Annotated in this window: 56 protein-coding genes, 2 pseudogenes and 1 riboswitch (1 of these 59 running past the window's edge); of the genes and pseudogenes, 35 read left to right on the top strand and 23 right to left on the bottom strand. The window is 43.9% G+C overall.

Translation table 11 applies throughout. The annotated features are described in order from the left end of the window. Window positions 1–193 precede the first annotated feature (193 nt). Window positions 194–1,651 (bottom strand): IS1182 family transposase, encoded by a 1,458-nt coding sequence (locus ACESON_RS12080; protein WP_373110117.1) that lies wholly within the window; start codon window positions 1,649–1,651, stop codon window positions 194–196. Between the two features lie 540 nt (window positions 1,652–2,191). Here ACESON_RS12080 and ACESON_RS12085 point away from each other — a divergent pair. The 34 genes and pseudogenes from ACESON_RS12085 (at window position 2,192) to ACESON_RS12250 (ending at window position 36,711) form a co-directional block, all read left to right on the top strand. After that, complete coding sequence (locus ACESON_RS12085; RefSeq protein WP_373110119.1) at window positions 2,192–3,541, top strand: ABC transporter substrate-binding protein; 1,350 nt, start codon at window positions 2,192–2,194, stop codon at window positions 3,539–3,541. Between the two features lie 125 nt (window positions 3,542–3,666). Then, complete coding sequence (locus ACESON_RS12090; protein WP_373110120.1) at window positions 3,667–4,551, top strand: carbohydrate ABC transporter permease; 885 nt, start codon at window positions 3,667–3,669, stop codon at window positions 4,549–4,551. Then, window positions 4,551–5,423: a carbohydrate ABC transporter permease gene (locus ACESON_RS12095; RefSeq protein WP_373110122.1), complete on the top strand. Its 873-nt coding sequence runs from the start codon at window positions 4,551–4,553 to the stop codon at window positions 5,421–5,423. The genes ACESON_RS12090 and ACESON_RS12095 overlap by 1 nt, the downstream gene beginning before the upstream one ends. Window positions 5,424–5,453: 30 nt before the next feature. Beyond that, window positions 5,454–6,428: a LacI family DNA-binding transcriptional regulator gene (locus ACESON_RS12100; RefSeq protein WP_373110124.1), complete on the top strand. Its 975-nt coding sequence runs from the start codon at window positions 5,454–5,456 to the stop codon at window positions 6,426–6,428. Then, window positions 6,425–7,873, top strand: a complete 1,449-nt coding sequence (gtfA, locus tag ACESON_RS12105; protein WP_373110126.1) for a sucrose phosphorylase — start codon at window positions 6,425–6,427, stop codon at window positions 7,871–7,873. Before ACESON_RS12100 ends, gtfA begins: the two co-directional genes overlap by 4 nt. Window positions 7,874–7,897: 24 nt before the next feature. Then, window positions 7,898–9,421, top strand: a complete 1,524-nt coding sequence (locus tag ACESON_RS12110; protein WP_373110128.1) for a serine hydrolase domain-containing protein — start codon at window positions 7,898–7,900, stop codon at window positions 9,419–9,421. A gap of 40 nt (window positions 9,422–9,461) precedes the next feature. Further along, a complete protein-coding gene (locus ACESON_RS12115; RefSeq protein ID WP_373110129.1) occupies window positions 9,462–11,288 on the top strand; it encodes an alpha-amylase family glycosyl hydrolase in 1,827 nt (608 codons plus the stop codon). An 11-nt stretch (window positions 11,289–11,299) separates the two neighbouring features. Then, entirely contained in the window at window positions 11,300–12,034 is a 735-nt protein-coding gene (locus ACESON_RS12120) for a glycerophosphodiester phosphodiesterase (RefSeq protein WP_373110131.1), read from the top strand. Window positions 12,035–12,046: 12 nt separating this feature from the next. Continuing rightward, on the top strand, window positions 12,047–12,865 hold the full coding sequence (locus ACESON_RS12125; RefSeq protein WP_373110133.1) for an alpha/beta hydrolase: 819 nt from the start codon (window positions 12,047–12,049) through the stop codon (window positions 12,863–12,865). Between the two features lies 1 nt (window position 12,866). Next, complete coding sequence (locus ACESON_RS12130; RefSeq protein WP_373110134.1) at window positions 12,867–13,607, top strand: alpha/beta hydrolase; 741 nt, start codon at window positions 12,867–12,869, stop codon at window positions 13,605–13,607. 209 nt (window positions 13,608–13,816) lie between these two features. Next, window positions 13,817–14,062, top strand: a pseudogene (locus ACESON_RS12135) (integrase core domain-containing protein); the annotation flags it as partial. 291 nt (window positions 14,063–14,353) lie between these two features. Next, window positions 14,354–14,429, top strand: a riboswitch (cyclic di-GMP riboswitch). An 85-nt stretch (window positions 14,430–14,514) separates the two neighbouring features. Continuing rightward, complete coding sequence (locus ACESON_RS12140) at window positions 14,515–14,682, top strand: hypothetical protein (RefSeq protein WP_373110136.1); 168 nt, start codon at window positions 14,515–14,517, stop codon at window positions 14,680–14,682. A gap of 119 nt (window positions 14,683–14,801) precedes the next feature. Beyond that, window positions 14,802–15,674: a response regulator gene (locus ACESON_RS12145; RefSeq protein ID WP_373110137.1), complete on the top strand. Its 873-nt coding sequence runs from the start codon at window positions 14,802–14,804 to the stop codon at window positions 15,672–15,674. A gap of 33 nt (window positions 15,675–15,707) precedes the next feature. After that, entirely contained in the window at window positions 15,708–18,557 is a 2,850-nt protein-coding gene (locus ACESON_RS12150; protein WP_373110139.1) for an ATP-binding protein, read from the top strand. Between the two features lie 407 nt (window positions 18,558–18,964). Continuing rightward, window positions 18,965–20,833 (top strand): TIGR03960 family B12-binding radical SAM protein, encoded by a 1,869-nt coding sequence (locus ACESON_RS12155; RefSeq protein ID WP_373110141.1) that lies wholly within the window; start codon window positions 18,965–18,967, stop codon window positions 20,831–20,833. Then, window positions 20,817–21,527, top strand: coding sequence for a TIGR03936 family radical SAM-associated protein (locus tag ACESON_RS12160; protein WP_177959608.1), 711 nt, complete (start codon window positions 20,817–20,819; stop codon window positions 21,525–21,527). The genes ACESON_RS12155 and ACESON_RS12160 overlap by 17 nt, the downstream gene beginning before the upstream one ends. Further along, window positions 21,520–22,695, top strand: a complete 1,176-nt coding sequence (locus tag ACESON_RS12165) for a ribonuclease E/G (RefSeq protein WP_373110313.1) — start codon at window positions 21,520–21,522, stop codon at window positions 22,693–22,695. Before ACESON_RS12160 ends, ACESON_RS12165 begins: the two co-directional genes overlap by 8 nt. Window positions 22,696–22,716: 21 nt before the next feature. Beyond that, window positions 22,717–24,072 carry a Trk system potassium transporter TrkA gene (gene trkA / locus ACESON_RS12170; protein WP_373110143.1) on the top strand — a complete coding sequence of 452 codons (1,356 nt, stop codon included), beginning with the start codon at window positions 22,717–22,719 and terminating at the stop codon, window positions 24,070–24,072. Window positions 24,073–24,085: 13 nt separating this feature from the next. After that, window positions 24,086–25,525 (top strand): TrkH family potassium uptake protein, encoded by a 1,440-nt coding sequence (locus tag ACESON_RS12175; protein ID WP_373110145.1) that lies wholly within the window; start codon window positions 24,086–24,088, stop codon window positions 25,523–25,525. 163 nt (window positions 25,526–25,688) lie between these two features. Then, window positions 25,689–25,997 (top strand): 50S ribosomal protein L21, encoded by a 309-nt coding sequence (gene rplU / locus ACESON_RS12180; protein ID WP_373110147.1) that lies wholly within the window; start codon window positions 25,689–25,691, stop codon window positions 25,995–25,997. A 2-nt stretch (window positions 25,998–25,999) separates the two neighbouring features. Beyond that, window positions 26,000–26,338, top strand: coding sequence for a ribosomal-processing cysteine protease Prp (locus ACESON_RS12185; RefSeq protein WP_373110148.1), 339 nt, complete (start codon window positions 26,000–26,002; stop codon window positions 26,336–26,338). A 3-nt stretch (window positions 26,339–26,341) separates the two neighbouring features. Beyond that, window positions 26,342–26,632, top strand: coding sequence for a 50S ribosomal protein L27 (gene rpmA, locus ACESON_RS12190; protein WP_118534195.1), 291 nt, complete (start codon window positions 26,342–26,344; stop codon window positions 26,630–26,632). A 155-nt stretch (window positions 26,633–26,787) separates the two neighbouring features. Continuing rightward, complete coding sequence (gene obgE, locus ACESON_RS12195; protein WP_373110315.1) at window positions 26,788–28,071, top strand: GTPase ObgE; 1,284 nt, start codon at window positions 26,788–26,790, stop codon at window positions 28,069–28,071. 24 nt (window positions 28,072–28,095) lie between these two features. Then, the gene (gene yhbY, locus ACESON_RS12200) at window positions 28,096–28,392 is read left to right on the top strand and encodes a ribosome assembly RNA-binding protein YhbY (protein WP_177959613.1); all 297 of its coding nucleotides are present in this window, start codon (window positions 28,096–28,098) and stop codon (window positions 28,390–28,392) included. Between the two features lie 21 nt (window positions 28,393–28,413). Next, window positions 28,414–29,022, top strand: a complete 609-nt coding sequence (gene nadD / locus ACESON_RS12205) for a nicotinate-nucleotide adenylyltransferase (protein ID WP_177959614.1) — start codon at window positions 28,414–28,416, stop codon at window positions 29,020–29,022. Between the two features lie 21 nt (window positions 29,023–29,043). Continuing rightward, window positions 29,044–29,661, top strand: coding sequence for a bis(5'-nucleosyl)-tetraphosphatase (symmetrical) YqeK (gene yqeK / locus ACESON_RS12210; protein ID WP_373110151.1), 618 nt, complete (start codon window positions 29,044–29,046; stop codon window positions 29,659–29,661). A 4-nt stretch (window positions 29,662–29,665) separates the two neighbouring features. After that, window positions 29,666–30,022 carry a ribosome silencing factor gene (gene rsfS, locus ACESON_RS12215; protein WP_177959616.1) on the top strand — a complete coding sequence of 119 codons (357 nt, stop codon included), beginning with the start codon at window positions 29,666–29,668 and terminating at the stop codon, window positions 30,020–30,022. A 238-nt stretch (window positions 30,023–30,260) separates the two neighbouring features. Then, the gene (locus ACESON_RS12220; RefSeq protein ID WP_373110153.1) at window positions 30,261–32,009 is read left to right on the top strand and encodes a C40 family peptidase; all 1,749 of its coding nucleotides are present in this window, start codon (window positions 30,261–30,263) and stop codon (window positions 32,007–32,009) included. A gap of 74 nt (window positions 32,010–32,083) precedes the next feature. After that, window positions 32,084–32,416 carry a hypothetical protein gene (locus tag ACESON_RS12225; protein WP_373110155.1) on the top strand — a complete coding sequence of 111 codons (333 nt, stop codon included), beginning with the start codon at window positions 32,084–32,086 and terminating at the stop codon, window positions 32,414–32,416. 11 nt (window positions 32,417–32,427) lie between these two features. Beyond that, window positions 32,428–33,801 (top strand): LCP family protein, encoded by a 1,374-nt coding sequence (locus ACESON_RS12230; RefSeq protein ID WP_373110157.1) that lies wholly within the window; start codon window positions 32,428–32,430, stop codon window positions 33,799–33,801. A gap of 256 nt (window positions 33,802–34,057) precedes the next feature. Continuing rightward, a complete protein-coding gene (locus ACESON_RS12235) occupies window positions 34,058–34,783 on the top strand; it encodes a tRNA 2-thiocytidine biosynthesis TtcA family protein (RefSeq protein WP_373110159.1) in 726 nt (241 codons plus the stop codon). A gap of 135 nt (window positions 34,784–34,918) precedes the next feature. Next, window positions 34,919–35,974: a tyrosine-type recombinase/integrase gene (locus ACESON_RS12240; protein WP_177959868.1), complete on the top strand. Its 1,056-nt coding sequence runs from the start codon at window positions 34,919–34,921 to the stop codon at window positions 35,972–35,974. A gap of 75 nt (window positions 35,975–36,049) precedes the next feature. Continuing rightward, the gene (locus ACESON_RS12245; RefSeq protein WP_177959867.1) at window positions 36,050–36,463 is read left to right on the top strand and encodes a helix-turn-helix domain-containing protein; all 414 of its coding nucleotides are present in this window, start codon (window positions 36,050–36,052) and stop codon (window positions 36,461–36,463) included. 23 nt (window positions 36,464–36,486) lie between these two features. Continuing rightward, on the top strand, window positions 36,487–36,711 hold the full coding sequence (locus ACESON_RS12250; RefSeq protein ID WP_177959866.1) for a hypothetical protein: 225 nt from the start codon (window positions 36,487–36,489) through the stop codon (window positions 36,709–36,711). Here ACESON_RS12250 and ACESON_RS12255 read toward each other — a convergent pair. Beyond that, the gene (locus tag ACESON_RS12255) at window positions 36,696–37,016 is read right to left on the bottom strand and encodes a LysM peptidoglycan-binding domain-containing protein (protein WP_373110160.1); all 321 of its coding nucleotides are present in this window, start codon (window positions 37,014–37,016) and stop codon (window positions 36,696–36,698) included. The two genes, ACESON_RS12250 and ACESON_RS12255, sit on opposite strands and share 16 nt — an antisense overlap. A gap of 238 nt (window positions 37,017–37,254) precedes the next feature. Between ACESON_RS12255 and lexA the strand changes: the two genes are divergently transcribed. Then, window positions 37,255–37,872 carry a transcriptional repressor LexA gene (gene lexA, locus ACESON_RS12260; protein ID WP_177959865.1) on the top strand — a complete coding sequence of 206 codons (618 nt, stop codon included), beginning with the start codon at window positions 37,255–37,257 and terminating at the stop codon, window positions 37,870–37,872. A gap of 99 nt (window positions 37,873–37,971) precedes the next feature. On the opposite strand, the gene ACESON_RS12265 is transcribed toward lexA, so the two are convergent. The 21 genes and pseudogenes from ACESON_RS12265 to mutL form a co-directional block, all read right to left on the bottom strand. After that, a complete protein-coding gene (locus tag ACESON_RS12265; protein WP_177959864.1) occupies window positions 37,972–38,616 on the bottom strand; it encodes a cytidylate kinase family protein in 645 nt (214 codons plus the stop codon). A gap of 229 nt (window positions 38,617–38,845) precedes the next feature. Next, entirely contained in the window at window positions 38,846–39,769 is a 924-nt protein-coding gene (locus ACESON_RS12270) for an RluA family pseudouridine synthase (protein ID WP_373110163.1), read from the bottom strand. Continuing rightward, a complete protein-coding gene (gene lspA / locus ACESON_RS12275; RefSeq protein ID WP_177959862.1) occupies window positions 39,766–40,290 on the bottom strand; it encodes a signal peptidase II in 525 nt (174 codons plus the stop codon). Before lspA ends, ACESON_RS12270 begins: the two co-directional genes overlap by 4 nt. Beyond that, window positions 40,280–41,407 (bottom strand): 3-dehydroquinate synthase, encoded by a 1,128-nt coding sequence (gene aroB, locus ACESON_RS12280; RefSeq protein WP_177959861.1) that lies wholly within the window; start codon window positions 41,405–41,407, stop codon window positions 40,280–40,282. Before aroB ends, lspA begins: the two co-directional genes overlap by 11 nt. Window positions 41,408–41,507: 100 nt before the next feature. Beyond that, entirely contained in the window at window positions 41,508–42,011 is a 504-nt protein-coding gene (locus tag ACESON_RS12285; protein WP_177959860.1) for a cell division protein SepF, read from the bottom strand. A 21-nt stretch (window positions 42,012–42,032) separates the two neighbouring features. After that, window positions 42,033–42,737 (bottom strand): YggS family pyridoxal phosphate-dependent enzyme, encoded by a 705-nt coding sequence (locus tag ACESON_RS12290; protein WP_373110165.1) that lies wholly within the window; start codon window positions 42,735–42,737, stop codon window positions 42,033–42,035. Window positions 42,738–42,746: 9 nt separating this feature from the next. Next, window positions 42,747–44,147, bottom strand: coding sequence for an HlyD family efflux transporter periplasmic adaptor subunit (locus ACESON_RS12295; RefSeq protein WP_177959858.1), 1,401 nt, complete (start codon window positions 44,145–44,147; stop codon window positions 42,747–42,749). A 140-nt stretch (window positions 44,148–44,287) separates the two neighbouring features. After that, on the bottom strand, window positions 44,288–44,707 hold the full coding sequence (locus tag ACESON_RS12300; protein ID WP_177959857.1) for a twitching motility protein PilT: 420 nt from the start codon (window positions 44,705–44,707) through the stop codon (window positions 44,288–44,290). Window positions 44,708–44,796: 89 nt separating this feature from the next. Next, window positions 44,797–45,753 carry a serine hydrolase gene (locus tag ACESON_RS12305; RefSeq protein WP_177959876.1) on the bottom strand — a complete coding sequence of 319 codons (957 nt, stop codon included), beginning with the start codon at window positions 45,751–45,753 and terminating at the stop codon, window positions 44,797–44,799. A gap of 20 nt (window positions 45,754–45,773) precedes the next feature. Then, window positions 45,774–46,169, bottom strand: a complete 396-nt coding sequence (gene mgsA / locus ACESON_RS12310; RefSeq protein WP_177959856.1) for a methylglyoxal synthase — start codon at window positions 46,167–46,169, stop codon at window positions 45,774–45,776. A 17-nt stretch (window positions 46,170–46,186) separates the two neighbouring features. Then, the gene (locus tag ACESON_RS12315; RefSeq protein ID WP_177959855.1) at window positions 46,187–47,308 is read right to left on the bottom strand and encodes an FtsW/RodA/SpoVE family cell cycle protein; all 1,122 of its coding nucleotides are present in this window, start codon (window positions 47,306–47,308) and stop codon (window positions 46,187–46,189) included. Next, window positions 47,299–47,589 carry a cell division topological specificity factor MinE gene (locus ACESON_RS12320; protein ID WP_373110169.1) on the bottom strand — a complete coding sequence of 97 codons (291 nt, stop codon included), beginning with the start codon at window positions 47,587–47,589 and terminating at the stop codon, window positions 47,299–47,301. Before ACESON_RS12320 ends, ACESON_RS12315 begins: the two co-directional genes overlap by 10 nt. 11 nt (window positions 47,590–47,600) lie before the next feature. Next, window positions 47,601–48,392, bottom strand: coding sequence for a septum site-determining protein MinD (minD, locus tag ACESON_RS12325; RefSeq protein WP_177959853.1), 792 nt, complete (start codon window positions 48,390–48,392; stop codon window positions 47,601–47,603). Window positions 48,393–48,455: 63 nt separating this feature from the next. Beyond that, on the bottom strand, window positions 48,456–49,121 hold the full coding sequence (gene minC, locus ACESON_RS12330) for a septum site-determining protein MinC (RefSeq protein WP_177959852.1): 666 nt from the start codon (window positions 49,119–49,121) through the stop codon (window positions 48,456–48,458). Window positions 49,122–49,149: 28 nt separating this feature from the next. Beyond that, on the bottom strand, window positions 49,150–52,020 hold the full coding sequence (locus ACESON_RS12335) for a penicillin-binding transpeptidase domain-containing protein (RefSeq protein ID WP_177959851.1): 2,871 nt from the start codon (window positions 52,018–52,020) through the stop codon (window positions 49,150–49,152). Window positions 52,021–52,025: 5 nt separating this feature from the next. After that, window positions 52,026–52,532 carry a rod shape-determining protein MreD gene (mreD, locus tag ACESON_RS12340; protein WP_177959850.1) on the bottom strand — a complete coding sequence of 169 codons (507 nt, stop codon included), beginning with the start codon at window positions 52,530–52,532 and terminating at the stop codon, window positions 52,026–52,028. A 404-nt stretch (window positions 52,533–52,936) separates the two neighbouring features. Further along, window positions 52,937–53,755: pseudogene (mreC, locus tag ACESON_RS12345) on the bottom strand (rod shape-determining protein MreC); the annotation flags it as partial. Continuing rightward, window positions 53,756–54,451, bottom strand: coding sequence for a DNA repair protein RadC (gene radC / locus ACESON_RS12350; protein WP_177959875.1), 696 nt, complete (start codon window positions 54,449–54,451; stop codon window positions 53,756–53,758). Between the two features lie 99 nt (window positions 54,452–54,550). After that, window positions 54,551–55,834, bottom strand: coding sequence for a methionine gamma-lyase family protein (locus ACESON_RS12355; RefSeq protein WP_177959848.1), 1,284 nt, complete (start codon window positions 55,832–55,834; stop codon window positions 54,551–54,553). Between the two features lie 60 nt (window positions 55,835–55,894). Next, window positions 55,895–56,836, bottom strand: a complete 942-nt coding sequence (gene miaA, locus ACESON_RS12360) for a tRNA (adenosine(37)-N6)-dimethylallyltransferase MiaA (protein ID WP_373110174.1) — start codon at window positions 56,834–56,836, stop codon at window positions 55,895–55,897. Between the two features lie 44 nt (window positions 56,837–56,880). Beyond that, a protein-coding gene (gene mutL, locus ACESON_RS12365; RefSeq protein ID WP_373110175.1) for a DNA mismatch repair endonuclease MutL crosses the window boundary here: on the bottom strand, window positions 56,881–57,671 show its 3' end. The gene runs 1,399 nt beyond the window's last position; the window shows 791 of its 2,190 coding nt (coding positions 1,400–2,190); its start codon lies off the right edge, out of view — the gene reads right to left on this strand; it ends in the stop codon at window positions 56,881–56,883.

Below are 57,671 nucleotides of genomic sequence, written 5' to 3' on the forward strand. Positions count from 1 at the left end.
CCATAAAATAAACCTCCAAACTGGTAAGTCTATCTTACATCAATTTGAAGGTTTACACAAACTTTGGGATACTCCCCCTACCGCTCTAAATTTCAAATTTTAATGCACATATAAAATCCACCAGTCTAAATTTATTCTGGTGGATTTTATGTTCTTTCTATTGCTGATTTCTTGTCTTGCATGCGGATTCTTTTTATTTTTCACTTATCAGCTTAATAATTCTCTTGAGATTTACTGCAAATATAGCCATAGCTCCCTGCATTTCCATGCCAATAAGACCTGATGATGACGCAACGTCATAACCATGCCTATGTTTTAATTCACTATTTTTTGCCTCTATTTTATAGCGCTCTTTCGCCATTTCTTTGAAATGTGCAGTTTCCTGAAATTGAGCCTGCTCACTATGTGAATCACAAACTAATGTTTCTGTGTAGGTTTTCTTTTTTGCTCCTTCTTTATAACAGACAGCCTTATAAGGACATCTTTTACATTTTTCTATATCGAAAAAGTATGTCATTCGAGGATTCTTTCCTTCTGTTTTTCGCTTATCAAGATATTTATGAATCGCCAGATGTCCTGCTTTACATTGATACATTCCGGCATCTTTATTAAATTCAAATTCATCTGGCTTTGTACGATTCCCTTGGGTAACAATACTGTTTAACCGGGAGATAAGCTCATAATGATTATCCTTTGCAGCATCAATATTTTCCTTACTTGAATAGGCTTTGTCACCAATCACAGTTTCAACATTCATTCCCGCAGCTCTGCTTTTCCGAACCAAAGCTGGCAATTCTTTTCCGTCTACTTTTTCACCACTGGTAATGGTCGCAGCTGTAATAATTCGTTCCTCCGTCATAGCTATATGGGTTTTATATCCGAAGAAAGAGGTATCCGCTGTTTTGTGTCCAATCTTTGCATCGTTATCTTTTGAAGTTTCTAAATGTTCAAGATCATCCTTGACAGATTCCTCCAATAAATTTAGCTTTTCTTGCACTTTAGGGTAACTGCACACGTCTTCATTGTCTTTTACAATAGAAAGTAGTTGTTTGCAGTATTCCAACTCTTTTTCCAGAGAATCTTCCGTATTTTTGTTTGGAAATTTTTCCTTCATTGTTTCATCTACTTCGTAAACGGTACGGCGTAGGTTTTTTGATTGCTCTTGAAGTGTCTGTCGGAGTGTTTTTTGATTGTATCTTGATTTCGTATGAGTGGCATCTACGATAATAGATTTTGATTTTATTATTTTTTTATCCAATGCAATCTGAACCGTCTTTGAAATCAACATATCCAACAGATTCATATCTTTCAAACGTAGTTTACGAAATTTTGTCAAAGAACTGGGGTTAATAACAGTTTCTTCTGGTGCCATATCCAAAAAGTATTTAAATGACATATCATACTTAGAACGTTCTACGACATCAACATCAGATAAATCATAGATAGCTTTTAAAAGCAAGTACTTAAACATTCGAATAGGCGGAACTGCATTACGTCCATTATCAAGACAATATTTATCAAGCAATTCATCATAAATAAATTCAAAATCAACCAGTTCTTTTATCTGACGAAGCAGGTTGTCTTTTGGAACCACCAGTTCATATATTTCCATGTAAGGACTAAGTACTAATTTCTGCTGTTGTTCAATCATAAAAACACCGCCTATACTTGATATCTATATTATATCAAACATAGGCGGTACTATCTACTTTTTCAGTGCCCTCGATTGAGGGGCAGGGGAGTTGAATAGGCGAAGCCTATTTTTTATTTCGTTAGAAAGATTAAGGCTTGATTTATTGAGAAAATTGCAGAGATATATGAGACAGATATCTGTGAAAAATGTCGGTGATTCAGTCCTTTATTCTCTAAAAATGGAAACGATTAACACCAGCAAACGACACGATCATATAAAAAATACAAAAATATGTCAAATTATGCACATTCTGCGACAAAATAGCACATGAAAACCGTAAAAACAAAGATTATTAAATAAAAATCACTAAAATAATTTTATGAAAACGGTTGACATATGTGCAAAAAAGGTATATAGTAAAACCACAAGAAATAAACGAAACGGTTTTTGTGAAGATAGCATACTCCGGAGGGCATCTGACAAAAACAAATGTGGAAGGGTAACTGTGAAACTATTGAGCGGTTACGTGGAATGTATCAAAAATATGGAGGGTTAGTTATGAAATTAAGAAGATTTGCAGCTCTTTCAATGGCAATGGCGATGGCAGCAACTACAGCAGCAGGATGTTCCTCAGGACAGAAAACAACAGAGACAACTGCTGCAGAAACCTCTCCAGAAGCAGCTTCCAGTGAGGCAGAAAGCAAGGACGAACAGGCCGGATCATCTTTAGAAGGTGTAAAGATCACCATGATGAACAGCAAACCGGAGCTGGAGGATGCTTTTAATGAGGCTGCAAAGGAATTCCAGGATGCAACTGGTGTGGAGATGGAGGTCTATACCACAGATAAACCGGGAGAGGCAATTGCACAGAAGTATGCAGCTGGCGATCCTGCAACCCTGATGCTTTGCGATTATCCGAATGTTATGGATATTGCGGCAGAAAAACTTCTGGATTTAAGCGATGAGAAGTGGAGTGCAGACGGTGGTGATGCGTTAGGAGCAAAGCTTGATGGAAAACTGTATGGTTTCCCATTCTGTGTTGAAGCATTTGGCCTTCTTTATAACAAAACTGCCATTGAGAATATTATTGGTAAAGAGTTTAATCCAGATGATTATCAGACCTTAGATGAGTTTAAAACACTTTTAGATGAATTAAAAGCAGGTGGTATGGAGACACCGGTGATTTTAAACTCCGAGGATTGGTCCATTGGACAGCATTTCATTCAGTATACATATAAGATGCAGACCGGCAAGAAAGAAGATGCACAGAAGTTATTCGAGGATGTAAAAGCAGGTAATGCGACGTTTGAGGATAATGCAGTATTTAATGCAGTATTTGACACACTGGATGTCTTAATTGATGATAATATCAATAAAGCAGATCCACTGGCAGCAGATTATGACCTGAATGCAAGCTATTTAGCGGAAGGTGAGGCAGCATTCTGGTTAAATGGAAGCTTTGCATGGCCAGACACAAAAGAATATGTTGATGGTTCCATGGAATATGGCATTATGGCTTATCCTGTTAATGGTGATTTTCCATCTGTAGGAAAGATTAATGCAAATGCAACCAAGTTCTTTGCAATTGATAATGTAAAAGCAACTCCAGAACAGCAGGAAGCAGCAAAAGAGTTCTTAAACTGGCTGGTATATGATGAGGCTGGGCAGAAGGTATTGGTTGAGAAATGTGAGATCGTTCCGGCGTTTACCAATATTACTTTGGATCTGACAAATGATTTTAATAAGGGTGTAAAATCCTATGTTGATCAGGGAAGAACCAATGAGTATGTACCGCTTCCTTCTGATCACAGAAGCAGCCTTGCAGCGTATATGCAGAAATATCTGGCAGGTGAGATCGACAGAACAGAAGTAGCAAAACAGATGGATGAGTTCTGGAAAACCCACTAAAGCCCACTAAAACTCATGATTGACTGGAGACAGGCGTGGTTTCGGAGAGATGTCTCCCGAAACCACGCTTTTTCTATCATCGGAGCTGCCGATGACGGAATAGAAATGGTAAAGGAAGAAAAAGTATGAAAAGTAAAGAAAAATTCAGCAGTAAATTAGGTACCTTTCTGCTATTTGCAGGACCTGCAGTGATTTCGTTTGTTCTGGTGGTTATGCTTCCGATGGTTTATGGAATCTATCTGACCTTCACAAGCTGGGATGGATTCAGTGATGCAAAACCATTTGTCGGCATTGCGAATTATATCTCTGTGTTTAAAGACGTTGCTTTCTGGACTTCCCTCTGGATCACAGTAAAATATGTATTTTTATCCGTTATTTTTATTAATGTGATTGCATTCTGCTTGGCATATCTTTTGACCAGCGGGATCAAGGGACAGAATTTCCTTCGTGCAGGCTTCTTTACACCAAACCTGATCGGTGGAATCGTTCTGGGATATATCTGGCAGTTTATTTTTTCTAGGGTACTGGTGGATTTGAACAGCATTTTAAATCTTCCGATTTTTGCAAAATCCTGGCTTTCTTCCCCACAGGGAGCCTTTGCTGCCATGGTGATCGTAACAACCTGGCAGTATTCTGGATATATGCTGTTGATCTATATTTCTGGTTTTGTAAGCGTACCTCAGGATCTGATCGAGGCAGCAAAAATCGATGGAGGAACCTCCGGCCAGATCACCAGACATATCACGATGCCGATGATGGTACCAGCATTTGTTACCTGTATTTTCCTGTCTCTGACCAGATGCTTTAAGGTTTATGACCTGAACCTGGCGTTGACGGCAGGTGGTCCTTATGACAGTACCAAGATGGCAGCTATGCACATTTATACGCAGGCATTTGAGAATCATCTGTATGGAATCGGACAGGCAGAAGCGCTGGTATTATTCCTGGTAATGGGTATTATCGCCTTTATCCAGATTTCAGTAGGAAAGTCAAAGGAGGTTGAGGCATAATGGCAAAAGAGGTAAAATCAGTTCAGGTAGGCGGCACAAAAAAACTGGTTATGGATGTAGTTAAGACCATTTTTGTTGTCTTTATGTTTTTGTTTTATATGATGCCATTTATTTTGGTCATTATCAATTCCTTGAAGAGAAAGGTTAATATTGTTAAAAATCCTTTGATGCTGATTGATGACAAAGGAGCCCAGCTTGTTAACTATGTGAAGGCATTTACGGAAATGGATTTTGGAGCTGCATTCTTTAATTCCATTTTGATAACAGGTGTCAGTGTATTCCTGATCCTGTTATGCTCATCCATGGCTGCATATTTATTTGTGAGAACCAATTGGCTGGCATGCCGGATCTTCTTTGCACTGATCGTGGCTTACATGGTAGTTCCCTTCCAGGTTATCATGATTCCGCTGGTTTCTATTTACGGTAATATTTTTGGAATCTTAAATTCCAGGGCGACATTGATCTTTATGAACCTGGGATTCGGAACGGGTATGGCCATATTTATGTGTCATGGATTTATTAAAACAAATGTTCCTATGGCATTGGAGGAGGCAGCAAAAATCGATGGTTGTACCAGATTACAGATTTTCTTTAAAATTGTACTTCCACTGATGAAGCCAATTTTATCAACCATCACAATTTTAAATACGTTAGGTCTTTGGAATGACTATCTGTTACCAAACCTGGTATTAGGAAAGAAAGCATTGTACACATTGCCGTTGGCGATCCGTACCTTCTATGGAACATTCTCCAATGACCTTGGAAAAATCATGGCTGCACTGGTTATGATCGTGGCACCAATTATTGTGGTGTACATCTTCCTTCAGAAATACATCATCGGCGGAGTTGTGGCAGGTGCAGTAAAATCGTAAAAGCAGCAGCCTACAGAAAGGACAGAATTTATGGCTACGATTAAAGATGTTGCCAGTAAGGCAGGAGTATCGATCACAACCGTGTCCAGAGTCATGAACGACAGAGGACCTTTAAGTGAGGCGACGAAAAAGGCGGTTCATGATGCGATGGAGGAATTGGGATATTTTCCAAATGATGTAGCCCGCGCACTTGGAAAAAACAGTCTGAATATCATGGGATTGATCGTACCTACGATTAAGCATCCTTTTTTTGGCGAACTGGTGCATGCGTGTGAGGATGAAACCTATCGCCGTGGTTATAAATTGATGGTAGTTGCTTCTGATTATAATGAAGAAAAAGAAAAACGCTGCATGGATATTTTAAGAAGAAATATGGTGGATGGAATCTTTTATGCGTCACATTTTCTGAGCAGAGAATTTTTGGAGGAGCTTCGGGTTCCGGCAGTGACGCTGAATAACGAGTTTTCCGGTCTTCCTGTGATCCATTCGGATGATGTCCAGGGCGGTTACATGACAGCCCGCCATCTGATCGGAAAAGGCTGTAAACGTATGGTCCACATCAGTGGACAGCAGGATCTGCATCTGTCGGCGGATGCAAGAATGACTGCGTTTATAAAAGAATGTGAACGGCAGGGCGTGGCCTGTAAGGTATATTCCGCCAGTGAGCAGATGCTGTGGGATATGGAATATATGCCTTTGATCAACCGGATTTTTATGGAAAATCCGGATATGGACGGAATTTTTGCAAGCTCAGATATCATTGCAGCCCAGTGTATCCAGATGGCGGGAACCTTGGGATACCGGATTCCGGAGGATATCAAAATTGTTGGATATGATGATATTTGTCTCAGCCGTCTTTTATATCCGCCGCTGACAACGGTCCATCAGGATATTAAAGGGCTGGCAAAGACAGCGATGGATACGGTTGAGGAGCTGATCGAAGGGAAACAGGTGCCGGAAAGCCAGGTGGTTTCTGTGTCTTTTGTAGAAAGGAAAACGACATGAGTTTTAAGAAAGTAAGTAATCAGATCATGCTGATCACTTATGCGGACAGCATGGGAAAGAATTTAAAGGAACTGGAAGAGATTTTAACAACACAAGTAAAGGGAGCCATTGGCGGACTGCATATCTTACCGTTTTTTCCATCTTCTGCAGACCGTGGATTTGCGCCAATGACTTACCGGGAAGTAGATCCGGCCTTTGGTGACTGGGAGGATATTGAGCGTCTGGCATCGAAGTATTATCTGATGTACGACTATATGATCAATCACGTATCTGCCCACAGTCCGGAATATCTGGATTATCTGGAGAAAAAAGATGAGTCAGAATACCGGGATTTCTTTATCCGTTTTCAAGATTTCTGGGAAAACGGATATCCGACACAGGAACAGCTGGAAAAGATCTATAAGAGAAAGGCCGGTGGTCCGTCTGTGAAGGCAGAGTTTGCAGATGGGAGCAGTGAACTGATCTGGAGTACCTTCAGCTCAGAACAGATCGATCTGGACTGCAGCCAGCCAAAGGTAAAAGAATTTATCCGTAAAAATCTGGAATTCCTGGCAAAACATGGCGCGGCTTTGATCCGGCTGGATGCATTCGGCTATGCGACCAAGAAGCCCGGAACCAGCTGCTTTTTCCTGGAACCGGAGGTCTGGGACCTGTTAAAGGAAACTCAGGATATGATGGCGCCGTATGGGATCAAAGCGCTTCCGGAGATCCATGAGACATATTTTACCCAGTTAAAGCTGGATGCCAGAGGATATGATGTGTATGATTTTGCACTGCCGCTCCTGGTATTGCAGGCATTGTATTTTGGCGATGCCATTTATCTGAAAAACTGGATGAAGATCTGTCCGAAGCACCAGTTTACAACATTGGATACCCATGATGGGATCGGGGTAATGGATACTTATCATCTTATTCCGGATGATGAAATTGACCGGACACTGGAGAGGCTGTATGAGATCAGCTCTGTCACAAAGGGCATCAGCACCAAATCCTCTCATACTTATTTTGATGCATATCAGGTGAACTGTTCTTATTTCTCTGCTCTGGATGAGGATGAAAATGTGTATCTGTTAGCCAGGGCGATCCAGTTTTTTACACCTGGCATTCCGATGGTCTATTATATGGGCATGCTGGCAGGGGTTAATGATCTGGAGCTGTTAAAAAAGACTGGTGGCGGCCGTGATATTAACCGGAGATATTACACAAAAGAGCAGGCTGAGGAAGCATGCAGGCAGCCGGTGGTACAGAAATTGCTTCGTATGATGGAGCTGCGAAATACTCATCCAGCTTTTGATGGAGAACTCCGGATTTTAGACAGCGATCCTTATACACTTTCTGTCTGCTGGAGCAAAGAGCAGGAATGGGCACAGCTGGATGCGGATCTCCGGACAAAAGAATGGAAGATCGTTTATACGGAACAGGGAAAAGAAAAAGCTTTTGCATAGAATCAGGAGGCAAGTGAGGAGAATATGGAAAGTAGATTGGAGCGCTGCAGCTTAAAGGAAGCGGGAATTTCTGCTTCTGGGGTACAAAAATTTCTGGATGAGATCCAGGCCGGAGGCTACCACCTTCACAGCCTGATGCTTACCCGTCACGGAAAAGTGGCATACGAGTGCAGCTGGAAGCCATATCAGATGGATGAGGTACATCTGATGCATTCTTTCACGAAGGGCCTGGCGGCGACTGCCATTGGTATTCTGGAGGGAGAGAAGCGGATATCACTGGAGGATTCTCTGATCTCTTATTTTCCAGAATATCAGGTGGATGACCAGGACGGAAAATTGGAGCAGATCACGATCCGGACCCTGCTAACGATGAGCAACGGTCATCCGGATGTTCCGGACCGTCATGGGTGTGATGATGAAGTCCGTACTTTTTTAGAATATCCGATCGTGCATGAACCGGGAACCGTGTTTATGTATGATTCGATGGGAACCAATATGCTGGCGGCAGTTGTGAAACGTGTGACCGGCTATAATCTGTTCCAGTTCTTGCGGTTCCGGGTTTTAGAGCCAATGGGAATCTATGGAGTGGACTGTGACAGCTGTACTTCCGGAAAAGACCAGGGCGGCGGCGGAAGCCGTCTGAAGACCGAGGATATGGCCAAGATCACGATTCTGTATTTAAATAAAGGAAAATGGAATGGAAAGCAGCTGGTTCCAGAGGACTGGATCGAACGGATGACAACGATGCAGTTTGAGAAGAGCATGGATGCTTCAAATCCGGACTGGGAGGACTGGAAGTGCGGATATGGTTTCCAGGTATGGATGTGCCAGATACCAAACACCTTCCGGTTTGACGGCATGTTTGGACAGTTTGGCATCGTGCTTAAGGATTACGATGCGTCTGTTGTGACGACCTGCGGCGAGGCATATACAGAAGCAGTGCTGCGGCTGGTCTGGAAATATCTGGTTCCGGCCATGAAGGGCGCAGATGAGGATTCCGAACAGACAGAACGGGAACTGGAACAAAGAAAAGCATCGTTACATATTGCGTGGCCGCTGGAGCATGAGACGACTCCTGCGCAGACAGAAAAGCTCTGGACAGAGCTTCTTGGAAAAACGATCGTGTTTCCGGAAAACCAGGTGTCGGTGCTGGCAGAAAGCCGAGTGAACAACTGCTATACCTCGACCTGGACAGAACAGCACAGAACTGGTATCCAGTCGCTTCGGCTGGAACAGACAGATGACGGGATCGTGCTTTGCTTTGAAGATAACTGCAACCGCGGAAGACTCCCGGTAGGAGATGGGGCGGAGCCCAAACGGGGGCTTCTCTGTTCCCTGTGGGGAGATTATGAGGTGTGGACGGCTGCAAGGTGGCTTTCAGATGGAAGACTTTGCATGCAGATCCGTATGGTAAATGGAGAATACTATCAGGTATTTACCATGAAAAAGGAGAACGATGGCATCGTTGTGCAGATCTACAGTGGTCCATGGGACAGAAGGGTTGGAAGACCGGAAGGAAAAGAATATCACTGCAGCCTTTTGCAGTAACAATGCCAGACAATTCTGAAATGAAATTGAGGTTTATGGTATGAAAAAAGAGGAAGAGATTTATGAAGCAAGGTTTCAAAAGCATATCGATGAGTTGAAATGGCTTTATATGGAATTGTATGACGTTCAGGAGCATTTTGATGAATTGTGCGCTTCTATGAAACAATTCTATGACACCAGGAAAAAGGTATTAAAAGCTTCTGATCTGACCCGGGAGGCAGACCCGGATTGGTATAAGGGAAGCGATATCCTGGGCATGATGATGTACACGAAGATGTTTGGAGGCAATTTAAAAGGGGTTAAGAAGCATCTGGATTATTTAAAGGAGTGCGGGATCAATTATCTTCATCTGATGCCACTGATGGAATCTCCGAAGGACCGTTCTGACGGTGGATACGCAGTGGCAGATTTCAGAAAGGTACAGCCGGAGCTGGGAACGGTCCGGGATCTGGAGTCACTGGCTTCGGAATGCCGGAAACAGGGGATCAGCATCTGCCTGGATTTTGTCATGAACCATACTTCCGAAGATCATGAGTGGGCAAAGCGTGCAAGAGCAGGGGAAAAAGAGTACCAGGACCGCTATTTCTTTTATGATAACTGGGATATCCCGTCACAGTTTGAAAAAACAGTCCCGCAGGTATTTCCAACCACAGCTCCTGGTAATTTCACCTGGCTTCCGGAGATTGAGAAAGTGGTCATGACCACGTTTTATCCCTATCAGTGGGATCTAAATTATGCGAATCCTGTGGTTTTCAATGAGATGATGTATAATTTCCTGTATTTTGCAAATCTGGGCATTGATATCATCCGGATCGATGCGGTTCCGTACATCTGGAAAGAGCTTGGAACCTCCTGCAGAAATCTGCAGAAGGTCCATACGATCGTCCGGATGATGCGTATGATCGGTGAGATCGTGTGTCCTGGAATTCTGCTGCTTGGTGAAGTGGTGATGGAACCGGAAAAGGTCGTGCCTTATTTTGGAACGCCAGAGAAGCCGGAGTGCCATATGCTCTACAATGTGACGACCATGGCAACCATCTGGAACACTGTGGCAACGAAGGATACCAGACTTCTGGAAAAACAGCTTGACAGTGTGTATCATCTGCCGGGCGAATATACCTTCCTGAATTATCTGCGGTGTCATGATGATATCGGCTGGGGACTGGATTATGACAGTCTTGGAGGCTGGGGCATGGATCAGGTGGCCCATAAGCAGTTCTTAAATGATTTCTTTACAGGAAAATATAAAGAAAGCTTCAGCAGAGGTGTTCTCTATAATGATGATCCGGTCAGCAGAGATGCCCGTTTCTGCGGAACAACTGCCTCCATGTGTGGGATTGAGGAGGCTTTGGAGAAGCAGGATGAAGGAAAAATGGATCAGGCGATCCGCCTGGATCTGATGCTGCATGGATTTATGCTGCAGCAGTCCGGAATCCCGGTGATCTACAGCGGAGATGAGGTCGGCGCATTAAACGATAACCATTATAAAGAGGATCCGGAGAAGGCAGAGGATTCCCGTTATATCCACAGAGGCCAGTTTGACTGGAAACTGACAGAGAAGATTCCGCAGGAGGGAACGGTCCAGAACCGTATCTTTTATGGTCTTCGCAGGATGGAAGAGATCCGCATGGAGCATGAAGTATTTTCTTCCGATGCGCTTGCAAGAACCATGGATATGGAGGATGATTCGATCCTTGGCATTCTGCGGACAGGAGAGACCGAAGAGATGCTTGGCGTTTATAATTTCAGTGATGCTCCGAAAAAGGTTTCGCTGCAGGAAACATGGACAGATCTGTTAAATGATGAAACATATGATACAGAGCTTTCATTAAAGCCTTATGACTTTAGGTGGATGATCAGAAAGTGAGGGAAAGCAGAATGAAGGTAATGGCACACAGAGGCTACAGCGGAAAGTATCCGGAGAACACGATGCTGGCCTTTGAAGAGGCAGCAAAAACCGGTGCAGTCGGAATTGAGCTGGATGTTCAGCTGACGAAGGATGGACAGGTGGTGGTGATCCATGATGAGAGGATCGACCGTACCACAGACGGAAGCGGATGGGTAAAGGACTATACCTATGAAGAATTAAAAAAATTCAATGCCGCCAGGGTAAAAGGTGATCAGTTTGGATTTCAGCCGATCCCATCCTTTGAAGAGTACTGTGCCTGGGCAAAGAACCAGTCATTGTTTACCAATGTGGAATTAAAGACCAGCATCATTTATTATCCGGAGATCGAAGAGAAAACGATCGCTCTGATCCGCAAGTATGGTCTGGAGGATCGGATCATCTTTTCGTCATTTAACCATTTGTCAATCCTGAGGATGAAGGAACTGGCCCCGGAAATCCCTTGTGGTGCTTTAGTTGGTGACCGGGGATTAAAATATGCAGGATTTTATTGTGAACGCTTTGGATTTGAATTTTATCATCCGGATTTCGCAACCCTGACAGAGGAGGATGTAGAGGAATGTAAGGCGCATGGGGTTGGTATCAATGCGTGGACAGTCAATGGCATGGAAGGGCTGGAGAAACTGGTGGAATGGGATTGTGAAGGAATTATCACAAACTACCCGGACGTTCCTGTGAAATATTTCAAAGCAAGGAACAATGATTAGGAGGGATCACTCATGGCACTGATGCATATCAATTTTCATTCGGACGTTTTAAATATGGATACCAAGATCTGTGTGATCATGCCGCAGCGGATGCAGGGAATCGGACTGGCAGGAAGCGAGGACAGTGAAAACTATCCTGTTCTGTGGCTTCTTCATGGGCGGAGCGATGATGATACCATATGGATGCGGAGGACTTCGATCGAGCGCTATGCGGCACCTCTTGGCATCATGGTCATCATGCCGGAAGTCAGCTACAGCCGTTATCTGAATATGGTACATGGTCCAAGGTATTTCGATTACATATCCAGAGAACTGCCGGAATTCTGCGAAAAACTGTTCCCGAAGATGAGCCGGAAGCGGGAGGACCATTATATTGCCGGTCTTTCTATGGGCGGCGGCGGTGCGATGTGGGTAGGGCTGCAGAAGCCGGAGCAGTACGGTACGATCTGCATGCTCTCCACAGGAGGGATTGCTCCTTTAGAGGGTCTGTGGCGTTCTAAGAGCGGAGATGATATCTTTTACCGCAAATGTAACGAGGATATCTATGGAACGCCGGATTCTGACAGTCTGGCCGGAACAGAGTACGATATCCTGAAGCTGATCCGTGAGACAGAAAAGAAGCATCCGGTTGTTCCGAAGGTATATCATGCCATGGGAACAGAGGATGTCCGTTATCCGGTGGCGATGAAGATCAAGGAAACCTTTGAAAGTATCCCTGGAAATCCATATAATTATGAATACCACGAGGGTCCGGGAGTCCACGAGTGGGTCTTCTGGGATGAGTGGATCCATCATTTTCTGGATACTGTCGTACAGAAAGGAGGTCAATAACATGGCTCTGATCCTGAATCATTTTTATTCTTCAGCACTGACAGAATGTAATTCCATGACGGTTATCGCTCCTGTGGAGACATGGCCAGACAGAAAATTTCCGGTATTATGGCTGCTTCCGCCGGTTGGAATGGATCATACTGCATGGCAGCGACATACCTGGATCGAAGAAATGGCAGAGAAAAAGGGAATCCTTGTGGTCATGCCGGATATGAAATTAAGCTATGGACTGGATATGAAATACGGATTTGCGTATGAGAAGATGCTGACCCAGGAGCTTCCTGAGCTGATTTCAGATTATTTCCCTGTGGACTTAAATAACCAGATGATCATCGGTGTAAAGGAAGGCGGGTATGCAGCGCTGCGGGCGGCTTTTCGACATCCGGAACAGTATCAAATGGCTGCATCCTACAGCTGTGGTTCTCTGACAGAAGAGAGGGTTCCGGAAGAACTTCATAAGCAGGTAGAGAATGCATTCGGAACCTGGAAGCTGGAAGAACTCCGGGGTACAGAATATGATCTGAATACACTTTTCGAGAATCTGCCGCTTGAGAAACATGGAGAGATTTCCTTAAAAATATGTCTGGAGTATTCCAAAGAGGATGCCTATGCAGCTTCTGCGGGGATTCTGGCAGAAAAATTGAAGCATAGTCCAGTGGTGAAACAGAGAATCCGTGTTTCAGAGCATGAGATGAACTGGAAGCAATGGATGGATGCATTGGAAAGAGAAGAGATAGGGTAACAGTAGAAAAAGGACATCTGATCGTGTGATGGAAGAGCTTGCCATCACACAAACAGATGTCCTTTTGATGTGGTATAAAAAAAGTTGACACCTCATTCTCAAGGATTTGAGATATAATCAAGAGGATAAGGAGAGTGGACAAAATGGCAGGAAACAGACAATATGACCATGAATACAAAGTACAGGCGGTGAAACTCGCTAAAGAAATTATGAACAGCGCAGGTGGCAGGTGCCACGATAATGCCCGGTGTGAGAGCATGTGGGCAAGAATGAAAACAGAACTGCTATATGATCGTTATGATACAGAGAAAATGACTACGGATGAACTTAAGACAATCATCTGGAGATATTTCACCAGTTACTGGAATAACAGGAGGATCTGCTCCACTAATAGAGGTCTTCCCCCAATGATCAAAAGACAACAATATTACGATTCCCTGAAGGAAGTAGCATAGGGTTCAAAATCCTTGAGGAAAATGTGTCAACTAATATTGACAATATCATTCAGAGAATCTGACAGAAGAGCAGAAAGAAGTTCTAGGGATATGGAACGATCTGAGTACAAATGAGCAGGAAACAGTAATGTCAATGCTGCGTGGACTTCGGAAGTAGGAGAACAGTTCGGTATATGTATCGACTGTTCTTTTTTTGTTTTTGAACGTTAAAACGGTAATGTTTTTCTTGTGCAAAGTGGAGTGAGGAAGTATAATAAAATTAATTTTTTTGTATGATTTTAAAAGTTTTAAAAGGATGATTGGCAAACCAGATGAAAGTCTGGGACGCAAAGCTACAGGGCCTGTAAAATGGCAGCCAGTTGCATAAAATGAGATGCACTGTCTGTTTGACAGTATTTTTTTGAGGAATTCATTTATCAACTGGAGATACGGCAGAAGATAATAAGCTGAATATGGAAATTGCTGAATTTGTGCTTCGGAATGAAGGTACTGATGTGACAAAAGCATGGAATGGCCAGAATGTTGTTGAGCTATTCAGAAAAGGTGAATCTGGTGAATTTGTTGTTATTCTTATGGACATTATGATCTGGTCTCTGGACAGAGAGGATGCAAAGATATGATCATTGCCATGACAGCAAATGCGTTCAAGGAGGACGGAATAAAAGCAAAAAAAGCAGGAATGCTATAAAGCTATCGGAGATAGTTCTGAAATCAGGCTGAAGGATACAGGGTGAGGAATATGAAACAGTTAATAATACCAGAAAAAGTACAAAAAGAGATGCTTGCAGATTTTATGAGCATGGGGGAAACCAAGGGGCTGATCGGCGGATATTGTGAGGATGAGTTTCCGATTTACTATGCCAATGAAGAAATGGCATTGATGCTTGGTTACGATACAGTGGAAGAACTGGTTGAAGCAATTGATGGAAAAGTTATTCATACGATTCATCCTGATGACAGAGAACAGGTCATAAAAGATATCGGGGGCAAGTACTATGAGGGATTAACCTATGAGACCACATATCGTATGCCGCGAAAAGACGGATCCTGGTTCTGGACGGTTGATAAAGGAAAAGTCATACGGACAGATGAGGGGAAACTGGCGATTATCAGCGCCTGCTATGATATGACGTCTTTCGTGGAACGGCATAAGAAACTGGAAGAGCAAAATATCCTGTCGCAGGCGACAATCAATCAAATATCTGGTGGTTATCACAGATGTTCTCTGGAAGAAGGTCATCCATTCTTATATATCAGTGACAGGTTTCTTTCTATTCTTGGCTGGACCAGAGAAGAGATCAAGACAATATTTGATAATGATAATAAGGAGGCTGTGGATATTGTTTCCCAGTCAGTTCCAGGCAGATTTGATTTTATTTTTATGGACATCATGATGCCGGTAATGGATGGATTAGAAGCAGCCAGACAGATAAGGAAATTGAACCGTGTAGATACAAAAGAGATACCAATCATTGCCATGACAGCTAATGCATTTCAGGATGATATCAGGGAGTGCATAGTTGCCGGAATGAATGCACATATTGCAAAACCCATTGACAGTAAAAAAATAGAGGATACTTTGCAAATGGTTTTAAATCAGAAAATACAGTAAGACAATTTCGATTGCCGGAAAAGGAAGAAATAGATGAGTAACAGAATGAATGCAGGTAATAGAAAAAAGAGCAGGATCCGACAATGCGGCAGCCTTTTATTGTGCGGTATTCTTTGTATCATATTCCTTGCAGTCCCAGCCAGGGCAGCAGGTTCAGAGGCAGACCGTGAAGCGGCAGAAAAAACCAGTACAGATAAAGCACATTCTGAGGTGGTTAAGGTTGGCTGGTATGAAGATTCTTACCATATCACAGGTAAGAACGGAAACCGGAGTGGTTATGGCTATGAGTATGAGCAGGCGGTGTCTGCCTATACTGGCTGGGATTATGATTATGTAACCGGAAACTGGGAAGAACTGTTGAAAAAGCTGCAGGATGGTGAGATTGACCTGATGAGTTCCCTGTCCTATACGGATGAACGTGCTAAAACTATGTTGTTTTCAGACCTTCCGATGGGGGAAGAAAAGTATTATCTCTATGCAGATCTGGCAAATTCAGATATTTCAGCATCAGATATCTCAAGCTTAAATGGCCAGTCTATTGCCATGATGGAGAACAGTGTGCAGACAACGCAGTTTTATGACTGGGAGAAAAAATATAATGTAAAAACAAAGCATGTATTTGTAAACAGTATGGATCAGGCAATGGAAATGTTTGGAAAACATGAGATCCAGGGAGTAATTTCCACAGAGACGTCTATCTGGGTAAATACAGGTTTGTCCGCAGTATTTACAACAGGTGGATCTGAGATTTATTATGGAATCAATAAAAACCGTCCTGATCTGAAAGAAGAACTTGGCAGTGCCATGCGTGCTATGGAAAATGATAAACCTTTTTATTCCGATGATCTTTATAAACAGTATATTGCAACTCAGTCTGTTGCAGTCCTTTCCAGTGATGAGCAGGAGTGGTTGAAACAACATGGGGCAATCCGGGTAGGATATCTGGAAAATGATCCGGGTTTCAGTGCAGTTGATCCACATAGTGGCAAATTGATGGGTGTGGTTAATGATTATGTTGAATATGCTTCGAATTGTTTTGAGCAGCCACTGGAATTTGATCTGGTTGGACTGGATTCGCAGGAAGCGTTGATACAGGCAGTGAGGGACGATAAAATTGATATGATTTTTCATGTCGATCAGAATCCCTATTATGCCGAAAAGAATGGCTTATCATTATCCAATACTGTTTTATCGCTTCCCTTCGCTGCTGTGACTGCACAGGAGGCTTTTAACGAAAGTGCAGAAAATACAGTTGCCATCGCAAAAGAAAATTCCAAATATAAATGGTATGTTACTTATAATTATCCAGATTGGAATATTAAAGAATATAATTCGATAAAAGATGCGGAGCAGGCAATCCGTAATGGGAACGCAGACTGTTTTATTGCCAGGTCCGGACAGGCAATGGATTATGTCAATGACAAAAAAATGCACAGTGTGTTTCTGACCAAAACTGCAAATACATTATTTGCAGTAGACAAGGGAAATACGATCCTTATGTCGATCCTGAATAAGACTTTGAAATCCATCCAGACTTCAAAGCTGACGGGAGCAGTAACCATGTATGAAGATTCTTTAAAAAAAGTTACGTTTAGTGATTTTGTGAAGGATAATTTCCTGCAGGTTATCATTATGTTTTCTCTGGTATTTATACTGATACTGGGAATGTTCATTCATTTGCTGAAAAAGGCAAAAGCTGCTGAGAGGAAGGCAAGAGAATCCAAGATACAGGCAGAAAAAGCAAATGCTGCGAAGTCTGCGTTCCTTTTTAATATGTCCCATGATATCAGGACACCAATGAATGCAATTGTTGGATTTACAGATATTGCCATGAAGAGGAAGCCGGACAAAGAGGTGGAGAATTGTCTGAAAAAGATCAGGCAGAGTTCAGAATATCTGATGACACTTATTAATGATGTGCTGGACATCAGCCGCATTGAAAGCGGTAAACTGGAATATAAACCAGTACCGGTAGATCTCAGGGATATGACAGATACTGTTTTGTCGATTGCAAGGGGATATACAGAAAATCGAGACCTTAATTTTTATGTTTCAAGAGAAGAACTAAAAAATCCTTATGTGATGGCGGATGAACTCAGAATCAGGGAAGTATTGCTCAACATTATCAGCAATGCAGTCAAATTTACAAAAGACGGAGGTACTATTTCATTTGCGGCAGAAAACTGTCCAGGCAATGATGAGCACCATACGATCGTACGCTATCGTATATCGGATACCGGGATTGGTATGAGTGAGGAATTCCAGGCCAGAATATTTGATGAGTTCAGTCAGGAAAATGGTGGGGCAAGAACCAGTTATAAGGGAACCGGACTGGGAATGGCCATTGCCAAACAGTATGTAGATCTTATGGGTGGAAAAATTGAGGTCAGCAGCAGAAAGGGGATTGGTTCAACATTTACGGTAGAAATCCCCCTGCTTATAGCAGAACAGATATTGATTGAAAAGGAAGAAACGTTAAGGAAAGATATGGATTTACATGGTCTGCATGTCCTTTTGGCAGAGGACAATGATTTAGACGCAGAGATAGCAGTAGCTTTATGGGAAGAACAAGGGATGATTGTAACCAGGACTGTCGATGGTAAATCTGCCCTGGCACAGTTTTGCAATACAGCTCCGGGGACCTTTGATCTGATCTTGATGGATATTATGATGCCGGAAATGAATGGATATGAAACGACAACAGCTATAAGAAATCTTCCGGACCGTCCGGACGGAAAGAAAATACCTATTATTGCAATGACGGCAAATGCATTTGCAGAGGATGTACAGGCTGCTTTGAATGCCGGGATGGATGATCATGTGGCGAAGCCGATTGATATGAGTATTTTAATATCTGTCATAACAAAATATATAGAACGATGATTCATTCGATGAAAAATTGTATTGAAGGAAACACTCGTTTTTAGGTTCCAGGCTTTGACGAATATTCGAACAACTTGATAAAAAGTTCGACGAATAAGGCGAAATATTTGGGCTTCGGGAAAGATTATGTTGCGGAAACGCAGGAAATACCGTATAATAATGCGGTCTGATCTGCATAAAATGATGCTTTTTACCATCTGGTGAAAGGTAATGAAGAAATTGTGTGCATTTCAGAAAAAATTTTTTTGTAACAATAGCATCTGGATAGCAGAAAAATGTCTGCGTAAAAAAATAGTTGACAAATTCTGTTTGTTCAGTTAAGCAACAAATTCAGTAACAAAATGGGTTAGAAACGGGCGGTTTTATTTCGCCCGTACATTAAGAAAAAGCAGGTAAAATAAGCATTTATGAGAAAATTAGCATTGAGTGATGAGATACTGTTAAGTGTCCAGCAGCCCGCCCGTTATATCGGCGGCGAATTTAATATGGCAGAAAAAGTTCCAAATGAACAAATGATAAGATTTGCCATGTGTTTCCCGGACGTTTATGAGATTGGCATGTCCCATCTTGGCATGCAGATCCTTTACGCCATGTTCAACAAGCGGGAAGATGTATATTGTGAACGTGTCTTTTCTCCCTGGCCGGATTTAGATGCCATTCTGCGAAAAAAGCACATTCCTCTCTTTGCCCTGGAAAGTCAGGATCCGATCAAAGCCTTTGATTTTCTGGGCTTTACCATTCAGTACGAGATGTGCTATACCAATATCCTTCAGGTACTGGATTTAAGCGGAATTCCTCTTCATGCAGAGGACCGAAAGGAAAATGATCCCATTGTAATCGGAGGTGGTCCCTGCGCCTACAATCCGGAACCGCTGGCCCCGTTCTTTGATATGTTCTACATCGGAGAGGGAGAGACTCAGTATGACAATCTCTTTGATCTGTATAAGGAGATTCGGAATAACGGCGGAAACCGCTGGACATTCCTGGAGGCTGCTGCCAAGCTGCCTGGTATTTACGTCCCCATGTTTTACGATGTGACCTACCATGAGGATGGCACGATTGCAGAATTTAAACCAAATACCCCTGGTATTCCGGCCACCATTGCAAAGGAGCTGGTGGTCGATATGGATGATGCTCCATATATTGAAAATCCTATCGTTCCTTTTATTAAAGTTACACAGGATCGCGTAGTCCTCGAAATTCAGAGGGGCTGTATTCGCGGCTGCCGATTCTGTCAGGCAGGAAATATTTACCGGCCGCTTCGAGAACACAGTCTGGAATATTTAAAGAGCTACGCCCGCCGGATGTTAAAAAACACCGGACATGAGGAAATTTCCCTCAGCTCTTTAAGCTCCAGCGACTATACGTATTTAAAAGAGCTGGTTACCTTTCTGATTGATGAATTTCATGGAAAGGGTATCAACATTTCTCTTCCTTCCCTGCGAATTGATGCTTTCTCCCTCGACGTAATGAGTAAGGTACAGGATGTTAAAAAAAGCAGTCTGACGTTTGCTCCAGAGGCTGGAAGCCAGAGACTGCGCGATGTTATTAACAAGGGACTGACAGAAGAAGTGATTTTAAAAGGCGCATCGGAGGCCTTCCATGGCGGATGGAACAGGGTAAAGCTGTATTTTATGCTGGGACTTCCGACGGAAACTGTGGAGGACATGGAGGGCATTGCCCTGCTTTCTGAGAAGATTGCAGAGCTTTACTATGACGAGATTCCAAAGGAGCAGCGCAATGGCAAGGTCCAGGTTGTAGCCAGCTCCTCCTTCTTCGTTCCCAAACCCTTTACCCCCTTCCAGTGGGCAAAAATGTGCACAAAAGAAGAATTTTTGGAACGAGCTTATCTAGTCAAGGACAAGTTTAAAGAAATGCTGAACAGAAAGAGCCTGAAATACAACTACCATGAGGCAGATCTGACCGTATTGGAAGGAATTCTTGCCCGCGGTGACCGGCGCGTAGCTCCGGTTCTGGAAGAGGCATACCACAAAGGCGCCATGTTTGATTCCTGGGGAGAATATTTTAATAACGACATCTGGATGAAAGCTTTTGAAACCTGCGGCGTAGATATGGATTTCTACACCGTCCGAGAGCGCAGTCTGGATGAAGTTTTCCCTTGGGATTTTATCGATGCCGGTGTTACCAAGGAATTTTTAAAACGGGAATGGCTGGCTGCTGTCAGTGAAAAAGTAACGCCAAACTGCCGTCAGCAGTGTTCCGGCTGCGGTGCCCGTCAATATGGAGGAGGTGTCTGCTTTGAAGATAAGAATTAAATTTGCCAAGGAAGGCACCATGAAGTTTATCGGTCATTTGGACGTTATGCGCTATTTTCAAAAGGTGATGCGCCGGGCCGATGTCGATATTCGCTACAGTGAAGGATTCAGTCCTCATCAGATTATGTCTTTTGCTTCTCCTCTGGGAGTAGGCATGGAAAGCCGGGGCGAATATGTAGATATTGAAGTACTGAGTACCGATTCTTCCGAAGAAATGCTCCGCCGCATAAACGGTGCAATGACAGAGGGAGTGGAAGCGCTTTCTTACCGTCTTCTTCCCGATACCGCTGCCAATGCCATGTCTCTGGTTGCTGCTGCCGACTACACCTTGAGATTCCGTGAAGGATATGAACCGGAGGATCCCGCCTCTTTTGTCCGCGGTTTAAAGGATTTTCTGAAACAGGAACAGATTCTGGTTATGAAAAAAACAAAAAAAGGGGAAAAAGAGGTTAATATCCGTCCTATGATTTACGAAATGGAAGCGGATGAAGAGAAAATTTTCCTGAAAATTGCCGCCGGAAGTGCTGCCAATTTAAAGCCGGATGTTCTGATTCGCGCTTATATGGAAAGCCAGGGAGAGACCATGGCTGATTTTGCACTGATGATCACAAGAAATGAATTATACGCGGATAGCGGTTCTGAAAACAGTCATCAGTTCCTTCCGCTGGAAGCCTTTGGTGAAAATATTGAATAAGCTGATTATTACAAAATGGAAAAACCGGATCCTGACTGTTTTATTTTCCGACAGACAGCCCCTGGAAATCGGTCTTGAGGAAAATACATCGATCCTTGGCAATATTTATATTGGTAAAGTAAATCGGATTGTTAAAAATCTGAATTCTGCCTTTGTTGATTTTGAAAAGGGACAGACAGGATACTACAGCCTTTCTGATAATCCCTGTATTCTCTATGCTGACGGTCATGAGGGAACCTTAAAAGCAGGAGATGAAATCATTGTACAGGTTGCCCGTGATGCTGTACGCACAAAGGATCCGGTTCTTAGCTCCAATCTGAATTTTACAGGTCAGTACGGAGTTTTGACAGCCAGAAAAACCATTGTCGGCTTTTCTTCTCGCATCAGTGACAAAGCTTGGAAAGAACAGCTGCGCCCTGTTTTGGAAGCTGCTCTCCAGGATGAAGCAGGGCTTATTGTCCGAACCAATGCATATGGTCATGAGGAGCAGCTGCTGGATGAGTTAAAAAAACTGCAGGTACTTTACCGGAATGTCCGTCAGGCTGCCGCATACCGTACCTGCTACAGCCTTCTCTATCGCCCAGATCCAGAGTACATTAAAACGATTCGCAGCTGCCCCTTAGGCAGTCTGGAGGAGATTGTAACGGATGTCCCAGAGGTTTTCGAGCAGCTTCGTTTGTATTTTGACAGCTGTGGTCCGGAACAGCAATGCTCCTTCCGACTTTATGAAGATTCCATGATCTGCCTTTCCAATCTGTATTCTCTGGAATCCGTCATGGATCGGGCCTGTCAAAAACGCGTCTGGCTGAAATCCGGCGGTTATCTGGTAATCGAATATACAGAGGCGATGGTTGTCATTGATGTAAATACCGGAAAATACTCTGGAAAAAAGAATCAGGACGATACCATCCGCATGACTAACCGGGAAGCCGCAGAGGAAATCAGCCGGCAGCTTCGGCTGCGGAATCTGTCAGGAATCATTATGGTTGATTTCATTGATATGAAACGTCAGGAAGACAAAAACGAACTGATGGATTACCTGAAAAGACTGGTACGTCACGATCCGGTCAAAACCACCGTTGTTGACATGACCCAGCTGAATCTGGTAGAAATCACAAGAAAAAAGGAAAAGAAACCACTCTGGGAACAGATTTCCCAGAAGGAATAAACCTAAAAGGGGATTGATAGCATGAAAATCATTATTGTTGGCTGTGGTAAAGTGGGGTTTACCCTGGTCGAACAACTGAATAACGAAGGACATGACATTACGGTTATTGATCGTGACGGTGCCAAACTGCGCGCTCTTACCGACAGTCTTGATGTTATGGGAGTAGAAGGAAACGGTGCAGTTTATCAGGTGCAGGCAGAAGCAGGTATTCAGGACACCGATTTGCTGATTGCAACCACCAACTCCGATGAGTTAAATATGCTTTGCTGTCTGATTGCTAAAAAGGCAGCAAACTGTCACACTATCGCAAGAATCCGAAATCCAGAATATTCTCAGGAGCTGTCCTTTATTCGAGAAGAGCTGAATCTCTCTATGGCAATTAATCCAGAGCTGGCTGCCGCTACAGAAATATCAAGGCTTCTGAAGTTCCCGTCAGCCATTAAGGTCGATACCTTTGCAAAAGGCCGTGTGGAGCTTCTGAAATTCCATATTCCTGCTGATTCCGTTCTTCATAACATGCAGGTATTGGAAGTATCTGCACAGCTTCACTGCAACGTGCTGATCTGCGCTGTAGAACGGGAAAACGATGTTATGATTCCTGACGGACGTTTCCGGATGCAGGCAGGAGACAAAATATCCTTTATTGGTTCTCCTGAAGAGGCCGCCAAGTTTTTCCGCCAGATTAACATTAATACAACAGCCATTGGCTCTGCCATGTTTGTCGGCGGCGGCAAGATTACCTATTATCTGGCCAAGCTTCTGGAAAACACAAAAATTAAAATTAAAATCATCGAACAGGATCTGAACCGCTGCAATGAGCTGAGTGAGCTGCTTCCCAAGGCTCTGATTATCCATGGTGACGGCTCTGATCAGAAGCTGCTTCTGGAAGAGGGACTGACACAGACAGAGGCCTTCTGTTCCCTGACCGGCTTTGATGAGGAAAATATCATGCTTTCCCTCTATGCCGCATCCATGACCACAGCCAAGCTGGTTACTAAAATCAACCGAATCGCCTTCGAAGATGTAATCCAGAAAATGAATCTTGGCAGTATCATTTATCCGAAGCTGATTACAGCGGACAATATTCTCCAGTATGTACGCGCTATGCAGAATTCTATGGGAAGTAATGTGGAAACCCTGTATAAAATTGTTGCAAACAAGGCAGAGGCCCTGGAATTCCGCGTTGGAAAGGACAGTCCGGTTGCCGGAGTCCCCCTGGAAAAACTGTCCTTCAAAGACAATCTTCTGATTGCCTGCATCAATCGAAACGGAAAAATCATTACGCCTCGAGGTAAGGATACGATTGAAACAGGAGATACGGTTATCGTTGTAACTACCCATTCCGGGCTGAAGGATCTGAAGGATATTTTAAAATAGAAGGTGCAGATAAATGAATATCAGTATGATTTTATATTTTCTCGGCTGGGTACTGAAAATCGAAGGTATTCTGATGATCCTTCCCTGTGCCATTGCCTTGATTTACCAGGAGCTTAGCGGACTTTATTTTCTTGGAATTGGACTGTTCTGTGTGACTTCCGGTTGGCTTATGTCGCGGAAAAAACCATCCAATACGGTCTTTTATGCAAAAGAAGGATTTGTCTCAGTGGCGCTGAGCTGGATTGTGCTCAGTATTTTCGGCGCGCTCCCATTTTATTTCAGCGGTGAAATACCGCTGTTTGAGGATGCTCTTTTCGAGGTTATTTCCGGCTTCACCACCACAGGAGCCAGTGTTCTTTCCGATGTAGAATCCCTGAGCCGCTGTATGCTTATGTGGCGTAGCTTTACCCACTGGATTGGCGGTATGGGAGTGTTGGTTTTCATCCTTGCAGTACTTCCTCTTGCAGGGGGCTACAACATGCACATTATGCGAGCAGAAAGCCCGGGACCATCTGTAGGAAAGCTGGTTCCCAGGGTAAAGCTGACTGCAAAAATCCTGTATGTGATCTACTTTTCCATGACAGTACTTCAGATCCTGATTCTTCTGCTCAGCGGTATGCCATGGTTTGACTCTCTGGCTATGAGTTTTGGTACTGCCGGCACCGGTGGCTTTGGAATACTGAATTCCAGCTGTGGAAGCTATACAACCTTCCAGCAAGCCGTATTTACCATATTTATGATCCTGTTTGGAATTAACTTTAACGTATATTACCTGTTCCTGATCAAAAAACCAAAGGATGCCCTTCACTGTGAGGAAATGAGGGGATATCTGGCAATTATTGCAGCAAGCATCCTGCTGATTGCCTGGAATATCCGCGAATATTATCCTACGATTCTCCAGGCCATCCATCACAGTGCGTTTCAGGTTGCATCGATTATTACAACAACGGGATATTCTACTGCAGATTTTGATTTGTGGCCATCATTTTCCAAAACGATTCTGGTCATTCTGATGTTTGTCGGCGCCTGCGCCGGCAGTACGGGAGGCGGTATCAAGGTATCACGTATTGCGATTGCATTTAAGACAGTGAAAAAGGAAATGTCCTCTCTGATTCATCCGAGAAGCATTAAAATTCTCAAATACGAGGGCAAACCGATTGAACATACTGTACTTCGCTCTATAAACACCTACCTGATCACTTATATGCTGATTTTTGCATGTTCCGTACTTCTGATCAGCCTGAACGAATTTGAGCCAACAACCAATTTTACTGCTGTAGCTGCAACGCTCAATAATATTGGACCTGGTCTGGAAAAAGTGGGACCCACCTGCAATTTTGGAATTTTTTCTCCTTTTTCCAAGTATGTGCTGATGTTTGATATGTTGGCTGGCCGTCTGGAGCTGTTCCCCATGCTTCTTTTATTCTCTCCTAGAACCTGGATGAAAGAGTAGAAGAGCAGACTGCTTTAAAACATTTTTTGCCTTTTTTAGAAAAACGGTTGACATTCGTTTCAGAACATGCTATTATTTTCGAGTATGCCGCACAATGAGGTCGATAAGAACCGGAGCAATCCGATCACCGAAGTTGGCGAGTAATGATAATAGGAGGTGCCATATGTACGCGATTATTGCAACAGGTGGTAAGCAGTACAAAGTAGCAGAAGGCGATATCATTAAGGTAGAAAAGCTTGGTGTAGACGCTGGCGAAACCGTTACGTTTGACCAGGTTCTTGTAGTGAACAACGGGGAGCTGTCCATCGGATGCCCGACTGTAGCAGGAGCAACCGTTACCGGAACCGTAGTGAAGGAAGCTAAGGCTAAAAAGGTAATTGTTTACAAGTATAAGAGAAAAACTGGATACCATAAGAAAAATGGTCACAGACAGCTCTATACCCAGATCAAGATCGACAAGATCAACGCTTAATTATGATTAATGTAACTGTTTTTGTTGATTCCGGACACAATTATCACGGTATTGAGCTTTTAGGTCATGCCGGCTGTGCCGATGATTACCAGGAAGGTCAGGAGCTTGTCTGCGCTGCAGTTTCAGCATTGACTCTGAATATGGCAAATTCTGTGGAACACTTCACAGAGGATCGGTTTACAGCAGAAGAAGAGGAAGAAAGTGGTCTGTTTCGCTTTCATTTCTCTGATAAATCCAGTCCGGAAGCAGCACTCCTTATGAATTCTCTGATATTCGGTTTACAGGATATTGAGGATACATACGGAGAACCGTATATAAAAATTCGATTTAAGGAGGTGTAAGAGATGTTTAAGATGAACCTTCAGTTATTCGCTCATAAAAAAGGTGTAGGTTCTACCAAGAACGGTAGAGATTCCGAGTCCAAGAGACTGGGTGCCAAGAGAGCAGACGGTCAGTTCGTATTGGCTGGTAACATTCTTTACAGACAGCGCGGTACCAAGATCCATCCGGGTCTGAACGTAGGACGCGGCGGCGACGATACTCTGTTCGCTACTGTAGACGGTGTTGTAAGATTTGAGAGAAAGGGCAGAGACAAAAAGCAGGTTTCTGTTTATCCGAGAACAATCAACGAATAATTTGACTGGCGGGCTTCATACTGATTCTGAGTATGAAGCCTTTTTTAAACCGGATTCTGGCGAAATCAATCAGCCAGACAGGAGTATCTCCTGTACCGGATGATTCGCAGCTGTCACAAAAGGAATGCCTGAGTGCAGAAAGGATAGGTGTATGGATGTTTGCAGACAGTGCCAAAATATTCATTAAATCAGGAAAAGGCGGAGATGGTCACGTAAGTTTCCGCAAAGAATTATTTGTTCCGGCAGGCGGCCCCGACGGTGGGGACGGCGGAAAGGGCGGAGACATTATTTTTGAAGTGGATCCGGGCCTGAACACTCTGACGGATTTCAGACATGTACGGAAATATGCAGCAAAAGATGGAGAACAAGGCGGAAAGAAGCGATGCCACGGTGCAAATGCCGAGAATCTGATCATTAAGGTTCCGGAAGGTACTGTAATCAAGGACTTTGAAACCGGTAAGGTAATCGCTGACATGTCCGGTGAAAATAAACGAGAAACAATTCTGCGGGGCGGAAAAGGCGGTCTTGGCAACATGAACTTTGCCACTCCTACCATGCAGGCTCCAAAGTATGCACAGCCAGGACAGCCAGGTCACGAGCTCTGGGTTACTTTGGAATTGAAGGTAATTGCAGATGTGGGACTGGTGGGCTTCCCCAATGTTGGCAAATCCACTCTGCTTTCCCGCGTATCCAACGCGCGTCCTAAAATTGCCAACTATCATTTTACAACCTTAAATCCTCATTTGGGAGTTGTTGACTTAGACGGCGGAGCCGGATTTGTTATGGCTGATATTCCTGGCCTGATTGAAGGTGCATCTCAGGGCGTTGGTCTGGGACATGCCTTTCTCCGCCATATTGAACGCTGCCGCGTTCTAATTCATGTTGTAGATGCTGCGGGAACCGAATGTCGAGATCCCATTGCGGATATCCGTGCCATCAATAAAGAACTGGAAAGCTACAATCCGCAGCTTCTGAAGCGTCCTATGGTAATTGCTGCCAACAAAATGGATGCTGTTTATGGAGAGGATGAGGATCCGCTTGAAAAACTGAAGAAGGAATTTGAACCTGAGGGAATTCGGGTATTCCCGATTTCTGCTGTCAGCGGAAAAGGCGTAAAGGAGCTTCTTTATGCCGTTTACCAGCTTCTTCAGACAACCAGCCAGGAACCTGTTGTATTTGAAAAAGAATTTGAAATTGAATATGCAGGAGATCGGAATCTGCCGTATACAGTAGAAAAGGAAGAGGACGGTATCTTTGTAGTAGAAGGTCCCCGCATTGAAAAAATGCTGGGTTATACGAATCTGGAATCTGAAAAGGGCTTCCAGTTCTTCCAGAACTTCTTAAAAGAAAACGGAATTCTGGACGAGCTTGAATCTGCCGGAATCCAGGAAGGTGATACGGTTCGGATGTACGGTCTTTCTTTTGACTATTATAAATAAAATAAAAAGGAGTAAGGATAAGTTATGACAAGCAAACAGAGATCTTATCTCAAGGGAATTGCCATGACCACAGAGCCTATTTTCCAGATCGGAAAATCCAGCGTAACTCCGGAGCTGACTGCAGCCATTGCAGAAGCTCTGGAAGCACGGGAGCTGATCAAAATTACTGTTCTGAAAAACTGCCTGGATGACGGAAAGTCTATCGCACAGGTTTTAGCAGAACGGACCCGTTCGGAAGTGGTACAGGTTATTGGCAAAAAAATTGTATTATATAAACCGGCCAAGGACGAATCCCGTCGGAAAATCGTACTGCCGGACTAAAGAAAAAAGGAGTGTGCAGTCATGGCAGAGATTGGTATCATGGGCGGAACCTTTGATCCCATCCACAATGGTCACCTGATGCTGGGACGTCAGGCCTATGAGGAGTATCACCTGGACGAGGTATGGTTTATGCCCTCCGGCAATCCGCCACACAAAAAGGATCATCTCGTTACAGATGCTGCTCTGCGCTGTAAAATGGTCCGTCTTGCCATTGAAGGTTTTCCCAAATTCCGGCTGTCCGAGTTTGAAGTGCAGCGCGCCGGAAACACCTACACAGCGGAAACTCTGCGGCTTCTGCACCTTCATTATCCGGAACATCGGTTCTATTTTATCGTAGGAGCCGATTCTCTTTATGAAATTGAGAACTGGTTTCATCCAGAGCAGGTTATGAGTCAGACAATTCTGCTGGCTGCCGGTCGTGAATATGCAGATGCTCCTCGAAATATGGAAGAGCAGATTGCTTATCTAAAAGAAAAATATAAAGCCGATATTCGGATGCTTCACTGCCGTGAGATGGACATTTCTTCTAATGAGCTGAGGGAAATGGAATCTCACGGACACCGGATCAGCCGCTATGTACCAAGGTCTGTAGAAAATTATATTCAAATCCACAAGCTGTACCAGGATTAACTGAAACAGGAGTGAGCTTTTATGATAACCATAAATGAACAGATTGTAACATTTCGTAAGCAGTTAAAATCAAAGCTGGATACCATGCGGTATGAACATTCTGTCAGTGTATCCTATACCTGTATTGCTCTTGCCATGCGGTATGGATTCAGTTTAGAAAAGGCAGAGTTAGCCGGTCTTCTTCATGACTGTGCCAAACGCTATACAGACAATGAGCTAATTGCCCGCAGTCAGAAACATGGACTGTCTCTGACTGAATCTGAATTAAAGGCTCCGGCTGTTATCCACGCAAAATATGGTGCCTGGATGGCCCGCAATAAATTCGGGATTCAGGATGAAGAAATTCTTTCAGCTATCCAGTGCCACACTACCGGCAAGCCAGGCATGGGCATATTGGATAAGATTCTTTATATTGCAGATTATATTGAACCGCGCAGAGATAAGGCTTCCAACCTTGCACGGATGCGGTATCTGGCCTTTCAGGATCTGGATCAGACCATGTATGAAATTCTGGCCGGAACAATCAATTATTTAAAAGGCAAAGGCGGCTGTATCGATCCCATGACGATTCAGACATTTACCTGGTTTGAAAAGCTCATCCAGGAAAAATGCAGTGCTGCCGAAGCGAAAGGAGAGTAAGCCAATGGACAATTCCAAAGAAATGGTAAAGCTTGCAGTCAATGCCCTGGAGGACAAAAAGGGTGAAGATATTCAGATTATAGATATTCGGGAAGTATCTGTACTGGCAGATTATTTTCTCATTGCCAGCGGTTCCAATACCAATCAGGTACAGGCCATGGCCGATAATGTTGAAGAGACCCTTGGCAAGGCAGGCTATGTCTGCCGTCAGGTTGAGGGTTACCAGAGCGGAAACTGGATTTTAATGGATTATGGCGATATTATTGTCCATGCATTCTGCAGAGAGGATCGCCTCTTCTATGATCTGGAAAGAATCTGGCGGGATGGAAAAATTATGAGTAAGGAAGACTTTCCTGCATAATTTTCAGTTTTGCATTTTAGTTTACATATTTTATTTATGTAAACTTTTGGTTTATGTGCCGCAGAGAGGAGAGCTCATCTGCGGCATTTATTCTGTCTTTCTTTTTAATCAATTTTTAAATATTTCTTTCTGTTATTCCTATTTCATCTGTGCTAAAATAAAATATTGGTAAAATAGTAATTTTGCCCTATATTGATATAGATATACTACATATATAGACAAAGGAAGTTATTTTTTCATGAATAACCTGATAAAACGATGCTGCGGCATCCTGAGAAAACACCGCAGCCAATGGATTTCAGCTGTTCTTATGCTCCTTATCAGCGTAGGGCCTGTTGCAGCTTCCCGACTTTTCCAGGTACAGCCAGCTGATATTCCCGTAAAAACAGTGGAAGAGGATACCATTATCCTTCCGCCAGTCCCCGAAACAATTCCAGAACAGCCATCCTCTGAAGCTGTGGAGGAAGTCTGGCAGCCTGATATCACACAGCTGAATCTGGCTCATTTTTTTTCAGAAGGAGCTAATACAGAAGATCCATCCCAGAGCCTGGCCGGAGAAGTTTTCCAGGAACTGATGACACAGGACCAGGAGTGGAGCAGTTCTATCTATGGCTGTTCAGATATTTCTCCGGAAAATATGGCAGCCCAGCTGGGACTCCCCAGAGAAACTGTTATAGGAAAATACAATCCTAACAACGAACACCACAATCCGGAGGATCCCTCTACCTGGACCATAAACAGTTTTAAAGATATCCGCATGACAGTTACAGACGGGGATGGTCGTTCCATTTCCCCTTATTCGAATGTTCTTGAAATTATGTCTATGGCAAACGTCTACACCTATTATTATGGAGCAGATAATGTTTCCCTTTTCCTTTCCTATGCCCGTCAGCTGTGGGAGGCATCTCATTCCTATCAGCTAAACATCAGTGATATTTATTACTGTTCCGGCTGCATAAGTGAAGACGATCAAAAGAGGGAACTAGAACAGTTAAGAACCGAAGCCATGGAAGAGGAAGGGATCGACGCATCAGAAGCATCATCCAGCTCTGAAGAAAATACCGCATTTGAGACAGGCACCCCAAGCTCCGCAGTCATTGAGGTGGGAAAATTCCGGGCAGCACAGAAATCTGCTGCAACTGCATCTAATTCCTTTTCTTTCATGGAGGAGGCTAGCCCATCTAATGCCTCTGTCTACGAAATAAGCTCTCTTCAAAAGGAAACAGATCAGGAAAATTCAGAGCTCACCGTCTGTCCAGGACATGTAGATTTGATTATTCATATGAAAATTCATGGACTTAGCGAACAAAACAGCCTGTTTTCCATTGATTCCTTTCAGGAGACCAATGCCTTGGCTGATCCTCTTGGAGAAGATTCCTCTGGCTGGAAGGGCTGGACCGATACAAATAAAGCTGCAGCCATAGCTCTAAGCCAGCAGGACTGGTTTGAGAAGTATGGATTGACTTTTTCCGGAATTTCTACAGGAGTCCCTCTGACATCTTCCGAAATACAGGCCTATATGGCAGAGCTTCCACTCACACTTTCACAGACGAGGAGAGATTTGATTGAGTTTGCCCTTCAGTCTGTGGGAAAGGTTCCCTACTATTGGGGAGGAAAAGCTTCTGGTCCTGACTACGAGCCAAATGGCTTTGGCACTATCATTTCTCCAGACTATAAAGGAAGAATTTTAAAGGGACTTGACTGTTCCGGATGGATCAACTGGGTCTACTGGTCTGTGACGGGAAACCGGCTTCCCTATGAAAGCACTGCAGGACTTGCAGCCTGTGGAACCCCCATCAGCCGCAGCGAACTGCAGCCAGGAGACATTGTTCTTCATACAGGAACTGATGCCCATGTTATTATGTTCCTGAGATGGACAGCAGATGGAAAAATTCAATGTATCCATGAAAGCAGCGGACCTGTAAACAACGTATGCGTGTCTGTCCGCGATGCAAACTGGCCCTATTACCGCAGACTCATTGAGTAACCTCTGTAAAACTATATGACAGCAGATATCATAAGAAAGGAATCCAATAATCATGCGTTACGATGACAATCCATATGAAGATGAACTGGACCGGATGCGGGTCCGCAATCAGAAACGTGCCAGCAGTCGAAATTCGACAGACCGAAAAGATATACCTCAGCCAAACAGCCAGGGTTGGGATGATACCATCGTTTTTCTTCCCAATTCCAGCCGGGACAGAGCTCAAAATTCTGGGAGAACCATCACCGAAACTGGTGTTAAATATTCAGGAGATTCCTCCCGGGCAGGGCAGAAGAGAAGAGGCCGCCAGGCTTCTCCGTCCCCTGCTGAACAGAGACACCGTCAGACGTCTTCTCATCGTCCAGGCAGTCATACCCGAAAAAAACGGCGAAAAACAGGCTTTTTAAAAATCTTCTGTTTGGCTGCCGCTGTAATAGCAGGTGTCTGGGCTTTTCACTGGTTCCGGGATGACGGATACTGGACCATTGCCGTATTTGGGGTCGATTCCCGTGACGGAAATACTGGAAAAGGCGCTTTATCTGATGTAGAAATGCTTTGCAGCATCCACCGGAAAACCGGAGAAATTCGCCTGCTTTCTGTTTTCCGTGATACCTATCTGCGCATTGATCAAAAAGAAGACTTTGATAAAATCAATGAAGCTTATTTCCTGGGTGGCCCTGAACAGGCTATAAAGGCGCTGGAAGACAATCTGGACCTTCAGATTGACGACTACGCAACCTTTAACTGGAAAGCCGTTGTAGACGCAATCAATGTGCTTGGAGGCGTTGATATTGATATCACTGATAAAGAATTTGCCTATATCAATTCCTTTATTACAGAAACTGTAAATTCCACCGGCGTAGGATCCTACCAGCTGGAACACAGCGGTATGAATCACTTAGATGGAGTCCAGGCTGTTGCCTATGCAAGACTTCGTTTAATGGATACCGATTTTAACCGTACAGAACGGCAGAGAAAGGTACTTGGACAGGCTATGGAAAAAGCCAAAAACTCCGACCTGAAAACACTGACAACCCTGATTGGAACCGTATATCCACAGACAAAAACCAGCATCGGTGTTGATAATCTGGCCGGAATGGCGAAAAATGCTAAAAAATATTATATCAGCCAGACCTCCGGATTTCCATTTTCCCATCAGGAAATCAAAATCGGAAAAAAAGCCTGTGTAGTTCCAACAACACTGGAAAGCAACGTCATTCAGCTTCACAGCTTCCTGTATAATACAGAGAACTATGTTCCATCAGAGAACTTAAAATCCATCAGCACCCACATTATTGAGGTAAGCGGTCTTGGAGAGCCGGGAAAAGATATAGAGTCCGGAAAAAATGTGGGAGCTGAAGGAAATAATGGCGGCGGACAGACACAGGCAGGAAGCAGCCAGCAAAACACTAGCGAAAGTCCAAAACCTACAGCCCAGGAGACCCAACCAACAGAAACAGAGAGTGAATCATCTGTTGAAAATACAGAAGAAAGCACCTCAGAAACAGAAGAAACTATACAACCCATAGAATCCTATGAAAATAATGAAGAAGGATCCGGTTCTGAATCTGAAACGGAAGAATCTGACAGAAATCATAATAATTCAGAAGAAACCAGGGATCCGGATCGAGTTATTGAGGCGCCTTCAGAAAATACTGGAAATGGAAATACAGAGGAAAATGGACCTGGCGTTCAAAATTCCGGAAATAACAGTCACCGGGAATCAAATGCATCTTTAGAAGCTCCTGGACAGTCCAAAGAGGAAGCACCAGAACAGGGACCAGGAGTGTAGAAGCAGAAAATTAGGAATTATTAAATTAAAAGGAAAATATACCAAGAAAATGATGTGTGGGCAAATTTGTGAAAAGAACAGTGATTTCCAACTATTCGCGAAAGTCTAGTTTAACGAATAGTTAGCACACCAACTGCCCATTAACCAGTTATTCTGGTTTTTTAAGCTTTCCCACCTTTTAATAGTTTTCTGTAAATTTCAATTTGTTTTATCTAAATTCATTTAGTACTCTTTTAGAAAGGACCTCACTGCTCTTATGAAAATGCAGCGACTTCTCAGTCTGCTCCGTCAGGCTGCTGACAATTATCAAATGATTGATCAGGATGATCACATTGCCGTCGGAATTTCCGGCGGCAAAGACAGTTTAACCCTTCTCTGTGGGCTTCACAGCCTTCAGCGGTTTTATCCAAAACATTTTTCCCTTTCTGCAATTACTGTGGATTTGGGACTTGGAAATCTGGATTTAGAGCCTATAAAAGCTTTATGCCATTCCCTTGATATTCCCTATCATGTTATTTCAACAGATATTGGTACCGTATTGTTTGATATCCGAAAAGAATCCAATCCCTGTTCCCTCTGTGCAAAAATGAGAAAAGGTGCATTAAACCAAAAAGCACTGGAGCTTGGCTGCAATAAAATCGCTTATGCCCATCATCGGGATGATCTGATAGAAACAGCCCTAATGTCACTGATTTATGAAGGACGGTTCCATGCTTTTTCTCCCTATACACACCTGGATCGAACTGGACTTACAGTAATCCGCCCCATGCTGTATGTATCGGAAGCTGATGTTAAGGGTTTTCGCAATCGTTACCAGCTTCCTGTATGTAAAAATCCTTGTCCCATGGATGGACATACCCGACGGGAATATGTAAAGAATCTCATTCGTACTCTTGATAGAGAAAATCCAGGAGTCAAAGACCGGCTCTTTTCTGCTGTTATGAACGGACACTTAGAGGGATGGCCTGATATATGCCCCTAATCCTCTTCTCTTCCCGTCCCATAGACGAAAACTTCATCAACAATCCTTGGTATACCCTATAATATACGAAGGTATCTGTCAGGGATTGAACTGTAGGATTACTGAACTTAAAAACATAAAAAGAGGTTTCTAATTATGAAAAGTCTTCCATATCATGAACAAAAGGACATTGAAAATGTTAAAAAACTTCGGGAAATTATAAAAGAACTTCCACCTTTCTGTGTTGATTATTTCCGTGGAATTGAACCACGCACTTCTTCCAGAACCCGCATTGCCTATGCTTATGATTTAACCGTATTTTTTGATTTTTTGCGGAGGGAAAATCCTTTTTTTTCTAAAATGGATCGTAAAGATATTCGACTGGAATATTTAGATCAGATAACCGTATCTGATTTGGAAGAATACATGGAATATCTAAAGTATCGTTTTAATGATAACCACCAAGAAATTACCAATAAAGAACGGGGAATTATGCGAAAAATTTCTTCCCTGAAAAGCTTTTACAACTACTTCTTCCGATGTGAAAAGCTTACAACAAATCCCGCTGCTCTAATTCAGCTTCCAAAGCTTCACGAAAAGGAAATTATTCGACTTGATATTGACGAAGTCGCTCTTCTCCTGGATGAGGTTGAACAGGGCGAGCAGCTGACTGAAAAGCAAAAAGCATTCCACAATCGAACTCGTATCCGCGACCTTGCTCTTCTCACTCTACTGCTCGGCACGGGCTTGCGTGTATCCGAATGCGTGGGACTGGATCTGGATGATCTTGATTTTAAAAATGGAGGTATCCACATTCACAGAAAAGGAGGAAAAGAAGTTACCATTTATTTTGGCACAGAGGTGGAGGATGCTCTTCTTGATTATCTGGAGGAAAGGCATGAAATTGAAGCCTTCCCCGGACATGAACAGGCGCTCTTTCTCTCTCTTCAAAGAAAACGGCTCTCTGTACGCAGTGTCGAAAATCTGGTTAAAAAATATGCGCAGCTTGTGGCCCCGTTAAAAAAAATTACGCCACATAAGCTGCGCAGCACCTATGGCACCAATCTTTATCGGGAAACCGGCGACATTTATCTGGTTGCTGATGTGCTGGGCCATGCAGATGTAAACACAACAAAAAAACATTATGCCGCACTGGAAGACGAACGACGGCGAAGCGCCCGCAACGCAGTAACGCTGAGGGAAAAAGAATAATCTGGTTTTTACCATTCTATCATGATATAATAAAGAAAGTGTTTGAGATGGAGCAGAATCATGGAGGAATGAATTATGGAACCAGTGTATTTATCGATTCAGCCGGCTGAAACCGGAAAGCAGATCAAACGCTTGCTCTTAGAGAACGGTTATACGATCCGGGAAATTCAGGGTGCTTTTGGATTCGAAAATCCTCAGGCGATTTACAAATGGATTTCTGGAAAATCATTACCCAGTCTTGATAATTTTATCATTCTAAGCAGATTACTGCACACCAGTATTGAAGATATCCTCGTCATCGACGGGGATATTCCTCATTTCAGCCTCTTTTTAAACTTACAGTTCAATGACTTTCCCTCTTATTTGGTTTATAATCATTCCATAGTCAGGAAACAATTACACAAACAAATGCCAACCATAACAATACGCGGAAAACCTTTTCTGCAGCTGTCTTCTATGACTGAAAATAATAAAATTATCAAATTTTGATTATGAAAGGTGGTAGTTATCGAATGAAAACTTATATTTCTATTGATAAGCGAAGTAAAAAAGCCCAGAAAGAATACTACTCCAGTCAAAGAAACTCCTGGGGGAATTTAAACCCTGCCACACGAACTATGCCAAACGGGAAGGCCTACAATCGGAAAAAGAAAACAGCAGAATTCAGAAAAGCGATGGCCGCCAGCGAGCCTGACAGGCGACCGCATCTCTCTCCGCTCTGCTATTCTGCAAAATAAACCACAGTCAAATACTGACCGGCATGAATTCTGTCGCTGCTCAGTCCATTCATTCGCTTCAAAACCTCTACATATTCCTTTTTCGAGTAACCAATTCCATCCATATATTCCTCTGCGATATCCCATAAACTGTCTCCCGCCTGAAGCTGAATACTAGTATAATAACGCTTCACTGGCTTTATATACTCTTCCTCTGCGTAGGCACTCACCAAAGTCCTTCCGAAAAAACCGGATAAAAAAGCAAGAACCATCAAAACAGCAATCACCAAACCTCTCATTCGCCGTCTCAATTCTCTTCTTCTCATCTTCAGTATCCCCCTTTAATTTCAATCAAGCCTTAAAACAAACATGTGTTCTATGTTATGTTCATTATAATCACCGAACATACGTTTGTCAATGGGTTTTGAAAAAATAATCGAACAAAAGTTTGCTTTTTCAAAAAAACTATGCTATTATAAAATTACATTCTCAATTGGAATACATTCCAATGATAAGTGCATTCTGGATTATGATTACATACCTACTAAACGGAGGATACAATATATGTCGCAGGGAAAAATTACTGCCAAGCAGCAGGAAATATTAGAATATATCAAGTCGTGCATTTTAAAGAAAGGATATCCGCCGGCTGTTCGTGAGATTTGCGAAGCTGTTCATTTAAAATCCACATCTTCTGTCCATTCTCATCTGGAGTCTCTGGAACACAATGGATATATTCGGCGTGATCCTACCAAGCCTCGCGCCATTGAAATTCTCGACGATGACTTTTCTCTGACCCGCAGGGAGATGGTTCAGGTTCCCATCATTGGAACAGTCGCTGCCGGACAGCCGATTCTGGCTCAGCAGAATATTGAGGATTATTTTCCCATTCCTTCTAATTTTCTGCCCAATGCAGACACCTATATGCTTCGAGTAAAGGGAAACAGCATGATTAATGCCGGTATTTTTGATGGAGATCAGGTCATTGTAGAATGTACCAACGTTGCCCAGAACGGGGAAATTGTCGTTGCTCTTTTGGATGATTCCGCAACGGTAAAGCGTTTCTTTAAAGAGGATGGGTATTACCGGCTGCAGCCTGAAAATGATTCCATGGAACCAATTATTGTCTCTCAGGTGGAAATTCTCGGAAAGGTTATCGGTCTGTTCCGTATGATGTCCTGACTACATATTTCATAGAACGTAATTTCCTATGAAATAAAGAATGATGCTGCTTCCCAGGTAGATATTCACCTAGAAAGCAGCATCCCTTTTCAAAGTTTTCTATTTATTTTCTTTCTTTGCCCATTCCTGTTTTGCTTTTGCATAGCTGATAATCATATCCGCAGTACCTTCAATTCCAAGAGTGGAACTGTTGATACATAAATTGTAGCTTCTTGCATCTCCCCACTTTTTACTGGAATAGTAATTGTAGTAGCTGGCACGTTTTTTATCAGTCTTTGCCATAATATCCTTTGCCTTAGCCGGCTCTACTTTGTAAAGCTCTGTTAAACGATCGATTCTATGATCATCATCCCCTGTAATGAATACAGATACCATATTGGGATAATCTGCCAGGGCATAGTCTGCACAGCGTCCTACAATCACACAGGACTCCTGATCTGCAAGCTTTTTAATGGTATCAAACTGTGCCAAAAAAATCTTATGGTTAATCGGCATATCCATGTAAGCAGAGGTGGTGTAGCCCAGAGAGTAGGTATCCATCACAAGAGAATAGAGGAAACTGCTTGTGGGTTTCTCATCATGTGTTTCAAACAGTTCTTCACACAGACCGCTTTGTTTCGCCGCCAGCGTTAAGAGCTCCTTATCGTAACATTTTACGCCCAGCTTCTCTGCAATCAACTGTCCGATTACCTTTCCGCCGCTTCCGCACTGTCTTCCGATCGTAATAACAAGATTTCCCTTCATAGTCATCCTTCTCCTTTCAGTAACCTGCAATGCATGTCATTTCTATATTTTGTTTGTAACGATACAGGTAAACCTGAAAACAGGTCTCTATCCGACTCTCCGCGGCCTTGTATGATTACCCTTATATTATACAACAAAATTTCAGAAAAGTACATAAATAAAGAGAAATATTCCCGAAATAATCAGGCAATTTCCATAAGGTCTGTGAAAATAGGGATAAAAACTCTCCTTAATCTGTTTCCAATTTTTTCAAAATAGCTTCAAAATAGGCCGGAAGAGGTGCTGTAAATTCCATGTATTCTCCAGTAGAAGGATGAATAATTCCCAGCACACCTGCATGCAGGGTTTGACCCTGGAGACCGGAAAAAGGCACCTTTGCCGGACCATACACCTGATCACCGAGCAACGGATGACCAATACTGGCCATGTGAACACGAATCTGATGGGTTCGTCCGGTTTCTAGCTGACATTCCACAAAGGTAAACCGCCGGAACCGTTGAAGAACCCGATAATGAGTTACAGCCTCTTTCCCATTCTTTTCATTAATGCTCATTTTCTTTCGATCGACCGGATGACGGCCAATCGGGGCATTTACTGTACCGGTATCCGCTTTCAGTACCCCGTGAACAATCGCATAGTATTTACGTGTAATTGAATGAACCTTCAGCTGCTCTGCGATAGCATTGTGAGCCTTGTCATTTTTGCAGACAATCAGGACTCCCGTCGTATCCATATCAATCCTGTGAACAATTCCTGGTCTCATTACCCCATTGATTCCAGAAAGTTCATTCTTACAGTGCGCCATTAAGCCATTTACCAGAGTTCCGGAATAATGCCCCGCCGCAGGATGAACTACCATCCCTTTCGGCTTATTGATCAGAATAATATCTGAGTCCTCGTAAAGGATGTCCAGCGCCATTGGTTCAGCTTCAATTTCTGGCTCTACAGCATCCGGTATTTCCAGGCGGATCCTGTCCCCATTTTCGACCTTATAGCTGCTTTTCACTGGCTTTCCGTTTACAAGAACTGCCCCATCCTTTACCAGCTTCTGAAGATAAGAGCGAGATACCTGTTCCAAGCGGCTTCCAAGAAAACGGTCAATGCGAAGTATTTCCTCCCCCGGTGTGTACTCTGCCTTAAATTCCTCTGTCAATGGGCCTCTCCTTTCTTTGAAAAACGAAAAATATCCAATTCCTCTTCTTTATAATAAAAACAAAGTACAACAAAAAGAAGAGCTGTTGCTGTTGTCACATAAATATCTGCAACATTAAAAATCGGGAAATTAATCAGTTTGAAATAAAGAAAATCTACTACATATCCCTGAGATACCCGATCAATCATATTTCCTACTGCACCAGCTGTAATCATAATCACACAGAGTTTCAGCCAGTGATATCTCTTTTCCTGCCATCCCGGCATCCGAAGCATGGCGTATCCTGCCACAGCCAGAACCACAATTCCGATCAGGAAGAAAAAGCCCTGACGTCCCTGCATCAGTCCAAAAGCAGCTCCCCGGTTTTCCGAATACAGAAATTCAAACACTCCATCCAGAATTACAAAAGGCTGCTGATTCTTTAAACGGGCTACTGCCAGCGCCTTTGTATACTGATCAATCCCGATAAGCACTGCAGAACTAGCTACCCATGATAAAAGGTTCCCTGCTTTATTTTTCATATCTGCCTCCTGCTGTTTCTTTTCCATTCTTCAGCCACTCCAGTCCGCTTATCATTTCCGTTTCCGTAACTGTACGATCTACATAGGCTTCTCCAATTTGTTTTAACAAAATAAATTTAATCACACCGGAATCCATTTTCTTATCACTTTTGGTTGTTTCAATAATTTCCGGAAAAGACAGGTTCATGCCATCCAAGGATACCGGAAGACCGAACATAGCCATTGCTTCCTTTACTGTCTTGGCTTCCTCACTGGTAATATATCCCCGCTCTGCAGAAATCCAGGCCGCAGCAGCACTGCCCAAGGCTACGCACTGACCGTGCATCAATTTAAAATTCATCAGTTTTTCAATCGCATGACCAAGTGTATGTCCAAAATTCAGCAGCGCTCTCTCACCCTTTTCCGTTGGATCCTGCTCTACCACATTTCGTTTGATCTGATTGCTGATAAAAATCATTTCCTCGCAAATATCCAAATTTCTTTTGCGAATTTCCTCTGCATGATTCATCAGCCAAAGATAATAGGATCTGTCCTTAATCAGTCCGTGCTTCACAATCTCGCCCATACCGCAGGAATACTGTTCATCAGACAGAGTCAGCAGACTTCCTGTACTGGTATATACAAGAGCAGGCATATGAAAGGCGCCTACCATGTTTTTGTATGCATCAAAATCAACGCCTGTCTTTCCCCCAATACTGGAATCAACCTGCGAAAGCAGGGTTGTCGGCACCTGAATAAAGCGAATTCCTCTTAAATAGGTTGCTGCCGCATATCCGCAAAGATCTCCAGTTACACCGCCGCCTAAAGCCACCAGCATATCTCCCCGGTCATAATGCCTGAGAATCAAAAATTCATAAAGACTTTTTACTGTATCCAGATTTTTGTGTTCTTCTCCTGCAGGAAAAACAAATGCATCTGTCTGTCCGCAGCAGGGCCGCAGCTGCTCCTCCACCTGCTCCAGATAAAGCGGCGCTACATTGCTGTCTGTCACAATACACAGCTTTCTTCCCTCAACGGAAAGCGCCTTTACCTCCTGTCCCAGATAATCAAAAGAAGACTGTATTACAATATCATAGATCGCATTTCCATCTCTGTGAACGGTCATTCTTCTTGCCATAATGATTTCCTCCATTTTCTGCTGTACAGCCCCTTCCGGCCGTATATAATTTCCTCCCGGACGCAAAAAGGGCAGTCTGAAGACTGCCCTATGAACTCTGTCAAATCCGGATATTCAAACCGGCTACATCCAGAGCACCGCTGTTTAGCAGGTCCTGAAAATCTCCGGAAAGTCCCACGGTTTCGGGTGTTGCAATAAAAATATAACTGGAAATCTTCTGAAGATTTCCATTCATGGAGTAGGTTGCTCCTGATGTAAAATCAATAATGCGCTGCGCTACTTCTGTATGGATTCCTTCCATATTTAACACAACTGCCTTACCGGCCAGAAGATAATCACAAATTTCCCGGGCATCTTCGATCGAAGTGGGCTTAATCAGGGATACCTCCATTTTTTTCATGGGAACTACCTTTGATGACCGTGAAAAGAAGCGTGGCTTGGAATCCTCTGCCCCTTCGTCATATCCTTCTCCGTCATCTCTGGAAGAAAAAGGGCTGCGCTTGGCAGGCCTGTCTGCCTCATATTCATCTTCAGGTCCAAAATATTCTTCATCCTCATCGGAGTTTAACCGCATGGTATCCATCAGCTTACTTAAAAGACTCATAACTTATTCTCTCTCCAATCCTTATCTTGCACCAAAAATACCGGTGCCCACTCTAATCATGGATGCGCCCTCTTCAATGGCAACCTGATAATCTCCAGTCATTCCCATGGAAAGCACACACATATTAACATTATCAATGTTTTTCTTTTTGATGTCAACAGATAATTGATATAATTTTTGAAAAACTTCTCTATTCTCTTCCGGCTCCTCTACAAATGGCGCAATCGTCATCAATCCCTGTATCCGCACATGAGAAAATTTACTGATGGTCTCTACAGCATCCATTACCTGCTCCGGATAAAAACCAAATTTACTTTCTTCTTTTGCCACATTGACCTCTAAAAGCACATTTATCGTTTTGCCCAGCTTTTTGGCCTCCTGCTGAATCTGCTCTGCAAGACGTACAGAGTCCACAGAATGAATCATCACTACATGCGGAAGAACCTGCTTTACTTTATTTCGCTGTAAATGTCCAATCATATGAAATCTGGCATCCGGCGGCATTTTCGGAGCCTTTTCCAGAATTTCCTGTGCCTTATTTTCTCCAAAATCACGACATCCGGCTTCATATGCCTCAATAAGATCCTCCAATGGCTTTGTTTTACTGACTGCAATCAGGGTAATATCCTCCCTATTTCGATTGCCTCTGGCACAGGCCTCCTCAATTTTCCTCTCTACTTCTTTTATATGTTCCTGTATACTGCTGTTGATTCTATCATTCTTCATCTGCTTCACCTATTGATAAATCAGCTCTCCCTCATAGACAGTGTCTGCATTTAATACAATATGATCATAAACAGACAGTCCATAACTGGTCCCTTTCTTTATAGTATAATATTCATCATTTGAATTTAAAATCTCAATCTGCTTAAACACAGCATATCCTTTATTGATATTGTATACACCCTGAAGCGATGCACTGGAGCCAATCTGATATCGATCCTGTGAATCTGGCTTTACCACATAATCTCCAGCCTTTAAAGGCGCATTTTCGCCCATATCAATGTAAAAATAATCTTCTGTAGAATAATAGATTGTCGCAGGAGTAAACTCTGTTTCCGATCCGTTTTCTGTATAAATTTCTTTTAGAAAGCCCGGCGCTGAGATATCTCCGCCCTGAACCATATATTCCAGAGGAACCAGGTAGAAATTTTTCGTAGTCACAGCTGTCACAGGAATCTTCAGCCCCTCTGTACTGTCCACAGAAACCTCAAAATTCACATACCTGTCACTGATAAACTGTACCATATACTGACTAAAGTCCAGTTTACCGTATGAGGCTCCGTCTGCTCCTGTAATAATAGAAAAGCTGCCGTCTGTTTCCAAATCATTAGAGGAAAAAGTCACATGAAGCTGTGTCCTTCCTGTATACTCCTGCACATCTGATTCTGAAAGCGGAAAGACAATGCTCCAGTCATCAGAGGTTACCAGTTTATATACTGGAGCAGACTGTTCAATCAGACGTCCTGCTTTTGTAATTGCCTTGGAATAACCGGAACGGTCAAATATTTCCGCTGTCACCTGAGAGGCTTCCAGCTGCTCATATCCGTCAATAGCATAGGAAATCACTCCGGAAACAGGAGCCGTAACCTGTTGTAGAGAAATACCCGTCTGCTGAAGCAGCGCATCCAGATTTCCAAGGGAATTGAAATTTACATATTCCAGAACTGCAGCCTCCAGGGAGTACTGAAGATCATACATTTCACTAAAATCTCTTCCGGAATAAGAAAGAGCAAACGAAGAAAGCTGACGCTTGATATCTGCCAGATTTGCCTCTGTCAGAGTCACATTTGCCTCTGGATTTTCCTCCAGAAAATCCGCCATGCTTCCTGTCTCGTCAATAGAATAAACTCGAGTTCCGATGGCCGCGCGTTTTCCCTCACGGACATAATAATTAATATATCCTGAGCGATCTGCTGTTTCTACCCGCTCCTCCCGCAAGATCATTCCTGTGTGCTGGTAGTCGTTGACAATGCTTCCCTCTGCCACCTCATAAAACTGTATTTTATCTTTTTTCATATAAGTATAAACGCTGAAGGCCATATAAACAAAAATAATGGCAAAAATAATCATCCCTACATTAATATTTCTTGGATGGCGGTAGCGTATAATTTTCTTGTTCTTTTTCTTTGCCAAGCTGTCTTTCCTCCCGAACAGTAAAGCTGTACCTGTCTATTATAAAAGCTGTGCCCAAAAAGTGCAAGCATCAAAGAAAAACAGCCGGCAGTTTTCCTGTCGGCTGTCGTACTTTCTTATGTAATCCCGTGTTCTATGTATTACAGGGAAATAACGATGTCTTTCTGAACCTGTTCCGGCATCTCGCCACCGTCCATGGAAACGCTTAAAACAAAGTTCACATCATATTTCGCACTGAGATTTTCCAGAGTAGCAATCGTCTCGCTGATATCCTCTCCCTCTAAGCAGGCAAGCTTCAGGAAACTGTCCAGGAACATGGTTTCAATATCATGATCCTGTGAAATAATACCACTGATAAAGCCTACGAATCCCTGGCTGGTAGTAATCGGAAACTCGTTCACATTGATCAGACGAATCCGGTTATTCAGCTCATACATGTGCTTGGAACTCTTATCCAGATAAACAATGGAACCAATCGCTTTCTTAATACTGTCATTAGCCATATCCAACAGATGTTTTGTTTTGCCCTTTCCTTTTCTGCCTGCGATAATCTGAACCATATGAATCTCCTCCTTGAGTTATTTAATTTGTATAAAAAGTCTTTTGATATTAAACTAATTATAGTACAAATCTCTAAAATGTGCAATGTCTAATTGACAATTTTCTGAATTATATTTGTCATGTTTTCGTACAGAGTGCCTCGGTTCTCTGCTTTTAAGATCACCGCCACATATTGGCTCTCGCTGTCATCCTGACACCCGAGAATCAGACAGGAGCCAGCCGCCTGTGTGGTTCCTGTTTTTCCTCCCAAAACCGTAACCCCATCCGGCGCTGCCACATTTCCGCTTAAATATCGGTTACTGTTTTCCCACTTCTGCATTTTCACAGCACCGCTTCCATCTGTATACGTGGCAGTATAGCTAACTGTTCCAACAATTTTCTGAAATTCAGGATACTTCATAGCTTCCTGAAAAATCAGATAGAGATCATAGGCAGTTGTATAATGATTTTCATCAGTAAGGCCATGAGGATTTGTGAAATGGGTGTCCACTGCCCCCAGCTGATGTGCGGTTTTATTCATTTCCTCCGCAAATGCCTCAATACTCCCTGCCATATGAACGGCAATGGCCGCACCAGCGTCATTTCCAGAGGGAAGCATCAGACCGTAAAGCAGCTGCTCCATCGTCAAAGTATCTCCAGGCGCAATGTGGCAAAGAGATGCTCCCGGCTCTGTAATCACTGTTTCCTGTCCCACAGTAACCGATTCCTCCAAATCACCGTCCCGAACAGCAATCAAAGCTGTCATAATTTTGGTAATACTTGCAGGATTCATTCTCTCATATGGATTTTTCTGAATCAAAACCTCTCCGTCTTTCAGAGAAAAAACGCCTGCAGCCTTAGCAGTCACGGTACTGTCCGGCTCCGGTTCATCTCCCATAATCACACAAAGAGCTGATGCAAAAGAAGGCGCCTGCAGCCGTTCATCCGGTATCTGTTCAATCATTGCTGTCATTTTTTCCGGTCCATAGTCATAAACTGCATCCTTCTGTCCACAGCCAGACAGCAGAAAAGCCACCGCGGCCAGGGCCGGATAATATCTGCGCATCTGTTTCAAAGCATATTCTCCTATCGATACATCTCACGCCACTCCAAATCACCGCGGCCAAGAGCGCGAATCAGCAGCTCTGCTGTAGCCAGATTGGTGGCAAGGGGAATATTGTAGGTATCACACAAATGCACTACATCATTTACATTAGGCTCATGAGACTTTGGCGTCAGCGGATCCCGAAGAAAAATCACCATATCCATCTCATTATGCTCGATCTGGGATGCCAGCTGCTGCTGACCGCCCAAATGACCTGCCAGGTACTTATGGACATTCAGGTTGGTAACCTCCTCTACCAAACGGCCTGTTGTTCCTGTCGCATAAAGTTCATGCTTAGAAAGTATGCCTCTGTATGCAATGCAGAAATTCTGCATCAGCTTTTTCTTGGAATCATGTGCAATCAAACCGATATTCATATGATAAATAACCTCCTTTAGTAGTTACTGTTTCTTCGTTGAAGTCCAACATTTAATGCTATACCAATACCAAAATAACTTCCTATCAGGGAACTGACTCCATAGCTGATAAAAGGAAGAGGAAGTCCTGTATTGGGAAAAATCCCGGTTGCTACTGCAATATTGGAAAAGCTCTGAAAGGCCAGCTGTCCTGCCAGCCCTACACAGAGAAGCTTTCCAGCCATATCCTTTGCTCTGGCTGCCATGATCAGACATTCAAAAACAATCAGGGCAATCAGAAGAATCACCAGAGCGCAGCCGATAAAACCAAGCTCCTCACCAACAACCGCAAATATAAAATCAGTCTGTTCCTCTGAAAGAAAATTTCCGTTTTTAACGGAAGCCAGCGTATTATTATTCAGTCCTTTTCCATGAAGCATACCTGATCCAATAGCCATAATGGAATTTTTCTGCTGTAAATTTGCTTCTGCATATTGACTGGGATTCACAAATGCCAAAATCCGTTTCACCTGATATTCATGGAGAAAAGGAACCATATGATACTGCAGCAGATAAACAAACAAAACGCCGCAGGGAATTACCACGGCCACCCCGCCTAAAATCCAGCGGTAACTGATACCGGCTGCAAACAGTATACATAGAAAAACAAACATAGTTACCAAATCCGTTGAAAGATCCGGCTGTTCATAAATCAGAAGAAACACCATCAGATACAAAGCTGCGCCAAGAGCCAGCACAGTCGGCCGGTTGATCTTCTCCTGATTTTTTGAAAAAAACCAGGAGAAGAATACGATCAGGCCAATTTTTGCAAATTCTGAAGGCTGTATCTGTCCAATTCCCGGAAGCACAAGCCATCTGGTTGCACCTCCGCGGCTGACTCCGGCTACAAGTACTGCAATCAGTCCTGCAATACAAATCCCATATATAAATGGAGCAAGGGACAGAACTTTGTGGTAATCTAACAGGGACAGTCCTATTACAAGCACCAGCCCCACAGCAATTCCCATAATCTGTTTCCCAACTACAGCCATATCCTGATTTGTCGCACTTCTAATCAAAAGGACCCCCAGAATATTCAGCAGTAACACATAAAGGAATAAACGGTAGTTGTAATTCCTGAAGTTATAATTTAAAAACATTCTTCATTCCTCTTAGCTGTAAATTGACGGATAGGGAAGGTAGCAGACAGAACAGGCAGTCCTTCTCTGGTTCCCGCAGCTTCCATTCTGGTCAGGCGCAGATCCATCTGTCCAGAATCCACCTCAGCATAGCGGGACAGAACCACAACCAGATCGTCTCGGATCCGGCTTAACAACCCCGGACTTAAATACGCTTTATCCGCCACCAGAAGAAGCTTCAGACGGCTGCGCGCAATCGCTCCGGAATTGCTTTTGTGAAACAACATCATCTGTCTCATCATGGCACGCCCTCCTATGCTCTTTTCAAAAAGCCGGAAATGCGAACCAGAATTCCCCGATGAGGATCCAAATCAAGAAATGGAACAGATTCTCCTGTGATTCGTTTGCAGATGTTTAAATATGCCTGCCCGGCCACAGTATCTGTGTCTACCAAAGGTTCCCCCTGATTTGCAGAGATCACAACGTCCTCGTCATCCGGTACCGCTCCTATGACATTCACTGCCAGGATATCGGCTACGTCTGCTACGGACATCATATCTCCTCTCCGCACCATGTCCATCCGTACACGATTCACAATTAGGTCAATCTCCTGCATCTGGGAAGCCTCCAGAAGGCCGATGATGCGATCTGCGTCACGAATGGCTGATACCTCAGGTGTTGTCACCACCAAAGCTCGGTCTGCACCGGCTATGGCGTTCTGGAAGCCCTGCTCAATTCCGGCTGGGCAATCCAGAAGAATATAGTCAAACTCTTCTCTCAAATCCTCCACAAGCTTACGCATCTGTCCCGGATTCACAGAGGACTTGTCCCTGGTCTGGGCTGACGGCAGCAGATAAAGGTTTTGACATCTTTTGTCTCTTATCAGGGCCTGCTTCATACGGCAATTGCCTTCTACCACATCCACCAGATTGTAAATAATCCGGTTTTCCAGTCCCATTACCACATCTAGATTACGCAGGCCGATATCTGTATCAATCAGCACAACGCTGTAGCCCAGCAATGCCAGACCTGTTCCGATGTTGGCAGTGGTGGTAGTCTTGCCGACCCCGCCTTTTCCAGAAGTAATTACCATGACTTCGCTCATAGCTATCCTCCTGAAAATTTTCTACCTATCCATTTTACATGAAAATCACAAATATTTCCAGTATTAATTCAAATTTAATATACTAAAATAAGATTTTTTTATGGCTTTCGTACAAATATTACAATTTTCAACACTTGCTATCATCGGACCGCGCCCCAGTTTTCTGCCCTTATCGCCATAATGCATACTAAGATCAGCAATTTTGATCTGAAGAGGCGCCATTTCCATGGCAGCCACAACCGCTTCCCGGTTTCCGGAAACCCCAGCGTGAACTGTCCCACGCAGTTCTCCCAGAATAATAATGTTTCCTTTTGCCGTTACTCTGGCACCATGCTGAACATCTCCTATCACCACAATGCTGGCTTCTGATTCCAGTGCTTCTCCCCGATGAAGATTTCCACGATAAAACTGACCTGTCCGGGCAGACAGCTCCATCAGCTTCTGGTTCAGGGCTTTTTCGCACCGCTCAATCCGGTTTGCATCATGATCAATCAGACACAAAATCTCCACACCGGAATTCTCTGTAATCGTGTTTACAATCTGAAATTCTTCTTTGGAAGTAAGCTCTCTTCCCTCCAGCATCAGCGCCATCTGGATATTTCCCCAGAATCTGGCATTTTCCCGAAATTTGGCTGCCAGCTCGGCAATCAGCTCCTCAAATCCACAGTCGGGATCAAGGATAACTGTCATGCCTGACTTGCTGCTTTTGATCACAATTTTGTTTTTCAACTTTTTTCCCCGCTTTCCATTGAAAATATCAGTCTCCGATGGTTACATTGGAAACATCCAGCGCGCCGGTGTTTAAAATGTAATCCAAATCGGTATATCCGTAGTAGAAGCGGTATACGTTCTTTGCGACCATGGCCGCATTGGACGAAGAATATCCATAAGGGATATTTACCGTTACACAAATTTCCGGGTTGGTATAAGGTCCATATGAGATAAAGAATGCATGGTTTCCTCTGGTTCGGATCTCCTGAGCCGTACCTGTTTTACCTGCAATATCCACCTCCAGGTTCTGGAAAATCTTTTTAGCAGAACCGTCTGCTACTACGCCCCGCATTCCCTGCTGGACTGCATCCCAGGTAGAATCTGCTATCTCAACATGACCGGTCACCTCCGGTGTGTAATCCTGAATCAAATTGCCTTCAGAATCTGTCATCTTATCCAGAAGGCTCAAATCAAATACCGTTCCCCGATTGGCAATCGCTGCCACATAACGGGAAAGTTGAACATTGGAATAGGAATTGGTTCCCTGTCCCATGGCAGAACGCTCCGGATCCTCTGTGGTCATTTCCGGCATACTTTCCGGAATTTCAATGCCGGACGGCCGGTTCAGACCAAACATGGAAGCATATTCCCGAAGCTTGCCGATTCCCATATCCGTAGAATAAATCAAAGTATCCTTATTTGTAGAAAGCCGGTGAGCCACCTCTGCTACGAAATAGTTACAGGAATTGGCAATTCCTCCCACTACGTTCAGAGGGCCATGGCGCCCAGGATAAATCCAGCATTTGATCGCAGGACTTACCTCTGTGTATTCGCCGGTACACTCAATGGTTTCCTCCAGGCCAATCACGCCCTCCTCCAGACCGGCAATGGCTGTTATTGGTTTAAAGGTAGAGCCCGGCGCCTTCTTTGCCTGTGTGGCATTGTTATAGAGTGGAAGAGATAAATCATTGGTCAGCTGGCTGTAATAGGCCGCGTCTACAGTGCCTGACATTTTATTGTTGTCGTAGCTGGGGTAGGTAACCAGCGCCCGAACCTCGCCTGTATTCACATCTGTAATTACCACGCCTGCCGTACAGGGATCCAGAGCCAGCTGAGCCGGTGTCAGTTCAATATTTTTAATTTTATCCCGGATAAAGCTAAACGCATAATCATTTCCGTTAACCGTCAGAAGATGTACCTGATTCTCATCATACGGAAGAACCCCCTGGGCATACAGAGCCAGACACAGCTGTTTCCCTGTAATCACACCATTATTAATCAGATAGCGGTAAATCAGCTTGGTAAAGCTGATATCTCCCTCCAGATGGCTCAGAACATATTCCACCAGCACACCATAAATATCATCCGCGCTGGAATACTTGCTTTCTACCTCCAGCTTGGTAGTATCAATCCATCCGTCTGCAATTCCTCTGTAAAGATAATCCCGCAGGCTGATTTCATCCTTTTTCCAAGCATTGTAGGTATCACTTGCCGTATCAATATTTTTTTCGTTAATAATTCCTACCTCGCTGGATGAAAGATAGTTGTAGATATAAACCATATAAGCCATCATATCCTGGGGAAGATCCTTCATTACGGCTGCATGCTCGCTCATCAGCTCATAGCGAAGCTGCTCAAGGATCGCAGCTTCTGAATTCCGGTAAATCCGGTAAATTTCCTTTTCAATGTCAGAGGCATCCTCCAGAGCCATTTTACTCAACGAAAGTACGTTGTTGTTAATCAGCTGATAATACGCATCCTTTACTGGAATCTTGATTTTGGAAGCATCTACTGCATCCATGGCATCTACGTCCTCATTTACAAGTCCATCTGCCAGAATTCCCGCCAGCTGCTGTTCAATCAAATGATAGATTCCCACCTGAAGATCCCGGTCAATCGTCAGATAAATATCATTTCCCGTTGTAGGCTGAACCTCAGAAACAACCTCCATAACACTTCCCATGTTATTGACAATCAGCTCTGTGTGTCCCTTTCCTCCCTGAAGCTCCAGCTCCATAGACGACTCAATACCGGTTCTTCCCACAACATCGTTAATATCGTAATCCGGATTTTCCTTCTGCAGCTCCTGAAGCTGTTCCTCCTGCACCTTTCCCGTATATCCGATAATAGGGGCAAAATAAACGCTGTCATTGTATTTGCGGATAGTCGTCTGCTCAATTCCAACACCCTGAAGTTCATCCATATGCTCCATGATATCTGCCACAGTTTCCTCGTCTATCTGTCCCGTAATCACGCTGGTTTCGTATTTTTTATATGCAATCAGCGACATGGTATACCGGATATCCACAATCTGCAGAGCTTCGTCATCTGTCAAAATTACAGGATTCCCGTTTTCATCCTTCATCTCGCCCAGCTTGTACCGGTTGTACCTGGTTTCAAAAGCCTCCCGGGCGGTGGCTGAAGCCTCCTCGGGCTTCAGCTCATCCACAGAACGCCTGCCATAATAATCCCGGAGAAACCGTTTCACTGCCGCTCCGGAACCGGAGGTATAAACCATCTCTCCATTTTCATTCAGTGCAATTTCCAGACGTCCCTCTGCCCGATATCCGTGACGGTTGAGAATATGCACAAGCTTTAACAGCATATTATTCATAGATGCGCTGTCCGGATAAGCTCCTGTGTCCTGAATGCTGACAACATAGGCCAGCTCATTATAAGCAAGAAGCCTGCCATTGCGATCATAAATATTGCCGCGGGTTCCCGGTGTATCCACCGTCTTGGCCGTCAGCTGAACATACTCATCCAGATACTTTTCTCCATTGACAATCTGCAAGTCAAACAGCTTGAAAATCAGAATGGCAAACATACCGGTGAACATCAGCGCCAGCGCAAAAATTCGTGAACCCAATATCTTTTTTGCTGTTTCCCGTAATATTTCCAGTAAATCCTTCAGCACGTTTTTCAGTCTCTCCTGTTTTCCATCTCTTCCAGTCTTCTGTTTGTAAACAGAAAGAACCGGTAAATCAGCAATGTAGTAACTACCGTAAAAATAGTCTCCGGAATCACAATCTCCCGCACATAATAAAAAATATCCAGACGGTTTCTAATCAGAAACCGGAACACATAAATATATACGTTATAAATCAGTTCGTTTACCAGGCTCATTACAAGCGGCAGATTGATATAATCCTCGTAATAGTATTTGGTGCAGATGCCGTTAAAATAACCGACATTCACAAACAGCAGGGTAAAAAATCCGAACGGACCGCTGTAAAACAAATCCAGCAGAATTCCTGCCACAAGACCATAATACATCCCCGCCTCTTTTCCATAGATAAAACCAAAGGAAAAGGTCAGAATCAGCAGCAGGTTCGGTGATGCTGACAAAAAAGGAATCAGCGGAATCACACAATTCTGAATGGTAAATGCCAGTACCAGCAGCAGCACGTTGATTAAAAACCGTTTCATGTTTATTCCCCCTGACCTGACGGGCCTGTCCCAGGGGGAACCGGAGAAGCCGGTTCTCCCTGCTGCCCAGGAAATGCCTGAATCTGAACCTCTCCCTGAGAAGGAGTCGTCTGTTCCTGCTGGTTCTGAATACCTTCTCCGTTTTCCCTGCGGGCTGGCGCAGTCTCTCTGTTTACTGGTGGCTCTATCTCTCGCTCCTGCCTTTCAGCCTCCGTCTCTAGAGGAGCAGCGGTTTCTGCCGGACGGCTCTCTGACTCTTCTTCCCCGCGTTCCGGGATCTCTGCTGTGGATGACTCCACTTCCCCGTTTGCAGCCGTACTTTCACCGGATCCGTCCTGGGCTGTGCCTTCTCCTTCCTGCTGGCTGATATGAGCCTTAATCAGCTCATCCTGTGTCATCTCCGCCTTCAGCTGTGTAACCACCAAAACCTCCTGGAGACTGTCAAACTGCGCTACAGGAACCAGATATCCGGATTTCGTCAGTCTGGTGGAATCTGTCGTAATGTCAGACGCATATCCAATCAAAATTCCTGGCAGAAACTTAGAGCTGATATTAGACGTAACAATTCTGTCTCCATTTTTAATATCTCCATCTGTAGCAATATTGGTAATCCTGAGACGGCCTTCTCCAAACAGAGTCAGATCCCCGGCCACAATACAGGAATCGCCCGACTGCTGAGCCATAGCGCTGACGCGGCTTACATCGTCTATAATCGAACGTACTGTGGCATAGTGAGCCCCTACATCCGTGACAATGCCTACCAGACCGCCTCCGGCCATAACATTGGCATCTACCCGGACTCCATCTGCAGCTCCCTTATCAATGCGGAATACCTGGAACCAGTCTCCAGAATCCTTGGCAATGACCCGGGCGCCGATTTTTTCATACTGCATATATTCCTGATCCAAATCATAAAGCTGACGCAGACGCTCCAGTTCAAACTGTTCAGACTGAAGGCGGCTGTTTTCCTCAATCAGCTGATCAATCTGAGCCTGAAGAACCTCTTTTTCATCCATGGCACTCTTCAGCCTGCTGAAATTGCTGATCCCGTTGTACAGGGACGTTCCTGCTTTATTAACACCTGACTGAATAGGGTTCAGAAAAAATCCGATACTGGTTCTCAGTGGATTCAAAAAACCATCCACAAAAGACGTGACCACTATCAAAATAATGCAGAATACACACAGACCAATTAAAACGTATTTACTGCGTTTTGACTCCATTTATAACAATCCTCGTTCTTTCATACTGACATACGCGCTGTCTCCAATCACAATATGATCCAAAAGACGGATCCCCATAAGCTCTCCGGCCTTGCGAACCCGTTCTGTTAATAGAATATCCTCTTTGCTGGGCTCCGGATCTCCGCTGGGGTGATTGTGCACCAGAATCAGACTCACAGCCTGATAGCGCAGTGCCTCAATATAGATCTCTCTGGTACCGGCTAAGGAAGCGTTGACAGTGCCCTTGGACATCATCCGCTCTCCAATCAGCATTTGCCGGGTATTAAACATCATCAGGAAAAACTGCTCCTGCTCCATATGCCGCAGATCCTCCCGGTAATATGCTGCAACCTGTTCCGGTTCCTCAAATCGCATAACTCTTTCCATATGCTTCTTTTTCCAGATTCTGCGGGAAAGCTCACCAATACACATCAGCTGAACTCCCTTCACCTTTCCGATTCCCTTCACAGACATAAGCTGCGGCAGGGAAAGATGCAAAAGCCCTAAAATACCCTCTCCCGGGCAGTTTAAGGCCAGAATCCGTTCTGCCAGTTCCAGAGAATTCTCCCCCTTTGAGCCGGTGCGGAGAATAATGGACAGAAGCTCTGCGTCTGTCAGATGTTCTGCGCCCTCCCTCATACACCGCTCATAGGGTCTGGAACTGTTTGGCAGTTCTTTCATTTTCATATGTCTCATCATTTCCTCCTTACGTGACTCTCCGGTACGAAACAGGAAATGAATCCGTGTCTTAGTTTACCACAAAACACAAGCTCTGTATACAAAAAATGGAAATCTTTAGAATGTATTAATAATTCCCGCATCTACCATTTTCTGCATAGATTTCATAATTCCCAGCTTGGCATGATACCAGGTCAGGCCTCCCTGGAAATAAACCGCATAAGGCGGTTTGATGGGGCCGTCTGCAGAAAGTTCAATAGAAGAGCCCTGAACAAATGCGCCTGCTGCCATAATAACCGGAGCATCGTATCCCGGCATATCCCACGGCTCTGGCGTTACAAAGCTGTCTACCGGCGCTGCTGCCTGAATTCCCTGACAGAAAGCAATCACTCCCTCCGGAGTTCCAAAAGTAACAGCCTGGATAATATCATGGCGGGATTCACTTCCGTTCGGTACAACAGCAAAGCCCAGCTTTTCATAAATATTAGCTGCAAAAATAGCTCCCTTTAAAGCGCCTGCCACAACAGTCGGTGATAAGAACAGGCCCTGATAAAAGGACTGATTCAATCCCAGGCTCGCTCCCACCTCTTTTCCAAGTCCCGGTGCACTTAAACGATAGGAAGCCCGGTCGATACAGTCTTTGCGTCCCACAATATAACCTCCGATAGGAGCCAGACCGCCGCCAGGATTCTTAATCAGAGAACCTACAATCATGTCTGCACCTACGTCAGTGGGCTCTATCCGTTCTACAAATTCTCCGTAGCAGTTGTCCACCATACAAATAACATCCGGCTTCACACTCTTTACAAAAGAAATCAGCTGGCCGATTTTTTCTACAGACAAAGTAGGACGGGTGGCATAGCCCTTAGAACGCTGGATCGTTACCAACTTTGTTTTCTCATTGATTGCTTTTCTGATATTTTCAAAATCAAAGGAGCCATCCTCTAATAAATCCACCTGGCGGTACACCACTCCGTATTCCTTTAAGGAGCCTACAGAATCACGGATTCCAATTACCTCCTCCAGAGTATCATAGGGCTTTCCAACAGGTGAAAGAAGTTCATCGCCTGGACGAAGATTTCCGGAAAGAGCCACATGAAGAGCATGAGTTCCACTGATAAGCTGAGGGCGAACCAGTGCACTTTCACCATGAAAGGCCTTGGCATACACCTCCTCCAGAACATCACGGCCCAGATCATTATAGCCATATCCGGTAGTCGCTGCAAAGTGAATATCACTGACTCTGGCCTCCTGCATGGCTTTTAACACCTTCATCTGGTTATACTCTGCAGTTTCATCAATCGCCTCAAACCGCTCCTTTAACTGTGCCTCTATCTCTGTGCAGAATTTCTGCACAGCCGGGGTAATCCCAAGACCTTCATACATTGCCTCTAATTCCATAGTTTCTTCCTCCTGATTTGTCATTCTTCTGTTATTTTCTTAATGCTTTTTCGCTTCTTCCTATTCCGAAGTCTTTTCCATATTATTCAGAATCCCTTCCAGAATCCTGGTTTTATCGAATTCATAATCCTCCAGCTTTATCCATCTTACATCCCGCTCTCTGCGGAACCAGGTCAGCTGACGCTTGGCAAAATGCCTGGTGTCCCTTTTCAGCACATAAACAGCCTCATCTAAGGTGCATCTTCCGTCCAGGTAGTCAAGAATTTCCTTATAGCCCAGTCCCTGCATAGCCACCATCGTCCTGGTACATCCCATTTCCTTTAATCGGCGGACTTCCTCTATCAGACCTGCTTCCAGCATCTGATCCACTCTCTGTTCAATACGGCGGTACAGTCTTTCGCGCTCGCAGGTTAAAACGTAATAGTATAAATCATAAGGAGATTCTTTCTGCCGCTCCTTCCGGTTGTGGCTGGAAATCTGCTGTCCTGTTAAGTGGTAAAACTCAACCGCCCGAATCACACGTTTTACATTATTGGGATGAATCGCCTCTGCCGAATCCGGATCCACTTGCCGGAGAAGCCCGTGCAGATATTCCGGCCCTTTTTCTTTTGCTTCCTGCTCCAACTCCTCCCGAATATGAGAGGTATCCTCATTTTCTGTAAAATCAATGCTATAGGCCAGCGCCTGAATATAGAATCCGGTTCCCCCTGTTACAATGGGAACATGGCCCCGGGCATAAATCCCCTCCATGGCCTCCCTTGCCATTGCCTGAAACCTGGTTACATTAAATTCTTCCCAGGGCTCCAGAACATCAATCAGATGATGGCGAATCCCGTCCATTTCCTCAGGCATAATTTTGGCAGAGCCAATATCCATATGACGGTATACCTGCATAGAATCTGCACTGATAATCTCTCCGTTCACAGCCTTTGCCAGGCTGATTGACAGCTCCGTTTTTCCCACCGCTGTAGGCCCGGTCAGCACAATCAATTTCTTTTTCACATGAACTCCTTTCCATTTTCCTCCATGCTCATCCGCTGATTCTGTCAGACAATCCGCTTGAATTTCTTTTCCAACTCATATTTTGTCATAGAAACAATGGTCGGACGCCCGTGGGGGCACGCATAAGGATTATCCAGCTCCAAAAGCTGGTCAATCAGACGGTCTGCTTCTGCCGCACTCATATGGTGATTTCCTTTTACCGCCGCCTTACAGGACATGGAAGCTACTTTTTCATATATCATGTCAGGATTTCCCGCCATTCCGTCCTCAGAAAGGCCGTCAATCATCTCCATCAGCAAATCCTTTTTTGCTATGGAAAAGAGATTGTCCGGAACTCCGCGAACTGCAAATTCCCGTCCTCCAAAGGGTTCAATCTCAAACCCGATATCCGTAAAATAACGAAGGTTCTGCTGCAGCATTACCTGCTCCCTGCTGCCAAGAGTCAGAATAATCGGCGGATTTACCATCTGACAGGTATACTGTCTTGTTTTCAGTGTCGCCATGGTTTTTTCATACAACACCTTTTCATGAGCCGCATGCTGATCAATAATGTAAAGGCTTTGATTAAACTCTATCAGCCAGTAGGTGTCAAACAGCTGTCCAATCAGCTTGTGTCGGCTCCGGCTCTTTTCATCGAGAAGCTTTTCCTCAAAGAGGTCCATTTGCTGTCCCTGTTTTTCTTCCTCGCACTTTTCTTCTGTCTGTACGTCTATGGGGGAAGCTGTTTCCCTGCTGCCTAAAAGCAGGGCAGTCAGCTCTTCGTTAACCTCCCTGTGCTTCTCATCAGACGAAGAAGAATTTGTGCTGCCGTAGGCAGCTCTCTCGTCCTTTACCA

The organism is Lachnoclostridium sp. Marseille-P6806, from assembly GCF_964238185.1.
Lineage (GTDB): Bacteria > Bacillota > Clostridia > Lachnospirales > Lachnospiraceae > Brotaphodocola.

Excerpts from the sequence above, each read along its gene's own strand:
- ACESON_RS12110 (WP_373110128.1), top strand. The coding sequence starts at position 7,898 with ATGGAAAGTAGATTGGAGCGCTGCAGCTTAAAGGAAGCGGGAATTTCT.
- nadD (WP_177959614.1), top strand. The coding sequence starts at position 28,414 with ATGGCAGAGATTGGTATCATGGGCGGAACCTTTGATCCCATCCACAAT.
- trkA (WP_373110143.1), top strand. The coding sequence starts at position 22,717 with ATGAAAATCATTATTGTTGGCTGTGGTAAAGTGGGGTTTACCCTGGTC.
- rplU (WP_373110147.1), top strand. The coding sequence starts at position 25,689 with ATGTACGCGATTATTGCAACAGGTGGTAAGCAGTACAAAGTAGCAGAA.
- ACESON_RS12250 (WP_177959866.1), top strand. The coding sequence starts at position 36,487 with ATGAAAACTTATATTTCTATTGATAAGCGAAGTAAAAAAGCCCAGAAA.
- aroB (WP_177959861.1), bottom strand. The coding sequence starts at position 41,407 with ATGGCAAGAAGAATGACCGTTCACAGAGATGGAAATGCGATCTATGAT.
- lexA (WP_177959865.1), top strand. The coding sequence starts at position 37,255 with ATGTCGCAGGGAAAAATTACTGCCAAGCAGCAGGAAATATTAGAATAT.
- ACESON_RS12120 (WP_373110131.1), top strand. The coding sequence starts at position 11,300 with ATGAAGGTAATGGCACACAGAGGCTACAGCGGAAAGTATCCGGAGAAC.
- ACESON_RS12220 (WP_373110153.1), top strand. The coding sequence starts at position 30,261 with ATGAATAACCTGATAAAACGATGCTGCGGCATCCTGAGAAAACACCGC.
- ACESON_RS12235 (WP_373110159.1), top strand. The coding sequence starts at position 34,058 with ATGAAAATGCAGCGACTTCTCAGTCTGCTCCGTCAGGCTGCTGACAAT.
- ACESON_RS12240 (WP_177959868.1), top strand. The coding sequence starts at position 34,919 with ATGAAAAGTCTTCCATATCATGAACAAAAGGACATTGAAAATGTTAAA.
- rpmA (WP_118534195.1), top strand. The coding sequence starts at position 26,342 with ATGTTTAAGATGAACCTTCAGTTATTCGCTCATAAAAAAGGTGTAGGT.
- ACESON_RS12290 (WP_373110165.1), bottom strand. The coding sequence starts at position 42,737 with ATGAAGAATGATAGAATCAACAGCAGTATACAGGAACATATAAAAGAA.
- yhbY (WP_177959613.1), top strand. The coding sequence starts at position 28,096 with ATGACAAGCAAACAGAGATCTTATCTCAAGGGAATTGCCATGACCACA.
- gtfA (WP_373110126.1), top strand. The coding sequence starts at position 6,425 with ATGAGTTTTAAGAAAGTAAGTAATCAGATCATGCTGATCACTTATGCG.
- ACESON_RS12255 (WP_373110160.1), bottom strand. The coding sequence starts at position 37,016 with ATGAGAAGAAGAGAATTGAGACGGCGAATGAGAGGTTTGGTGATTGCT.
- ACESON_RS12080 (WP_373110117.1), bottom strand. The coding sequence starts at position 1,651 with ATGATTGAACAACAGCAGAAATTAGTACTTAGTCCTTACATGGAAATA.
- ACESON_RS12245 (WP_177959867.1), top strand. The coding sequence starts at position 36,050 with ATGGAACCAGTGTATTTATCGATTCAGCCGGCTGAAACCGGAAAGCAG.
- minD (WP_177959853.1), bottom strand. The coding sequence starts at position 48,392 with ATGAGCGAAGTCATGGTAATTACTTCTGGAAAAGGCGGGGTCGGCAAG.
- radC (WP_177959875.1), bottom strand. The coding sequence starts at position 54,451 with ATGAGACATATGAAAATGAAAGAACTGCCAAACAGTTCCAGACCCTAT.
- ACESON_RS12355 (WP_177959848.1), bottom strand. The coding sequence starts at position 55,834 with ATGGAATTAGAGGCAATGTATGAAGGTCTTGGGATTACCCCGGCTGTG.
- ACESON_RS12085 (WP_373110119.1), top strand. The coding sequence starts at position 2,192 with ATGAAATTAAGAAGATTTGCAGCTCTTTCAATGGCAATGGCGATGGCA.
- ACESON_RS12145 (WP_373110137.1), top strand. The coding sequence starts at position 14,802 with ATGAAACAGTTAATAATACCAGAAAAAGTACAAAAAGAGATGCTTGCA.
- ACESON_RS12225 (WP_373110155.1), top strand. The coding sequence starts at position 32,084 with ATGAAGATGAACTGGACCGGATGCGGGTCCGCAATCAGAAACGTGCCA.
- ACESON_RS12185 (WP_373110148.1), top strand. The coding sequence starts at position 26,000 with ATGATTAATGTAACTGTTTTTGTTGATTCCGGACACAATTATCACGGT.
- ACESON_RS12285 (WP_177959860.1), bottom strand. The coding sequence starts at position 42,011 with ATGAGTCTTTTAAGTAAGCTGATGGATACCATGCGGTTAAACTCCGAT.
- ACESON_RS12300 (WP_177959857.1), bottom strand. The coding sequence starts at position 44,707 with ATGGTTCAGATTATCGCAGGCAGAAAAGGAAAGGGCAAAACAAAACAT.
- rsfS (WP_177959616.1), top strand. The coding sequence starts at position 29,666 with ATGGACAATTCCAAAGAAATGGTAAAGCTTGCAGTCAATGCCCTGGAG.
- ACESON_RS12320 (WP_373110169.1), bottom strand. The coding sequence starts at position 47,589 with ATGATGAGACAGATGATGTTGTTTCACAAAAGCAATTCCGGAGCGATT.
- ACESON_RS12130 (WP_373110134.1), top strand. The coding sequence starts at position 12,867 with ATGGCTCTGATCCTGAATCATTTTTATTCTTCAGCACTGACAGAATGT.
- ACESON_RS12100 (WP_373110124.1), top strand. The coding sequence starts at position 5,454 with ATGGCTACGATTAAAGATGTTGCCAGTAAGGCAGGAGTATCGATCACA.
- lspA (WP_177959862.1), bottom strand. The coding sequence starts at position 40,290 with ATGAAAAATAAAGCAGGGAACCTTTTATCATGGGTAGCTAGTTCTGCA.
- ACESON_RS12265 (WP_177959864.1), bottom strand. The coding sequence starts at position 38,616 with ATGAAGGGAAATCTTGTTATTACGATCGGAAGACAGTGCGGAAGCGGC.
- ACESON_RS12305 (WP_177959876.1), bottom strand. The coding sequence starts at position 45,753 with ATGCGCAGATATTATCCGGCCCTGGCCGCGGTGGCTTTTCTGCTGTCT.
- obgE (WP_373110315.1), top strand. The coding sequence starts at position 26,788 with ATGTTTGCAGACAGTGCCAAAATATTCATTAAATCAGGAAAAGGCGGA.
- mreD (WP_177959850.1), bottom strand. The coding sequence starts at position 52,532 with ATGAAACGGTTTTTAATCAACGTGCTGCTGCTGGTACTGGCATTTACC.
- ACESON_RS12155 (WP_373110141.1), top strand. The coding sequence starts at position 18,965 with ATGAGAAAATTAGCATTGAGTGATGAGATACTGTTAAGTGTCCAGCAG.
- ACESON_RS12095 (WP_373110122.1), top strand. The coding sequence starts at position 4,551 with ATGGCAAAAGAGGTAAAATCAGTTCAGGTAGGCGGCACAAAAAAACTG.
- ACESON_RS12175 (WP_373110145.1), top strand. The coding sequence starts at position 24,086 with ATGAATATCAGTATGATTTTATATTTTCTCGGCTGGGTACTGAAAATC.
- ACESON_RS12090 (WP_373110120.1), top strand. The coding sequence starts at position 3,667 with ATGAAAAGTAAAGAAAAATTCAGCAGTAAATTAGGTACCTTTCTGCTA.
- ACESON_RS12140 (WP_373110136.1), top strand. The coding sequence starts at position 14,515 with ATGGAAATTGCTGAATTTGTGCTTCGGAATGAAGGTACTGATGTGACA.
- ACESON_RS12315 (WP_177959855.1), bottom strand. The coding sequence starts at position 47,308 with ATGTTTTTAAATTATAACTTCAGGAATTACAACTACCGTTTATTCCTT.
- ACESON_RS12150 (WP_373110139.1), top strand. The coding sequence starts at position 15,708 with ATGAGTAACAGAATGAATGCAGGTAATAGAAAAAAGAGCAGGATCCGA.
- mgsA (WP_177959856.1), bottom strand. The coding sequence starts at position 46,169 with ATGAATATCGGTTTGATTGCACATGATTCCAAGAAAAAGCTGATGCAG.
- yqeK (WP_373110151.1), top strand. The coding sequence starts at position 29,044 with ATGATAACCATAAATGAACAGATTGTAACATTTCGTAAGCAGTTAAAA.
- ACESON_RS12125 (WP_373110133.1), top strand. The coding sequence starts at position 12,047 with ATGGCACTGATGCATATCAATTTTCATTCGGACGTTTTAAATATGGAT.
- ACESON_RS12115 (WP_373110129.1), top strand. The coding sequence starts at position 9,462 with ATGAAAAAAGAGGAAGAGATTTATGAAGCAAGGTTTCAAAAGCATATC.